The organism is Colwellia sp. MB02u-6 (genome assembly GCF_014077095.1).
Classification (GTDB): Bacteria; Pseudomonadota; Gammaproteobacteria; order Enterobacterales; family Alteromonadaceae; genus Cognaticolwellia.
The window spans coordinates 1-57,671 of the sequence record NZ_JACGVG010000033.1 but is presented as its reverse complement, the minus strand read 5'-3'; the positions used below and the strand labels follow the sequence as shown (position 1 = coordinate 57,671).

The 57,671-nt window shown below is 38.8% G+C and carries 52 protein-coding genes (1 of these 52 running past the window's edge); 36 read left to right on the top strand and 16 right to left on the bottom strand.

The window, feature by feature from the left end:
- Positions 1 to 82 carry the start of a DUF2062 domain-containing protein gene (locus tag H4J46_RS08660; protein ID WP_182233118.1) on the bottom strand. The gene continues 434 nt to the left of window position 1, outside the view, so only the first 82 of its 516 coding nucleotides appear in the window; its start codon is at positions 80 to 82; the stop codon falls past the left edge of the window.
- 46 nt (positions 83 to 128) lie between these two features.
- Here H4J46_RS08660 and H4J46_RS08655 point away from each other — a divergent pair, with 46 nt between their 5' ends.
- The 8 genes from H4J46_RS08655 to H4J46_RS08620 all read left to right on the top strand — a co-directional run bounded on the left by H4J46_RS08655 (position 129) and on the right by H4J46_RS08620 (position 9,642).
- Complete coding sequence (locus tag H4J46_RS08655; protein ID WP_182233117.1) at positions 129 to 2,612, top strand: DNA internalization-related competence protein ComEC/Rec2; 2,484 nt, start codon at positions 129 to 131, stop codon at positions 2,610 to 2,612.
- A gap of 166 nt (positions 2,613 to 2,778) precedes the next feature.
- Positions 2,779 to 4,542, top strand: coding sequence for a lipid A export permease/ATP-binding protein MsbA (msbA, locus tag H4J46_RS08650; protein WP_182233116.1), 1,764 nt, complete (start codon positions 2,779 to 2,781; stop codon positions 4,540 to 4,542).
- 38 nt (positions 4,543 to 4,580) lie between these two features.
- Complete coding sequence (gene lpxK / locus H4J46_RS08645) at positions 4,581 to 5,639, top strand: tetraacyldisaccharide 4'-kinase (protein WP_220462984.1); 1,059 nt, start codon at positions 4,581 to 4,583, stop codon at positions 5,637 to 5,639.
- A gap of 108 nt (positions 5,640 to 5,747) precedes the next feature.
- The gene (locus H4J46_RS08640) at positions 5,748 to 5,930 is read left to right on the top strand and encodes a Trm112 family protein (protein WP_182233115.1); all 183 of its coding nucleotides are present in this window, start codon (positions 5,748 to 5,750) and stop codon (positions 5,928 to 5,930) included.
- A gap of 63 nt (positions 5,931 to 5,993) precedes the next feature.
- A complete protein-coding gene (gene kdsB / locus H4J46_RS08635) occupies positions 5,994 to 6,758 on the top strand; it encodes a 3-deoxy-manno-octulosonate cytidylyltransferase (protein ID WP_182233114.1) in 765 nt (254 codons plus the stop codon).
- A gap of 190 nt (positions 6,759 to 6,948) precedes the next feature.
- Complete coding sequence (locus H4J46_RS08630; protein ID WP_182233131.1) at positions 6,949 to 7,713, top strand: AzlC family ABC transporter permease; 765 nt, start codon at positions 6,949 to 6,951, stop codon at positions 7,711 to 7,713.
- Positions 7,710 to 8,027 (top strand): AzlD domain-containing protein, encoded by a 318-nt coding sequence (locus H4J46_RS08625; protein ID WP_182233113.1) that lies wholly within the window; start codon positions 7,710 to 7,712, stop codon positions 8,025 to 8,027. The genes H4J46_RS08630 and H4J46_RS08625 overlap by 4 nt, the downstream gene beginning before the upstream one ends.
- Before the next feature lie 178 nt (positions 8,028 to 8,205).
- Positions 8,206 to 9,642 carry an aminopeptidase 1 gene (locus H4J46_RS08620; protein ID WP_182233112.1) on the top strand — a complete coding sequence of 479 codons (1,437 nt, stop codon included), beginning with the start codon at positions 8,206 to 8,208 and terminating at the stop codon, positions 9,640 to 9,642.
- 101 nt (positions 9,643 to 9,743) lie between these two features.
- Here the strand turns inward: H4J46_RS08620 and H4J46_RS08615 are convergent, their stop codons facing one another.
- The gene (locus H4J46_RS08615) at positions 9,744 to 10,847 is read right to left on the bottom strand and encodes a 1-acyl-sn-glycerol-3-phosphate acyltransferase (protein WP_182233111.1); all 1,104 of its coding nucleotides are present in this window, start codon (positions 10,845 to 10,847) and stop codon (positions 9,744 to 9,746) included.
- A 733-nt stretch (positions 10,848 to 11,580) separates the two neighbouring features.
- On the opposite strand from H4J46_RS08615, the gene hpf reads away from it, so the two are divergent.
- Positions 11,581 to 11,937 carry a ribosome hibernation-promoting factor, HPF/YfiA family gene (hpf, locus tag H4J46_RS08610; protein ID WP_182190593.1) on the top strand — a complete coding sequence of 119 codons (357 nt, stop codon included), beginning with the start codon at positions 11,581 to 11,583 and terminating at the stop codon, positions 11,935 to 11,937.
- Positions 11,938 to 12,215: 278 nt separating this feature from the next.
- Positions 12,216 to 12,629 carry an alternative ribosome rescue aminoacyl-tRNA hydrolase ArfB gene (gene arfB / locus H4J46_RS08605; RefSeq protein ID WP_182233110.1) on the top strand — a complete coding sequence of 138 codons (414 nt, stop codon included), beginning with the start codon at positions 12,216 to 12,218 and terminating at the stop codon, positions 12,627 to 12,629.
- Positions 12,630 to 12,798: 169 nt separating this feature from the next.
- Here the strand turns inward: arfB and H4J46_RS08600 are convergent, their stop codons facing one another.
- The 3 genes from H4J46_RS08600 to H4J46_RS08590 form a co-directional block, all read right to left on the bottom strand.
- Positions 12,799 to 13,575: a peptidylprolyl isomerase gene (locus tag H4J46_RS08600; RefSeq protein WP_182233109.1), complete on the bottom strand. Its 777-nt coding sequence runs from the start codon at positions 13,573 to 13,575 to the stop codon at positions 12,799 to 12,801.
- Positions 13,576 to 13,835: 260 nt separating this feature from the next.
- Complete coding sequence (lepB, locus tag H4J46_RS08595) at positions 13,836 to 14,501, bottom strand: signal peptidase I (RefSeq protein ID WP_182233108.1); 666 nt, start codon at positions 14,499 to 14,501, stop codon at positions 13,836 to 13,838.
- 198 nt (positions 14,502 to 14,699) lie between these two features.
- A complete protein-coding gene (locus H4J46_RS08590; RefSeq protein WP_182233130.1) occupies positions 14,700 to 15,302 on the bottom strand; it encodes a hypothetical protein in 603 nt (200 codons plus the stop codon).
- Between the two features lie 215 nt (positions 15,303 to 15,517).
- On the opposite strand from H4J46_RS08590, the gene H4J46_RS08585 reads away from it, so the two are divergent.
- The 6 genes from H4J46_RS08585 (at position 15,518) to H4J46_RS08560 (ending at position 20,232) form a co-directional block, all read left to right on the top strand.
- The gene (locus tag H4J46_RS08585; RefSeq protein ID WP_182233107.1) at positions 15,518 to 16,036 is read left to right on the top strand and encodes an RNA methyltransferase; all 519 of its coding nucleotides are present in this window, start codon (positions 15,518 to 15,520) and stop codon (positions 16,034 to 16,036) included.
- Positions 16,037 to 16,317: 281 nt separating this feature from the next.
- Entirely contained in the window at positions 16,318 to 16,527 is a 210-nt protein-coding gene (locus H4J46_RS08580) for a cold-shock protein (RefSeq protein ID WP_077287100.1), read from the top strand.
- Positions 16,528 to 16,623: 96 nt separating this feature from the next.
- Positions 16,624 to 17,778 carry a cell division protein ZapE gene (gene zapE / locus H4J46_RS08575; RefSeq protein WP_182233106.1) on the top strand — a complete coding sequence of 385 codons (1,155 nt, stop codon included), beginning with the start codon at positions 16,624 to 16,626 and terminating at the stop codon, positions 17,776 to 17,778.
- A gap of 223 nt (positions 17,779 to 18,001) precedes the next feature.
- Positions 18,002 to 18,814, top strand: coding sequence for a DUF2884 family protein (locus tag H4J46_RS08570; protein WP_182233105.1), 813 nt, complete (start codon positions 18,002 to 18,004; stop codon positions 18,812 to 18,814).
- A 120-nt stretch (positions 18,815 to 18,934) separates the two neighbouring features.
- Complete coding sequence (locus tag H4J46_RS08565; RefSeq protein WP_182233104.1) at positions 18,935 to 19,699, top strand: tRNA-uridine aminocarboxypropyltransferase; 765 nt, start codon at positions 18,935 to 18,937, stop codon at positions 19,697 to 19,699.
- Positions 19,700 to 19,794: 95 nt separating this feature from the next.
- The gene (locus H4J46_RS08560; RefSeq protein ID WP_182190585.1) at positions 19,795 to 20,232 is read left to right on the top strand and encodes a DUF3010 family protein; all 438 of its coding nucleotides are present in this window, start codon (positions 19,795 to 19,797) and stop codon (positions 20,230 to 20,232) included.
- Positions 20,233 to 20,355: 123 nt separating this feature from the next.
- Here the strand turns inward: H4J46_RS08560 and H4J46_RS08555 are convergent, their stop codons facing one another.
- The 4 genes from H4J46_RS08555 to H4J46_RS08545 all read right to left on the bottom strand — a co-directional run bounded on the left by H4J46_RS08555 (position 20,356) and on the right by H4J46_RS08545 (position 25,246).
- Entirely contained in the window at positions 20,356 to 22,551 is a 2,196-nt protein-coding gene (locus tag H4J46_RS08555) for a M3 family metallopeptidase (RefSeq protein ID WP_182233103.1), read from the bottom strand.
- Positions 22,552 to 22,988: 437 nt separating this feature from the next.
- Entirely contained in the window at positions 22,989 to 23,126 is a 138-nt protein-coding gene (locus H4J46_RS17215; RefSeq protein WP_259365746.1) for a hypothetical protein, read from the bottom strand.
- Entirely contained in the window at positions 23,117 to 23,467 is a 351-nt protein-coding gene (locus tag H4J46_RS08550) for a TlpA disulfide reductase family protein (RefSeq protein WP_259365745.1), read from the bottom strand. Before H4J46_RS08550 ends, H4J46_RS17215 begins: the two co-directional genes overlap by 10 nt.
- Positions 23,468 to 23,611: 144 nt before the next feature.
- The gene (locus H4J46_RS08545) at positions 23,612 to 25,246 is read right to left on the bottom strand and encodes a GMC family oxidoreductase (protein WP_182233102.1); all 1,635 of its coding nucleotides are present in this window, start codon (positions 25,244 to 25,246) and stop codon (positions 23,612 to 23,614) included.
- A 440-nt stretch (positions 25,247 to 25,686) separates the two neighbouring features.
- Here H4J46_RS08545 and H4J46_RS08540 point away from each other — a divergent pair, with 440 nt between their 5' ends.
- From H4J46_RS08540 to H4J46_RS08530, 3 genes are read left to right on the top strand one after another with little or no spacing between them, the layout of a single operon-like run.
- Positions 25,687 to 26,430, top strand: a complete 744-nt coding sequence (locus tag H4J46_RS08540; RefSeq protein WP_182233101.1) for an ABC transporter ATP-binding protein — start codon at positions 25,687 to 25,689, stop codon at positions 26,428 to 26,430.
- Positions 26,431 to 26,437: 7 nt separating this feature from the next.
- A complete protein-coding gene (locus H4J46_RS08535; protein ID WP_182233100.1) occupies positions 26,438 to 28,801 on the top strand; it encodes an ABC transporter permease in 2,364 nt (787 codons plus the stop codon).
- A gap of 4 nt (positions 28,802 to 28,805) precedes the next feature.
- Complete coding sequence (locus H4J46_RS08530) at positions 28,806 to 30,014, top strand: efflux RND transporter periplasmic adaptor subunit (RefSeq protein ID WP_182233099.1); 1,209 nt, start codon at positions 28,806 to 28,808, stop codon at positions 30,012 to 30,014.
- 145 nt (positions 30,015 to 30,159) lie between these two features.
- Here H4J46_RS08530 and H4J46_RS08525 read toward each other — a convergent pair whose 3' ends face one another.
- Both H4J46_RS08525 and rpsT read right to left on the bottom strand, forming a co-directional pair.
- A complete protein-coding gene (locus tag H4J46_RS08525) occupies positions 30,160 to 31,815 on the bottom strand; it encodes a dipeptidyl-peptidase 3 family protein (RefSeq protein ID WP_182233098.1) in 1,656 nt (551 codons plus the stop codon).
- Positions 31,816 to 31,960: 145 nt separating this feature from the next.
- The gene (gene rpsT, locus H4J46_RS08520) at positions 31,961 to 32,221 is read right to left on the bottom strand and encodes a 30S ribosomal protein S20 (protein ID WP_182190577.1); all 261 of its coding nucleotides are present in this window, start codon (positions 32,219 to 32,221) and stop codon (positions 31,961 to 31,963) included.
- 486 nt (positions 32,222 to 32,707) lie between these two features.
- Between rpsT and murJ the strand changes: the two genes are divergently transcribed.
- From murJ to H4J46_RS08460, 12 genes are all read left to right on the top strand, one after another.
- Positions 32,708 to 34,288, top strand: coding sequence for a murein biosynthesis integral membrane protein MurJ (gene murJ / locus H4J46_RS08515; protein WP_182233097.1), 1,581 nt, complete (start codon positions 32,708 to 32,710; stop codon positions 34,286 to 34,288).
- Between the two features lie 133 nt (positions 34,289 to 34,421).
- A complete protein-coding gene (gene ribF, locus H4J46_RS08510) occupies positions 34,422 to 35,369 on the top strand; it encodes a bifunctional riboflavin kinase/FAD synthetase (protein WP_182182806.1) in 948 nt (315 codons plus the stop codon).
- Between the two features lie 119 nt (positions 35,370 to 35,488).
- Entirely contained in the window at positions 35,489 to 38,338 is a 2,850-nt protein-coding gene (gene ileS, locus H4J46_RS08505; protein ID WP_182233096.1) for an isoleucine--tRNA ligase, read from the top strand.
- A gap of 130 nt (positions 38,339 to 38,468) precedes the next feature.
- Entirely contained in the window at positions 38,469 to 38,981 is a 513-nt protein-coding gene (lspA, locus tag H4J46_RS08500) for a signal peptidase II (RefSeq protein WP_182233095.1), read from the top strand.
- A 12-nt stretch (positions 38,982 to 38,993) separates the two neighbouring features.
- Positions 38,994 to 39,425 (top strand): FKBP-type peptidyl-prolyl cis-trans isomerase, encoded by a 432-nt coding sequence (gene fkpB / locus H4J46_RS08495; protein ID WP_182233094.1) that lies wholly within the window; start codon positions 38,994 to 38,996, stop codon positions 39,423 to 39,425.
- Between the two features lie 47 nt (positions 39,426 to 39,472).
- Positions 39,473 to 40,402 carry a 4-hydroxy-3-methylbut-2-enyl diphosphate reductase gene (gene ispH / locus H4J46_RS08490; protein ID WP_182233093.1) on the top strand — a complete coding sequence of 310 codons (930 nt, stop codon included), beginning with the start codon at positions 39,473 to 39,475 and terminating at the stop codon, positions 40,400 to 40,402.
- Between the two features lie 368 nt (positions 40,403 to 40,770).
- Entirely contained in the window at positions 40,771 to 41,334 is a 564-nt protein-coding gene (pilV, locus tag H4J46_RS08485) for a type IV pilus modification protein PilV (protein ID WP_182233092.1), read from the top strand.
- A 1-nt stretch (position 41,335) separates the two neighbouring features.
- Complete coding sequence (locus H4J46_RS08480; RefSeq protein ID WP_182233091.1) at positions 41,336 to 42,319, top strand: PilW family protein; 984 nt, start codon at positions 41,336 to 41,338, stop codon at positions 42,317 to 42,319.
- Positions 42,313 to 42,861: a pilus assembly PilX N-terminal domain-containing protein gene (locus H4J46_RS08475; protein WP_182233090.1), complete on the top strand. Its 549-nt coding sequence runs from the start codon at positions 42,313 to 42,315 to the stop codon at positions 42,859 to 42,861. The genes H4J46_RS08480 and H4J46_RS08475 overlap by 7 nt, the downstream gene beginning before the upstream one ends.
- Positions 42,862 to 42,899: 38 nt before the next feature.
- The gene (locus H4J46_RS17515; protein WP_182233089.1) at positions 42,900 to 46,433 is read left to right on the top strand and encodes a pilus assembly protein; all 3,534 of its coding nucleotides are present in this window, start codon (positions 42,900 to 42,902) and stop codon (positions 46,431 to 46,433) included.
- Entirely contained in the window at positions 46,433 to 46,840 is a 408-nt protein-coding gene (locus H4J46_RS08465; protein ID WP_220462983.1) for a type IV pilin protein, read from the top strand. The genes H4J46_RS17515 and H4J46_RS08465 overlap by 1 nt, the downstream gene beginning before the upstream one ends.
- 1 nt (position 46,841) lies before the next feature.
- Complete coding sequence (locus tag H4J46_RS08460; protein WP_259365744.1) at positions 46,842 to 47,165, top strand: TapY2 family type IVa secretion system protein; 324 nt, start codon at positions 46,842 to 46,844, stop codon at positions 47,163 to 47,165.
- A 79-nt stretch (positions 47,166 to 47,244) separates the two neighbouring features.
- On the opposite strand, the gene H4J46_RS08455 is transcribed toward H4J46_RS08460, so the two are convergent.
- From H4J46_RS08455 to nadE, 3 genes are all read right to left on the bottom strand, one after another.
- Entirely contained in the window at positions 47,245 to 47,838 is a 594-nt protein-coding gene (locus H4J46_RS08455; protein ID WP_182233087.1) for a GspH/FimT family protein, read from the bottom strand.
- 324 nt (positions 47,839 to 48,162) lie between these two features.
- Positions 48,163 to 48,726, bottom strand: coding sequence for a GspH/FimT family pseudopilin (locus H4J46_RS08450; protein ID WP_182233086.1), 564 nt, complete (start codon positions 48,724 to 48,726; stop codon positions 48,163 to 48,165).
- A 78-nt stretch (positions 48,727 to 48,804) separates the two neighbouring features.
- A complete protein-coding gene (nadE, locus tag H4J46_RS08445) occupies positions 48,805 to 49,647 on the bottom strand; it encodes an ammonia-dependent NAD(+) synthetase (RefSeq protein ID WP_182233085.1) in 843 nt (280 codons plus the stop codon).
- Positions 49,648 to 49,858: 211 nt separating this feature from the next.
- Between nadE and glnB the strand changes: the two genes are divergently transcribed.
- Positions 49,859 to 50,197 carry a nitrogen regulatory protein P-II gene (gene glnB, locus H4J46_RS08440; protein WP_077287161.1) on the top strand — a complete coding sequence of 113 codons (339 nt, stop codon included), beginning with the start codon at positions 49,859 to 49,861 and terminating at the stop codon, positions 50,195 to 50,197.
- A 129-nt stretch (positions 50,198 to 50,326) separates the two neighbouring features.
- On the opposite strand, the gene H4J46_RS08435 is transcribed toward glnB, so the two are convergent.
- Entirely contained in the window at positions 50,327 to 51,091 is a 765-nt protein-coding gene (locus H4J46_RS08435; RefSeq protein WP_182233084.1) for an outer membrane protein assembly factor BamD, read from the bottom strand.
- A gap of 152 nt (positions 51,092 to 51,243) precedes the next feature.
- On the opposite strand from H4J46_RS08435, the gene rluD reads away from it, so the two are divergent.
- From rluD to clpB, 3 genes are all read left to right on the top strand, one after another.
- Positions 51,244 to 52,221 (top strand): 23S rRNA pseudouridine(1911/1915/1917) synthase RluD, encoded by a 978-nt coding sequence (gene rluD / locus H4J46_RS08430; RefSeq protein ID WP_182233083.1) that lies wholly within the window; start codon positions 51,244 to 51,246, stop codon positions 52,219 to 52,221.
- Between the two features lie 43 nt (positions 52,222 to 52,264).
- Complete coding sequence (gene pgeF, locus H4J46_RS08425; RefSeq protein WP_404851780.1) at positions 52,265 to 53,047, top strand: peptidoglycan editing factor PgeF; 783 nt, start codon at positions 52,265 to 52,267, stop codon at positions 53,045 to 53,047.
- 154 nt (positions 53,048 to 53,201) lie between these two features.
- The gene (gene clpB / locus H4J46_RS08420) at positions 53,202 to 55,781 is read left to right on the top strand and encodes an ATP-dependent chaperone ClpB (RefSeq protein ID WP_182233081.1); all 2,580 of its coding nucleotides are present in this window, start codon (positions 53,202 to 53,204) and stop codon (positions 55,779 to 55,781) included.
- Positions 55,782 to 55,835: 54 nt separating this feature from the next.
- On the opposite strand, the gene H4J46_RS08415 is transcribed toward clpB, so the two are convergent.
- Complete coding sequence (locus H4J46_RS08415; protein ID WP_182233080.1) at positions 55,836 to 56,279, bottom strand: hypothetical protein; 444 nt, start codon at positions 56,277 to 56,279, stop codon at positions 55,836 to 55,838.
- 238 nt (positions 56,280 to 56,517) lie between these two features.
- Here H4J46_RS08415 and pssA point away from each other — a divergent pair, with 238 nt between their 5' ends.
- On the top strand, positions 56,518 to 57,369 hold the full coding sequence (gene pssA, locus H4J46_RS08410) for a CDP-diacylglycerol--serine O-phosphatidyltransferase (protein ID WP_182233079.1): 852 nt from the start codon (positions 56,518 to 56,520) through the stop codon (positions 57,367 to 57,369).
- The last annotated feature ends 302 nt before the right edge of the window (positions 57,370 to 57,671 follow it).

Sequence of the window (57,671 nt, the reverse complement as noted above, 5' to 3'; positions counted from 1 at the left end):
AAGCACCAAACATTTTTAAATGTTTGTTATCTTTTATTTTTTGGTGATCAGGCATAAAGCGTTGAATTATTTTTTTCGGCATAAATTACTTTACTTAACGTTACTTGGCTAAATGGAAATTAATCACTATGGAATGGTGGCTACTCACATTTTTTTTCAGCGCTATTTTGTCATTATTTATACCTATAGTGCCAGAGTTTTCTTTACTGCTCATTATATTGTTGGTTTCATTAATATTTATCTTTATAGGTAAATTTCGCTTTATAGCTATTGCGGTATTCGCCGTTGTTTGGATTTTAATTGCTGGCAGCCAATATCAAGGTACCTTAGAAAAAAATAACATTAAGCTTGAGCAGTTACATAAAAAAGTTCATCTAATTCAAGGTGAAGTGAATAATATTGTTCATACAAAAGCGGGTAGTAGCCGCTTTAACTTTTTAGTTAGCCATTGGCAAGGTCGAAAGATTAATGAAAAATTTAAGGTACGCTTAACTTGGAAGGCGGCAGACAAGCCTCTGCTGCAGGGACAAAAGTGGCAATTAACGGTAAAACTTAAACCTGCGCATGGCTTGGCTAATATCGGTGGCTTTAATTATCAAGTCTGGCTGCGGCAGCAAAAAATAGTCGCCACTGGCTACGTTAAGACTAAAAATAAAATACAGACTAAAAAACAAAATGTTTTATTGCTTCATAAAACTAGCTGGCGTCAATATTTGTATCAAAAATTATCTGTTCTGTTAGCGGATAAACCCCTTAGTGCACTAGTTTTAGCCTTGGGTTTTGGTGAGCGGGGAGAGTTAACGCGTGAGCATTGGCGGGTGCTTTCTGCAACGGCAACTCAGCACCTTATTGCGATTTCTGGCTTGCATATCGGCATAGTAGCTTTTGCAAGTTTGATTTTTATGCGCATTGTTATTCGTTTATTGCCCTTGAGTTCTTTGTTGCCTACGTCTTGGCAACTAAAACTGATGCAAATAAATTTAAACTATGCTCCCATTCTGTGCAGTGGTGTCATGGCATGGTATTACGCCTATCTAGCGGGCTTTTCTATTCCTACCTTGCGTGCTTTGGTGATGTTGTTATTGTTTTGGTCACTTAAAATTATGCACATAAAGGTAACACTGTTACCTTGGTTGTTACTGGCTGTTTTAATTATTTTATTGGTTTGGCCGCTTAGCTTACTCAGTGCGAGTTTTTGGTTGTCAATATCAGCACTAGTCATTATTTTTTCGACATTTTCACGTTTTTCCATGCGCACAATAGTACCAGTCCTAACGAGAGATAAAACATCATTATTAACGCTTGAATCCTCGCCTAAAGCTAGGCTTAAAAAGCAATGGCATGGCGTTAAAACTCCGGTGTTACTTTGGCTTAAAACCTTGTTTGTTATGCAACTAGCACTGACGATAGCGATGTTACCCATAGCCGCATCGCTAAACTATCAACTACCATTAGCCGCTTTTTTTGCCAATATTGTCGCTGTACCTTTGATGAGTGTGACGGTGATTCCTTTAACACTGCTGGCGGTTATTGCTTTACCATTTAGTCTTTGGTTAGCAAATTTTTTCACTGATTTAGCGTTACTCAGTTTGTCATATGTTTGGCAATGGTTGCTTTATTTGGCTAGCGCAGAGTGGGCAGTTTTGGCTATTTCATATCAGCAAATACAAACCATGCTGTTACTCTTTGTCATGATTGCACTGGCGGTGTTTTTTCGACTCGCTAGGGCTAAGTTTATTGCCGCGCTGAGTCTATTTATAATGGCGGTTGTTATCAATTTTTCTAGTGCTGAGCAGCAGCAAGAGTGGCGCTTGTCAGTGCTTGATGTTGGTCATGGTCTTGCCGTTGTTATTGAAAAAAATCATCATGTTTTTCTCTACGATACCGGCGCCAGTTATCCTAGTGGTTTTAATATGGCTGATGCGGCAATACTACCCTATTTAAAGCATCAAGGTTATCAAGCGATTGATGGGGTGATCATTAGCCATAACGATAATGATCATGCCGGAGGCTTACGTCACTTACGTGCTAAAATGGCTATTAAGCGTGTTATTGCTAACGATTTAGTGTTAAAGCCTGACAGTCATTGTATCTCGGGACAGCGCTTTACTTGGCAAGGCTTGGTTTTTGAAGTGCTGTCGCCAATGCAGGTTGATGGTGATAAAAATGATGATTCTTGCGTAGTAACCATTAGCGATGGTTTTCATCGTGTGTTATTACCGGGTGATATTTCGATAAAACAAGAAAAACGGTTATTAAATGTTGCCGGTATGGCAAAGAAACTCAGCAGTGACATTTTGATTGCCCCACATCATGGCTCCAAATCGTCGTCTAGTCGGGGTTTTTTAACGGCGGTCATGCCGCGTTATGTAGTATTTAGTACCGGTTATTTAAACCGTTGGCAGATGCCATCTAATGAAATAATGGGCCGATATAACAGTTTTGATATTATGACTTTTAATACTGTTGATGAAGGGATGGTGACCTTTAAGTTTAGTCAAACCACGGGTGGCAAAAATATTGAGCCTAGTGCTAAAGACAATATTGCAGGTACTGTTATTGAAGTGATCAGTTATCGAGATGATATTCGACCTTATTGGTTTGTAAATTGATCACTTTATTAAGCTAATGAATGGATTTATATTGCCGATAAAAGTTTATCAGTTGGTTGATGGGCAAAATAACGCTAAAATACCGAAGATTTACTAATAAGACAAAATAAAACAGAATAAAATAATCCCCAGGGATAAGATTTTTTGATTACGCATGAGAGCATGAATGTCGACAAAACTATCAGAACCAACTACAGAAAATACCACAAAACAAAATTTTAAGCGTTTATTGGCTTATGCTAAAGCCTATAAAGCAGCAGCCGTTGTTTCTATTTTAGGCATGTTAGGTTATGCCGCCATTGACAGCTTTGTATTTTCTCAACTGCAACCACTAATCGACAAAGGTCTTGATGGTCAAGATCCCGCATTTATGGAATGGGCGCCATTTGTTATCGTGCTGATGTTTATACTGCGCGGAATTTGCCACTTTGCGGGTAACTATACCTTAGCTTGGTTAGGTAATAATGTGGTGGCTAATATTCGTCAGGAGTTGTTTGAACATGTGATGTCTATGCCCGTGGCTTATCACGATAAAGAATCTACCGGCAGTTTGATCTCAAAATTAACGTTTGATACCGAGCAAGTGCTAAGTGCTGTTTCGAAAGCGTTATTGACTTTAGTGCAGCAAGGCGCATTTGTGCTGGGCTTACTGATTGTTATGTTTTATAACAGTTGGCAGTTAGCGTCAATATTTTTACTGATCACCCCAGTTATTGCGGGCATAGTTACCGTAGTTTCAGGTCGTTTTCGTCAAATAAGTAAAGGTATTCAAAATGCTATGGGCGAGGTGACAACGGCGGCAGAGCAAACCTTTAACGGTCACAAAGTGGTATTAACCTTTGATGGTCAACAACGAGAGTTTGACCGTTTTGCCAAAATTAATAAACATAATCGTCAACAACGGATGAAAATGGTGGCGACACAAGCGGCCAGTGTCCCTATTATTCAAATTATTGCTTCGTTTGCCTTAGCGTTTGTTTTATATGTTGCCAACCTTGATTCGATGCGAGCCAATATTTCTGCTGGGGTTTTTATGACAGTATTAATGTGTATGGTAACCCTGCTTAGACCTTTAAAACTGCTGACAACGGTCAATAGTGAATTTCAAAAAGGCATGGCGGCCTGTGTCAGTATTTTCGCGGTACTTGATCAAGAAAAAGAACACGACACTGGTACTATCGCGATAGCACGTGCAAAAGGCACTTTAGCGTTTGAACACGTTAATTTTCTTTATAATAAAGACAAAGAAAAACAGGCACTAACTGATTTAAGTTTCACCGCTAATGTTGGTGAAACAGTGGCTTTAGTGGGTCGCTCTGGTAGCGGTAAATCAACCGCGAGCGCTTTATTATTAAGATTTTACACGGCGACAACCGGCAAGGTGTTAATCGATGGTAAAGACATTAAAGATTACAAACTGAAAGATTTACGCAAGCAATTTGCCTACGTTTCTCAACAAGTGGTGCTGTTTAACGATTCAATTGCTAATAATATTGCTTATGGCAAACCCCATGCGACACGCGAAGAAATTGAAGACGCGGCACGTAAAGCCCATGTCATGGAGTTTGTCGAAGACTTACCTGAAGGACTAGATACTAATATTGGCGACAATGGTGCGATGTTATCGGGTGGTCAACGCCAACGTGTAGCTATTGCGCGAGCATTATTATGTGATGCCCCTTTCTTAATTTTAGATGAAGCCACCAGTGCTTTAGACACTGAATCTGAACGTCATATTCAAGACGCTTTAAGCGCATTACAAAAAAACCGCACTTGTATTGTTATTGCTCATCGTTTATCAACCATAGAAAATGCTGATAAAATCATTGTTATGGAACAAGGGCAAATAAAAGAGCAAGGCGATCATCAAGCTTTATTAGCGAAAGACGGCGCTTATGCCCAGTTACATAAATTTCAATTCGGTGCCTAATTCACTATGTATTTAATCCATTGTTTTGGCTATAGATTATGCGCCTGATTGAAAAAGTTTGGTTTCAGGGGCATCCAGCAAAATGGCTAATGGTGCCACTTTTTTTGCCATTGAGCTTTATTTTCGCAGTACTGAGTTTTTTTCGCCGTTTAGCTTATCAGGTAGGGCTATTTAAACAGGTTAAAATTTCAGTGCCGGTGGTTGTTGTGGGTAATATCGGTATTGGTGGTAATGGTAAAACACCGGTCAGCTTATATTTAGTTGAAAAACTTACCGATCGGGGTATAAAAGTGGGTGTGGTCAGTCGTGGCTATGGCTCAAAAGCGCCTTATTATCCTTATCAAGTTAGTGATGTAAGCAGCGCTGAGCAAGCAGGAGATGAACCGTTATTAATCTTTCAACGCAGCGGCGTTCCTGTGGTTATTGGCGCCAATAGAATTCAAGCTTGCCTGTGCTTAATTGAGCAAGGCTGTGAATTGATTATTGCCGATGACGGACTACAACATTATCGTTTGGCGCGAGATTACGAGTTTGTTGTAGTTGATGGTAAACGTTTATTCGGTAACGGTTTACTATTACCAGCGGGGCCGTTGCGTGAGACAAAACGCAGAATAAAAGGTGCTAATTGTGTTATTATTAATGGTATAAGTTCATGGCAAAAACAAGCGGGTAATCTAGCGTTACCGGTATTAACGATGCAATTACAGGCAAGGTATGTCATCAATATTAAAACTGGTAAGAGTGTTGAACTCGATACTTTTTTAGCGCAAAACCTTGCTAGCGATAAATCTATTAATGCTCTAGCAGGTATTGGCGACCCTAAACGCTTTTTCAACACCCTTGAGCAAGTGGGCTTTACTTTAGCCATGACTAAAGGCTTTATTGATCATCAAGCCTTTTCAGCACATGATTTACAGCAGTTCTCTGGTGATATGCCGTTATTAATGACCGAAAAAGATGCCGTTAAATGTGCTGACTTTGCCCAAGACCATTACTGGTATTTACCGGTTGATGCCGTATTTGCAGCCAAGAATGATAGTGCCGCTATGGCGACTGAAATCGCTAACATTGCTGCACTTGCTCGCAAGCCGCATTAGTTAATAACTAAAGCTGCCAGAGCTAATAGAACTGACAGAGTTAACAGAACTGACAGGATTTTAATGCTTGATGCACATTGATCAAGTTTACATTTAAGAGAGAAAATAATGGCGTTTGATATTACATTAATGGAAATCCTTGCATGCCCAGTATGCAAAGGAAAATTAGACTACAACAAAGAGCAGCAAGAGTTGATTTGTAAATTTGACCGTTTGGCTTATGCGATAGAAAAAGACATTCCAGTGTTACTTGAAAGTGAAGCGCGTCGTATTACTGAAGATAATACATAAGGTTAGCGCCGAGATGAGTATGAGTTATAGCATGATTGGAATAAGTAGATTAATGAGGTTTTTATGTCGTTTGTGGTAGTGATCCCTGCACGGTTTGAGTCATCACGTTTACCCGGCAAAGTTCTCGCTGATATTGCTGGTAAACCTATGGTCCAATGGGTTGTTGAAAGAGCCTTAGCTAGTGGCGCTGAGCAAGTTATTGTGGCGACCGACAGTGACGAAGTTGCTCGCGTGGTAAAAAGTTTTGGTGGTGAAGTATGTAAAACTCGTACTGATCATCAATCAGGTACTGAACGTCTTGCTGAAGTAATGCAAAGGTATCAGTTTTCTGACGAGCAGGTTATTGTGAATGTTCAAGGGGATGAACCTTTTATTCCGGTTGAAAACATTGCGCAAGTTGCAGATAACTTATCTAGCCAGAGCCAAGCGCGCATGGCGACATTAGCGATGAAAATTGACGATGTTGCTGAAGCATTAAACCCTAATGCGGTCAAAGTGTTATGTGATAAAAATGGCTATGCGCTATATTTTAGTCGTGCGACTATCCCTTACGATCGAGAGCGTTTTCTTAACAATGACAACATTGATGCCATTGGCGACTTTTATCTGCGCCATATTGGTATTTACGCTTACCGAGCCGGTTTTATTAAAGACTACGTGCAGTGGCCTACCAGCCAGCTAGAGCAAGTTGAGTCATTAGAGCAACTGCGAGTACTTTGGCAAGGTGAGAAAATTCATGTCGCTGTTGCGAAAGTACGCTTAGCGGTTGAAGGGGTTGATACGCCTGAAGATCTAGAAAAAGCCCGAGTTTACGCAAAGTCTTTATAAAATAACTTGAGCCAACAACCTGTTTTATTTAACAAAAAAGAGGCTTAACCGCCTCTTTTTTGTTACTTTTATTTTTTTTACTTTGCTGAGTTATGTTAATTGAAAGTTGAGCCGATTTAACCACTCAAACCTTTGAACGTAATTATGGCTTAGGTATAACATAACTCTAGTTTATTTAGGTAAATATTTGATGGCACTCACCAAGAAAAAAGCTCGCTGGTTAATGGCAAGAAAAGGCTTTTTAGACATGTTACCGCTTAATTTAGCTGTTTTACCGTGGGGTATACTTTGTGGTTCTTTGGCTGTTCAACGTGACTTTTCTGCGCTTGAAGCTATTTTAATGCCACTTATCGTATTTGCTGGCTCTGCTCAGCTTGTTGCGATTGAATTAATTGCCAACAATGCATCACTGGCGACGATCTTATTTACCACCTTTATTATTAGCTCACGGCATTTTCTATATGGCTTAGCATTACGAGATAAGTTAAAAGTTTTACCAACAAAGTGGCGTTATTCCTTAGGTTTTTTGTTAACCGATGAGCTATTTGCTTTATCGAGTAATAATAAGTCCTTTGTTGGGCAGTTAAGATTAGTTTATGCGGTTGTCGCTGGCGGTAGTTTTTATGTTTTTTGGTTGTTATGGAATGTAGCAGGCGTTATCGCCGGCAGTTATTTACCCGACTTAACTCATTTAGGCTTAGATTTTGCAATTGCCGTAACCTTTATTGCCTTAGTTATTCCCACCATTATTAACTTACCTATTTTAGTGACTGTGATTGTTGCTGCGCTATTATCGGTAGTGTTTAAGTTAATGCAGTTCGAATTAGATTTGGTCGCAGCCGCTTTGATTGCCATGTACTCTGGTTATTTGACTGACCGTTTTTTGCATAAAAAAAATGATGTTAATAATACAGATAATCATAAAATATCCCCATCAGTTAAGGACAGCACATGACATTACTTACCATTCTACTGATGGCGGTCATTACCTTTACCACGCGCTACTTATTTATCCACCCCCGCTTGCCTGTGCGCTTAGGGGCAAAAATGGCTAAGCTATTAAGTTTTAGCGCACCAGCAGTGTTAACAGCTATTTGGGTACCTATTATTTTTATTCAACAAGGCCAGTTGAGTATTTCGCTGCATAACCCCTATTTAATTGCCGCGACGTTGGCGATAGTTGCGGCAGCAAAAGGTAAAAGTATTTATTTGACAATGTTTGTTGGGCTTATTACTTTTGTTTTGAGTCAGTATATTTTATCTCTGTAATAGCTTAACCTTTTAATTTATTGAGTGTCTTGAACCTAGTTATATTTTACAGGTAAGTTTTTTTTAGGCTGTTTATAGCTGAAAAAGTGCTGTTTATCGAATAAAGCTTGTCAGCTGATATTGGTAGCTTTTATGATGGGGTATGCCTTTTATCTGAGATTAAATTATAAATATTGCTATGAATTTAACAAAATCAATAACCACCCTCGCTTTTGTCAGTGCGCTGACGTTTTCACAAAGCACTTTTGTCCAAGCGGCAAACGCCAAAGCTAAGCCAGAATCACCGTCTAGCTGGTTAAACTTAACAGCGAAAGAACTAAAAGCAGTAGAGCGCTATGCCACGGAATATAAAGATTATATTTATAAAGTACCCACGGAATTAACCTTTGTTACTGAAACGATTAAACGCGTTGAAAAACAAGGTTTTACAAAACTAACCGAGCAAAGTCAATTAAAGCCAGGCGCGCGCTTTTATGATGTCAATCGTGACCGTACTATTGTGTTGATGGTTATTGGGAAAAAACCGTTAGAGCAAGGTACGCGTATTGTTGGTGCGCATATTGACTCTCCGCGACTTGAGCTTAAAGGACGGCCATTATTTGAAAAAGAAAATTTTGCCATGTTTCAAACTTACATTCACGGCGGTATTAAAACCTATCAATGGGTAAATATTCCGCTGGCTTTAGTCGGCAGAGTTGATAAAAAAGATGGTACTAAGGTTAATATTTCAGTTGGCTTTGATGACAATGATCCTATTTTTTTGGTGACAGATCTTGCTCCTCATGTTGACTCACCCAACCGTAAGCGCACCAGTCGAGATGTTATCGGTAAAGAAGAACTCGATATTATTATTGCGGCTAAGCCTGAATTAGATAAAAAAATTAAAGATCAGGTCAGCAGTTATTTAAAGTCAACTTATGATATTTCAGTTGAAGACTTAGTTTCTGCTGAACTTGCTTTAGTGCCAGCCACTAAACCACGCGATGTGGGTTTTGACCGTAGTATGATCGCCGCGTATGGCCAAGATGATAAAGCTTCATCAATAGCGGCTGTTAAAGCATTAACCGAGCAGAAAACACCTGAATATACCGCTATCGCTTATCTAGTGGATAACGAAGAAGTGGGTAACATCAATAACACTGGAGCGAGTTCTACCTACTTAGTCGACTTAATCAGTAGCTTACTCTACAACCAAAAGGGTGATAGCTATAATGACTATCAATTGCGTCAAGTGTTACGTAATACCAAAGTTATTTCTGCGGACGTAAACCCAGGAGTGAACCCAACATGGTCAAATGTCTGGGAACTAGGTAATGCACCTCGCTTGGGTAACGGCGTTAATTTAAAGCTCTATGGTGGTGGTTTTAATGCTAATTCTGAATACATGGCGTGGACGCGAAACTATTTAGACAATGCAGATATTAAATGGCAAACTTCGACTTATAAAGGTAAGGCGTCAGGTGGCACTATTGGTAGTGACTTATCTAAAGATAATATGGAAGTGATTGATTTTGGTATTCCAATCTTATCAATACATTCACCTTATGCGGTTGGCTCAAAAGTTGATTTGTATTCATTGTACAAAGCAATGTCAGCGTTTTACCAAGAAAAATAGCCTCGAGTTAGTACTTATTTTAAAAAATTAAAGCTTATTTCTATAACCTGAGCTAAAAAGAGCAAGCCGTATTGAATAGATACGGCTTTTTATAACTATAACTATAACGGTAACTGTTGCTTTGCACAGACAGGATTAGCATACATAGTTAATAACCAGTGTTGTTGTTCTGCGGTGAGGTTTTCCATGCGCTTATTCAGTTTTTCAAGCACTGTGCTGTCAGTCTCTTGTTGATTAAGTTTTGCGTATGCCACTAAGTTACTGTCGTATAACTTATAGTTACTGATGATTTCTTTATCAATGGCTGCTGCGATTGCTTTGCTATTGGCAAAGTCTCCCTGTATTGGCTGACAAAACTGGAGATGTACTTGACCTTTTTGCCCGACTAATCCTTGTGTGATACTTTTTAAGTCTTCATCTTCGTGTTTTTGATAGCTACCGGTCGCTGCTTTTTCAGCAAGCTCTATTGCCTTGTCGATATCACAAGGGTCAAACTCATAGGAAATTGATACCGGTACTATGTTAAGTTCTGCTAAGTAATCAGCCATAGGCAGTTGCTTATCTTTATTGAGTAATAGCATGGATATTAAGGCTGAATTGGTTTTGTCTACACCATCTTTGGCACGACCTTCACGTTGTGCGATCCAAATGTTCTGCTTTCGGTTCGCTACCGTATCGTGAATATAGGCAGACAATTGCTTTGACGCATTGAGCATAGCGCGTTTGTTTTCTTCGTTCCGTTTAACAATAAAGCTCTTGTTAATACGCATTAAATCAGCGACCCAAGGCTGATGTAGTAAATTATCACCCACCGCGGCTTCCACGGTATTGATACCGCTTTTATATAGCGCTAAGTTCACTAAGGCAACGTCTAAAACAATATCACGATGATTACTGATAAATAGGGCTGGCTTGGTGGTATCAAAGTTTTCTATGCCGCTATAGTTAAAGCCGGCAGTACTGTTTTTGATCAAATGATGTAAATATTTAGCCACTTCAATTTGGATTTGCTCGATGTTATGAAATTTTTTCGCCCGGAATTTCAATGACCATTTTACAACTTTGCAGGCAAGTTGCGGCAGGGCTTGATATAAGCGTGGCATTTTTAAACTAGCAATTGAAGCTTGTAAGCCTTGTTGGTTAATTAATTTTTTGATTACTGCAACTACCTCATCATCACGATAAGGACGTATATCATCAAACATTCAAAAATCTCTTATATGGTCAAAAATAAATAATAAATGAGTAGGGATTATAACCGAATCGTCTTAAAAAATGTGTTTTTTGTTTCATAGTTTAATCGTTTAGTTGATGAGTTTTGTTGATTTAATGTCGGTAAATTATATTAAATTGTATGATGGACAAAGCAACCATTATTTAAACAACATTATGCACTCGCATCCTTAAAGTATAGTGAACTTAAACTCGGCTTTAGTATAGCTAGCCTAATTTCTTAGATTAGATAAAACAGTAATAAAACTCAGGCTATATATGGTGTTAAAAGCCGCTAGATTAAATTAGGGCTCATTCGTGATAGTGAGAGTAATGCAGAGATTTTTTGTGTTATTTAATTAAGAGTCATTTATTAAAAACACAGTTGCCAAGATTATAGTGTTGAATCAACACAGACAGTAATTAGCCATGCTAATAACCCATTTACACTTAAATACCGATACGTCATCGCTAATACATAAAATAAATCCGCTATCATTTTTTATTTTTTATCAAATAAAAACAAGGGGTTATATTTTATTTTAGCAAAGATTATGTTGTTTTATTTTAACGCGCTATAAGGATTATAAAACGTTATAGCAACCTATCTTTAACTCAAAAAATTATCTTTAGTAAAAATAATTGTAAAATTTACAACAATTGACTTGCGTTTTTAACTTTTAGGCCCAAGTATTATTAATGAGTAGATAATAAAAAGGAACAACTATGAAAATAAATCTTTCAGGTCATCATGTTGACGTTTCAGATTCAATCAAAGAACATATTAATGAAAAGTTTTCAAAAATATCGACACACTTCCCAACCTTAATTTCACTCGATGTTATTTTATCGCACGAACATAACAAACATAATGTAGAACTTCGCACAACCTATGAAGGAGGTCGTATTTCGGCATCAGCAAATGACGGTGTTATGTATCCAGCTATTGCGACAGCCGCTAAAAAGTTGGACGCAGCTTTAAAACACCGAAAAGGTTTATTAAAAGCTAATTTGCATAGTAAACCCGAAGCAACAGCACCTGAAATTGCCCATGAAAAAGTTCAAGAAATGAACCTCAGTTAATAAGCTGTGAACTTAATCATCTTATCGTTAAGGAGGCTGTAGCCTCCTTTTTAATGCTTGCGCTAGCTGGTTCAACGCGAATAAGCAGACATTTAATTTGGCATCCTACAAAAATACACTTAAAATAGCTTATTTATAATAGGCTATAGACTAGAAATTTTTAACAATGTTGTTGCTGCAAACTGAGATGTTAAGGGTAATGTTACTCGCTCTCAAGACAGCGATAGCGAAAGGGTTAATAAACAAGGCACCTCATAACTAATTTTCCAAGGTAAATCATGCTAGAAATATCAAGTGCAGTAATCATTGCCGACTGGCAGATTGAACTTACCGGCATAAGGGCGACTGGCAATGGAGGCCAAAGAGTCAATAAGGTTGAAACAGCGATACACCTGCGTTTCGATATTAAACGTTCAACATTACCTGCTATATACAAAGCCAGACTGCTGAAACTATCAGATAGTCGTATATCAAGTGATGGCATTATCATTATTAAAGCGCAATCATTTAGAACACAACCAATGAATAAAGACGATGCGTTAAAACGTCTGAAAGAACTAATTTTATCTGCCATGGTGGTGAAAAAAACTAGACGGCCCACTAAACCGACAAAAGGCTCAAAGCTCAGACGCTTAGATGCAAAGAAAAAAATGGGTTCTAATAAAGTGTTGCGTGGAAAAGTAGACCATTAGTAACCTCCTGATTTCCCCCCTGTGAATTATTTTTTTTACAGGGGGAAAATAATGAGAAAGATAACTAGTAGGGTTTTGCCATCCTAAAGATATTGAGAATTAAAGGATTAACCATGTATGTAGTATGTACCCGTTAATTTTTAATACCATTGCTCTATTACTGCTGCGATTATTTAAAGCGTCTTCTTAAGGCGACTAAACCGGTAAAGAGTAAGCTAAACCACGCAGTAGATCCTCCGCCGCTACTTGAATTTGTCGGTGCAGGCGCTGTAACAGTTAATGAGGTGTTTTTAACTGCGGCTAAGCTATCAGCGCTACTAACGCTTGCATCAAATATGATCACGCTTTCGATGGTAACGAAATTTTCGACACCTGGAACAAAGTTATTTGCGCAGTTATCTGCACTATAGTCTGGCATTGGGGTTGAGTTACATCTAGGTATACCAGCAATAATATCAATATTCTCCATACCTGCAATGACTTCACCAAAAACAGTAAAACCACCATTTTGCGTATCTAATGCTGCAGACCCAGCACTATTATTAGATAAATTTACAAACCATTGACTAGTCGCGCTATTTTCGTCACCTGATACTTTGGCCATGGCAATAGTGCCACGAACATTTGAATAAACGGGCTCGTTCTTAATAGTATTATCTGTAGCAATTGGACTCAATGGCAGGGTGCCAGTAAACTCAAAACCGCCAGCTTGCATAACAAATCCAGGCTCAACACGATGCACAACCGTGTTGTTGTAGTCACCATCATTGACATACTTTAGGAAGTTAGCCACTGTTTCTGGGGTTGTTTCATCGTGCAGGTTAACTTTAAAACTACTTTTAGAGCTACCTTGTGAAGTGGTAAATTCCACTATGGTTGCAGAGGTTGAAGCACTAGCAATGATCAGCGATGCGATTGCTATTTTTGATAGGTTTGAAAAAGACATATATTAACTACTTACTGCTTAACATGTTACAAAGTGTAGCGATAATAATAGGCTTTAAAGAAAACAACAAGATAAAGCAGCGTTTCGCTTATGGTGACAGACACTGCTTAGTGAATTTAAGCTGTTATGTAGTCAGGGTGAAAATAGGTTGAGTAGTGTTTTATTATTTCTCAGCATTCATAATGAGTATCGTCATTGCCGGTATTAAACTAGCGGTACTAAGCTAACAGAATTAAGCTAACAGAATTAAGCTGATGGTACTAAATGACCTTAAAAAAGCGTTCATTGCGTGGCATTAAATAATTTTTGTAATTTAATGAAAAAACCACCATAGTTGAACGGCCAATAATTTCATTACGTGGCACTAAACCTATCACACGAGAGTCTGCGCTGTTATCACGATTGTCGCCCATAACAAGGTAATAGTTTTTAGGGATAGTGATCGCTTGAAAACTTTCTAACTGATGATTTTTAGAATGCCCAGGCTTAAGCCGAGTGCGTATTAGATGACTACTACCCGCAATATATTCTTCACTTAAGGTAAAATCACGATTTTTGGCTATCAGTGTGTATTGAGCTGGTTTTTGATTGATGAGCAATTGATTGTTATGCAGCGCTACCGTGTCGCCTGGAATGCCTATAATACGTTTTACAAGACGTTTATCAGCGACATCGGACTCAAAAATGACAATATCATTACGTAATGGCTCGGCTAACGTTATTAACGAATATTGGCTAAAGGGTAGTCTTAAGTCATAGGCCATTTTGTTAATTAAAATGCGATCACCTTCGACAATGGTCGGTTTCATTGACCCTGTTGGCACGTCATTCCAGTCAGCAACCGCACTGCGAAAAATTAGCATTAAACTGACAAACAATAATAAAGATTTATTTTCTTTCCATAGGTGAGAAATACTTTTTTTCATGATCTTTCCTTAGAATTAATAACTGGTTAGTAGGTGTCTAATATATGGCTATTTAGCTGATTCTTAGGTCTAAGAATCAGGCATAAAAATAACGATTTATCTTTCGACTAAATCGTTATTTTAAAGTTCCTGAGTAAAGCTAGGTGTTAGCTCTATAAAATGTAATTTTTTATGTCTATTTACTTTGGGTTTTATCAGCTAATCGTCACGATAACCCCAAGGTGCATTAGGTGGGGTTATCGGTGCACTTAGGTCAAAATCAACACGAAACTCACGACCCTGACGAATTAACCTGTAGCTGAATTTTTTAGGGTAGATAAACATTTGCCAAGTATTGCCGACTGACTGTGGGATACCTGTTTTAACAAATAACTGCTTTGAATATTCATCAGCGGGGAACGACTGCACTTGTGCCCAGCCAGCGTCTATTGTTTGGCCACCATACATAGTGCTTTCGTCATAACTACCATCTTGGTGACGGTGATCATGTTTTAATGATAAACCCGAACCTGTTTTAGTGATAATCCAAGTACGTGAGGCATCTTCACCCACGTGGAAAGGAATTTCTAACTTTTCGTCTGAGCAACTTCTGACATGCATAATAAGATCTTTGTTGGCAAAGCCATCACCGCTAGCATTATCTATTGTTACCTGACCTTGAAAAGCTTTGCCACAATGAGCTTTAATACTGTTAAAAAAGTTATCATGTGTTTCGATAGAAACCAAGGGGGCTTCAAGCGCTGCGGCTGAATGGGCAAAGTAAAAAAAACTGCTAGAAAGTATTAGCTTTACAATATTCATTTTTGCTTTCATTAAATACACCTACATTGACTGAGTTTTAAATATTAACATGTGATGCTATCAGATAAATGGCTAATAGGTCGCTGTAAAAGTGCTGTAATACAAAAACTAAGGCACTAATATGATAAAGAAATGGTAAAAAATTTGCTTGTAGTATTATCGCTTGCAGCGCAAAATTGTCTTAATAAGCGTGTGAAATGTTGAGTGCTGTATAAATGAAGTTAAAAACTGAAAATGTTGTTATTGGGCTAACAGACCCTAAAAGTCCGTCAAATGTTGGTGCTGTGATGCGTGCCGCAGGTTGTTATCAAGCTAATGAAGTGCGTTACACCGGTGTACGATATGCAAAGGCTGCAAAGTTTCATACAGATACAAAAGATGCATCACGCAAAATCCCTTTGAATTCGGTTGAATCTCTAATTGATAATTTAACGCCAGGACAACGTATTGTTTGTGTTGATTTAGTTGAAGGCGCGATAGCATTACCTGAATTTGAGCATCCAGAAAAAGCGATTTATATTTTTGGCCCAGAAGATGGCACGATAGCGCAAGAGGTTATTAATAGCGCCTATGCAGTAGTATATGTACCAACAATCGGGTGCATGAACTTAGCCGCCAGTGTTAATGTTTTGCTTTACGACCGATTAGCAAAATCAAAACATATGGTTGCGGGTGATGAGTTAATTAAAAGTAGCCGAGACACCAATAACACAGTAAAAGTGCAAGCTAACTGATGCTGCAGACAGAAATAAGTTTAGTTTCTATATCGCCAACTATTGTTTAATCATCGAATAAGAGTGTTTTTTATGAATTAAATGATTTTTTATCTAAAACAAGTTGACTCTTGTCAGGAAACAGTTAGAATACGTCCAGCTAGAAAGTAAGACCTATATTTATGTACAAAGTTTCGAAGTTATATTAGTAAGTAGCTCGTCCTGTTTAATAATTAATAGCAACACTTCCTGCAACACCGCCTTATTTTAAGGCATCAATTACGAATAAATAGGATAATACAATGTCTAATACAACTACTGGTACAGTAAAATGGTTTAACGAGTCTAAAGGCTTTGGTTTCATCGAGCAAGAGTCTGGTCCAGACGTTTTCGCACATTTTTCTGCAATCTCTGGCGACGGTTTTAAAACTCTTGCTGAAGGCCAAAAAGTACAGTTTACTGTTACTCAAGGTCAGAAAGGTCCTCAAGCTGAGAACATCGTAGCACTTTAATTAATACTTTTTAGCTGGCTACGCTAGCTAAAATATTAAAAGTGTTGAAAAAGGGGAGACATATGTCTGCCCTTTTTTGTGCCTGTAAGTAAATTTATGTCAGTAATAAAGCAATATAAACAACTTGTTGAGCATGAAAAACTTAACCTCGATGTTGAACAACACAAAGCCGCCCTTGCTTTGGATAAACTTTCGCAAAAATTAATATCTGCCCAAGCTCAAACACCATTATTTGCCGTCATAAAAAACTTATTTATAAAAAATGAACCCATTCAGGGGATCTATTTTCATGGCCGAGTTGGTCGTGGAAAAACTATGTTGATGGACTTATTTTATCAACAACTTAATTTAACACGCAAAAGACGTATTCACTTTCATCATTTTATGGAAAGTGTACATCAGCTGTTGAATGATTTTAGTGGTAAAGACAATCCGCTGGCATTGATTGCAAAAACTTGGTCTGAAGAAGTTGATGTGCTTTGTTTTGATGAGTTCTTTGTTAATGATATTGCAGATGCCATGCTATTGGCTGGCTTACTAGAAGCTATGCTATCGCAGGGTATTACCCTAATTGCAACATCAAATTGCCCACCTGATCAGTTATACCAAAATGGGCTACAACGGGTTAGATTTCTACCGACTATTGATATTATTCACCAGTATTGCCAAGTTATCTCTATTAATGGACCAAAAGATCATCGAATGTTAGACACTAATATAGCCACACTTAACTATCGAGACTTTTATATTGGCACTGAAACTGAGAGTAACTTTTTAACTCACCACTTTGCAGCACTCGCTAAAAGCAATATTCGCTATAATGACAGTATTATTATTCATAGCAGGGCCATTAATTTTTTAGCTTGTACTGAAGATATCATTTGGTTTGATTTTATGGCACTTTGCTCAAGCCCAAGAAGTCAAAGAGATTATATTAAGTTAGCAGATAACTATGACACCGTACTAATCAGTAATGTGCCACAATTTAATGGAGCATTAATTCCTGCTGTTTTCTCCGGTGTTGAAGACGGTTACCAACGAAGTGGTGTGTTGATGGGACAACTCAGAGGTCTCGATGACGAAGCGCGGCGTTTTATCGCACTAGTCGATGAATTCTACGACAGAGGTGTGCGCTTAATTATTGCTGCTGAGGTCGATATTGCTGAGCTTTACCAGGGTACTCAACTTAGCTTTGAATTTGCCCGCTGTAGATCAAGACTGTTTGAAATGCAGCGTTTAAGTTACGCCTGACTGACTTTTTTGGTGAGTTTAAAGCTTGTTAAATTAACCAAAAATTTATTTTCTTCACTAAATTATAGTTCATTAACTCTTTATAAAGATAAATATTTTATTCTTATTGCTTGATATTAAACAAGTTTTAATGTTGGCATTAGTCTTGTAAACAATAGCGTTAACAGGTGGTTTTCTCACACGATTACCGCTCTAGAAACTTAATTTGTAAAGGAAGATTAATATGAAAACATTGATTGCTACCGCTCTCATTATGGCAAGCTCAGCAAGTTATGGACACGATAATTCTTTTTCTAGTGAATCATGTAATCTTGATTTAAATGGCGGCATTAATATCAATGCTCAAGAAATTACTTTTTATAAAGATAAATCGCCACTGTATAGCATCACTGAAAATAATACTTTACTGATAAACGGCGAAAAAATTGCTTTAACAGCTGACCAAGAGTCTTTATTACGCGATTATTCAACTCATATACGCAATGTTGTACCAGAAGTGAGAAGTATCGCCTTAGATGCTATTGATTTAGCCATTGATGGCGTTAATCTAGCCTTTAACGAATTGTTAGGTGAAGGAAACAAGGCTAGCGCTGAGTTAACTAGCCAATTAACCATCATTCGTGGTGAAGTTGATGCTGAATTTACTCAACATGGAAATTTCTATATTGACGAAGAGGGCTTCTCTGGAAAAGATTTTTTTGATGAAAATTTTGAGCAACGAATTGAATCAGCCGTAGAAAGTACGGTTAAAAACGCTTTAGGTAGTCTAATGATTGCGGTTGGCCAAGAAATACTGTTTTCAGATGGCGATATGAACGCTTTTGAAAGCAAAATGGAGGATTTTGGCGAGCTAATAGAGCATGAAATGAAAACGCGTAGTGCAGGTCTAGAAAAACGTGGTGAAGCTTTATGTCGATCCATTATAGTGATAGATAAAATGGAAGAGCAATTGAAAGAAAGGATCGATGAAATTGCCGATTATGATTTGATTAACGCTAGCGCAAAACACAGCATAGCGAATTCTAAGCTCATGTAGCCTATAGAATTACTCAACTTGTTGATATTAAGCGCTGTTCAATTTGAGCAGCGCTTTTTTATTGCCAATATCCTACATGCACGTTAAAGTAGCGGCCTCAATAGTCCTGATATATCCTTTATGCACGCTGTACAGCAACTTCATCAATATCGTAAAAGCCTAAGTACCACCACCTATAAATCACGAGGCCAGCGAGTTATTCGTTGTGACTTATGTCGATTAGCAAAACCATTTTGTATTTGTGACTTGTCGCCTAAGGTAAGTTCTCAGGCTGGATTTTTGTTGTTGATGTATGACACTGAGGTTTTAAAACCGAGTAATACCGGTAAGTTAATTGCTGATTTGATCCCCGACTGCTTTGCATTTCTTTGGTCTAGAACACAAGTAAACCCAGATATTATTACCTTGTTAAACGATCCCATGTGGCAACCCATGATCGTTTTCCCTAAAGCATATGTTGGCGATGAACGTGAAATTTTTGATAATAAAATCACGGTTACATCTGGTAAAAGGCCCTTATTTATTATGCTAGATGGCTGTTGGCGAGAAGCTAAAAAAATGTTTCGCCGCAGTCCTTATTTGCAACATCTACCGGTAGTGTCATTTACACCAAAAACACCTGAAAACTCAACAGAGTTAAGTTCTCGTTATCAAATTCGCTTGGCAGCCAATAATACTGAATTAGCGACCGCTGAAGTTGCTGCCCAGGTTTTGTCTTTAGTCGGGGAGCAAACCAATGCGGATTTACTTGATCTCTGGTTTGATGTTTTTAGTTATCAATATCAGCGCGGTGTTTGCCAAGTCAATAAAGCGAATCCCAATGCGGTCTCAGATTACACCGAATTTGCTCAGCTTAATGGCATCACTTTGGCAAAAGATGTATAACTACTTTTAAAAGCTTAACTTTAAATGCATGAAAACACTGCAGCTAAAGCAAAACTATTTTATAATAATGCACATTATAGTAACGAGGTTAATTTATGAAGATATGTGGTGTTGAGTTAAAAGGTAACGATGCAATTATTTGTATCATGTCGCGGGAAAATGGGTTGTACGACATACCAAATACGCGCGTACAAAAAATTAGTCTTGTTGACGCAGGCGATGCTGAGCAAGTACAAGAGTTTCAGTTTGCTTTTGCCAAACTGATGGAAGACTACAAAGTTGAAAAAGTGGTGATTAAAGGCCGTGGTTTAAAAGGCAAATTTGCTGGCGGACCGGTTGGTTTTAAATTAGAAGCAGCGATTCAACTTATTAAAGATTTACCGGTTGAAATACTGCCAAGTAGTTTTATCAAAAAGGCACTAACTCGTAGCCAAGTGGATATTGATTTTCGTGATACGGGTTTAAAACAGTATCAAGAAGGTGCTTTTGAAACTGTTTTTGGCTTTTTTGAAGGCAGCTTGTATTTGCAATAATACCAAGTGCAATCATACTTAGTTAGTTAGTTAGTTAGTTAGTTGATAAGTTAAGTAAATAAAAAGGGTCGCTAACTAGCGACCCTTTTTTGTTTACTCAGTAAAATGCTTTACTCAGTTAAGTTACTTACTGATTAAACCACTATGTTCATGTAAAAGCTCTACGGCTGGTTCTTTACTGGTTAAACCACGACGTTCAAGTAAAGGTTCTACTGTTGGGTCTTTACCTCTGAAACGACGGTACATAATAGTTGGATCGTCTGTTCCACCACTTTCTAGTACGTGCTTGCGATATAATTTAGCCGTTTCTTGATCGAATATGCCATTTTCTTTAAAGGCTAACCAAGTGTCAGCGTCATAGATATTTGACCAGATATAACCGTAATAACCTGCAGAGTAACCACCGGCGAAGATATGTGAATAATAACCTGTTTTATATCTTGGTGCGATTTGTTCAATTAAACCCATCTCTTTTAAAACATTTTTTTCAAAACTATTAGCATCTTGTATCTCAGCTGTTTCTAATGAATGCCAGCTCATATCAAGTAATGCGGCGGCTAAATATTCAGTGGTACCAAAACCCTGATTAAACTTGCCTGAAGCTTGAATTTTTTCAACAAGGGCTCGAGGGATCACTTCACCTGATTGGTAGTGTTTAGCAAAATTTGCTAATACTTCTGGCTCTGTCATCCAGTTTTCCATCACCTGTGAAGGGTATTCAACATAATCTCTTGGTAGAGCAGTACCGGTTTGAGAGCGGTAATAACCATCAGATAATAAACCTTGAATCGCATGACCAAATTCATGGAATAAAGTTGATGCTTGATCAAAAGTTAATAGCGTTGGCTTATCACCAATGGGGCGAGGGTAATTTAATACATTATAAATAATGGGTGTGACTTCTTCGCCATTCATACGATATTGCTTACGGAAACTGCTCATCCAAGCACCGCCACGTTTGCTTTCTCGTACGTAGTGATCTGTCATGTAGACGCCAACATAGCTACCGTCACGATCATGCACCTCAAAGGTACGCACTTCTGGGTGGTATTTAGGTAAATCATCCCGCTCTTTAAAGGTAACACCCCAAAGTTTTTCTGCCGTAAAGAAAATCCCTTGTAGTGTTGCTTCTAATGAGAAGTAAGGTTTGGTTTCTGCGGCGTCAATGTCAAAGCGTTGTTTACGGATTTTTTCAGCGTAGTACCACCAATCCCATGCCGCCACTGTAAAGTTATCACCTTGTGCATCAATCATTTTTTGGATATCAGCAGTTTCTTCTTTTGCACGTTCTAATGCGGCAGGCCAAACTTTATTTAATAATTCAAAAACATTTTCAGGAGTTTTTGCAGTGGCATTTTCAAGGACAAAATGGGCATGAGTTTTATAACCTAATAACTGCGCCTTTTGATAACGCAAGCTAGCAATTTCACTAGCAATGGCTTGGTTGTTATTGGCGTTGTCGTTATTACCACGCAGAGTATATCCTTTATAGATGGTTTCACGGAGTTCACGGTTGTTTGAATAGGTTAGAAATGGATTTTTACTTGGGCGATGGGTGGTAAATACCCACTTGCCTTCGTGGCCACGCGCTGTAGCGGTTTCGCTAGCGGCAGCAATAATATCAGCAGGTAAACCATCAAGATCGGCTTTATTATCGATGACCATTTCAAAGTTGTTAGTTTCTGCTAGTAGATTTTCACCAAAATTTAAACTTAAACCACTTAACTTTTCATTTAAGTCACGTAAGGTTAACTTGTCAACATCGTTAAGGTTTGCACCACCTCGAACAAAGCTCTTATAAGTTGTTTCTAGTAGACGCTTTTGATCTGTACGTAAATCAAATACCATTTGATTATCATAAACTTCTTTTACCCGTACAAATAAAACATGGTTCAGCGCTATGTCGTCAGCTAAGGCTGATAGTTTAGGTGACATTTCTTTGGCAATGGCGCGCATTTCTTCATCTGACATTGAGCCAATTAAACCGTAGAAGGTATTACTTACTTTAGTTAAAAAATTGCCTGATTTTTCCATCGCAACAATGGTATTTTCAAATGTTGGCAGCGATTTAACTTTTGTAATAGCCTCTATTTCAAGCTTTTTCTGTGCAATACCATGATTAAATGCCGGTAAATAATCACTCTTTTTAATTTTATCAAAGGGTGGAATACCATGCGGTGTGGTGTATTCAGAAAAAAATGGATTGTTTGCCGTATTTTCTGCTTGCTCAATTTTCACAACTTCAGGGGGCGTTGTGTTTGGCTGACAACCGGCTAATGCGATTGCAATGGCCAATGGTACGAGATAACGAGTTTTCATTAAATGACCTTTTAAGTTTATACCCAGAGGGCTGATAAGGTTTATTCAGAGCGATAACATGGTATGAGTCATTTTATATCACAATGAAGCTAGTATCGATTCTATGTTGCACTCGCTATAGGTACAAGGCCATGATAGAAAAATTCGATGAGTGGTGGGTTATTGGCGGTCAAATATACTTTTAGGGCTTAATTTAAAAAGTCTAAATGCTCTACTAAATAATTAAGCAGTAGATAAAGTGATTTCGAAGCGTTTTCATTGTGAAGTCATCAAGCTTGTCCGATATAAATAAAGCTGATTTGGCGTTAGCTAAAGGTAGATGCTATAAGATAAAAATAGTAAATTATTTCTAGTGTTAACGATTTTTACTTTGACTAATAAGCCAAAGTAAAAACAAAAGTGTCAAAGAAAGTGTATGATTAAGTTGATTTAATGGCTCATTTAACTATTTCTTGAACCGCAAGTTCAAGCCGTGGGTCTGAGGTGTCAGAGCTGGTATATTTAAATATCACTTGCTTGTGCTTGTTAATGAAAAAAGTTGTTGGTGTGCCGTTTACGCCATAAATTATCGCCACTTCATCGCCACTTCATCGCCATTAACGGCAGTAGGAAAGCTATAGCCTCGAGCAGCTAACTCATCTTGTGGTAGTGCGCCATCCTCTTCATTAAGGCTAATAGCAACAAGCTTAACACCTTGCTGTTGATATTTTTTTGCAAGCTCAACTAGTTTTGGCTGTAGTACTTTGCAATAGGGACACCAAGTAGCCCAAAAATGTAAAATAGTCGCTTGTCCGTCAAATTGCGCGGAAGAAATAGTGTCACCAGATTGTGTTTTAAGTTGCCAAAACGGTGCTTGTGGCGCAACAGTAGTTTCTTCTGCATTAGCATTTAGGGTAAAAAGTAGCAAAGCTAGCAAAGTGCTCGTGAGTCGTTTTTTGCTTAAAGTTAGTAAATAAATCAAAACAGATACTCATTAAGTGATTAGTTATTTAGATTGACCACACAAACCAGCATCCCGTTTCAAAAACTTTATATATTTTTCTTATTGAGGTTAATCAGGCTAGTGAACCTTAACCTTAACTTTATCTTGGGCTAATGCATGTTCAGCTAAAATCATATCTGCTGCTTTTGCCGCAATCATCATGGTTGGCGCGTTGGTGTTGCCACTAATTAGCGTTGGCATAATTGACGCGTCAACGACTCGCAGTTGCTTAATGCCTCTGACCTTTAACTGTTCGTCAACTACCGACAACTCATCTTGGCCCATTTTACAGGTACCGACAGGGTGGTAAATAGTATTACACTTCTCTTTTAGAAACTGGTGAATGTCTTCATCGGTAGTGCAATCTTCACCTGGGAATATATGTTTAATATGTGTGAGAGATAATGGCGATGTTGATAATATTTTTCTAGCAATTTTTACGCCTTTTACCATGGTATCAATATCATCTTGATGATCTAACATATTCATGTGAATACGTGGATGCTGAGCAATTTTATTGCTGTTAAGTGTCACTGTACCTCGGCTTTTTGGCCTAAGCAGGCATACATGCAAGGATATGCCGTAGGTAAATAGCAGTTTAAGATTTCTGCCGTGATCGTCCATGGTGGCGGGCACAAAGTGCAGTTGTAAATCGGGTTCATCCAAGGTTGGATCTGACTTGATAAAACCACCGGCTTCGGCAATAACCGTGGTCAACAGGCCGGTACGTTTAGTGATGAATTTTAATGTTTCTTTTACGCCCCACCAAATTGACTTAGGACGAAGCGCCATTACTTGGTTTACATTATGTTGAGCGACGTTGAGAACATCGACATGATCCTGTAAATTTTTACCTACACCTTCGAGTGCTTGTACAAGCTCAATATTATGCTTTGCTAATTCTGCCTTAGGTCCGACACCAGAAAGCATTAAAATTTGTGGTGAGTTGATCGCACCAGCACTGAGGATAACTTCGTGGTTAGCAATGATCTGCTGAACTTTACCGCGATGTTTATACCTAACACCTGTAGCAATACCATCATTAATGACTACTTTTTCGACTTGTGTTTGGGTAATAACAGTTAAATTTTTACGGTGCAAATTAGGCGTTAAAAAGGCTTTTGCGGCACTGTGTCTTAAGCCATTTTTTTGGGTGACTTGATAGTAGCCAATGCCTTCTTGTGACGCGCCATTAAAATCATGATTTTCAGGATAACCTGCCGCTATGGCTGATTGTATGAAGTTTTCATTAATGGCGGGTTTAGAGACTGAGTCTGCAACATTAAGTGCACCGTTAATACCATGAAAATCATCCAGCCCACGTTCTTGATGTTCAAGGGCTTTAAAGTAGGGAAGAACGTCATTAAAACTCCAACCTGTGTTACCTAAACTGTGCCAATGGTCATAATCATTTTGTTGCCCTCTAACATAGAGCATGGCGTTAATTGAGCTACTGCCACCTAGGGTTTTACCTCGTGGTGTAAAAATTTCTCGATTATTCAGGGTTTTTTCTTGATGAGAGTTAAATTGCCAATTTAAGCTGCGATTTTGTAACAGGGCAATAATACCAATGGGCAGATGGATCAACCAGTTCTTATCGGCTTTACCTGCCTCTAATAGGCAAACATTATGTTCGCCACTGGCTGATAATTTATCAGCTAATACGCAGCCAGCTGAGCCAGCCCCAATTATTACAAAATCAAATGTCTTCACACGGCTACCTTAAAAGTTGCTTTTATTATTATTTTTAACACATCGGACCACTATGATATAAAATAATTATTTATTCAACTGTTTCGCTTAAGCGCTATTGTTGTCTCTCATCATTAATCTAGATTTTTATGACATTGCCATAACCCAGCAATGGGCTTAAATTTATAATATGAGCACTCGCACATTACTTGTCGTTTAACTGAGTTAAGTCAGTCGAAATAGAAAAATATAGCTTTGCAATCAGTGAACAAAAATACTGTCATTTGGTGAGCTATCATTATGGATGAGCATATATGGGCCGTTAGTCGCTATCACCATAATATCAATCGCTATTATGGTGATAATGTCATGAATAAAGTCACTTTTAGCGCTTTTCAAGCCGGTACTATCTGATCCCGTTTCATGTTGTTACGCTATCGTTTACCTAATGGAGAAGCTGTATGTCATCTGACTCACAATCTCGACATCAAATACTGGAAGAAAATGTGGTATTTCATGTGCACGAAGTGACCAAAGTGTATCAGATGGGAGAAGTGCAGGTGCGAGCTTTACGGGGTGTTGATATCGATCTGCATCGAGGAGAATTTACTGTATTGTTGGGGGCCTCAGGCAGTGGCAAATCAACCTTACTTAATATTCTTGGCGGTCTAGATATTCCAACAGAAGGCCATGTGTTTTACGGTGAGCGTGATCTTACACGAGCCACTGAAAGAGAGTTAACAGAGTATCGACGTTTTCATGTCGGTTTTGTTTTTCAGTTTTACAATTTAATCCCCAGCCTGACGGCACGTGAAAATGTTGCCGTAGTCACAGAAATTGCCAAGTCGCCAATGAAGCCAGAAGACGCATTAAAATTGGTTGGTCTAGAGAGTCGGCTTGATCATTTTCCTGCTCAGCTTTCCGGCGGTGAGCAGCAGCGGGTTGCCATTGCACGTGCTATTGCCAAAAACCCTGATGTGTTGTTATGTGATGAACCTACCGGCGCGTTAGATTCTAAAACCGGTATTGTGGTGTTGCAGGCTTTGCAACGAGTTAATCAGGCGTTAGGGACAACCACGGTAGTCATTACCCACAATGCCGGTATTGCTCAAATGGCTGATCGTGTGATTCATTTAACTGACGGCTTAATCAGTAAGGTCTATAAAAATGAAACCCGATTAAGACCTGATGAGTTGAACTGGTGATCTCGATATGAAAGCTATCGATATAAAATTATGGCGCGAACTTTGGGCGATGCGTATGCAAGCCCTAGCAATTGCTATGGTGATAGTCGGTGGAGTGAGCATTTTTATTATGTCATTAAGCACACTCGACTCCTTGTTTGAAACCCGTGAAAATTATTACCGCAATCACCATTTTGCCGATGTGTTTGCTTCGCTAAAGCGTGCGCCTTTATCACTGGTAAAACGTATTCAGGAAATACCCGGTGTTGATAAGGTTGAAACCCGAGTGCTGGCTTATGTGAATCTTGATGTAGAAGATTTTAAGGATCCGGTCAGTGGTCATTTACTGTCATTAAATGCTAATAGTGCGGGTCTTTTAAATCAGATTTACTTACGTAAAGGGCGTTTACTTGAGGCCGGTCGTGATAATGAAGTGCTACTCAGTGAAGAGTTTGCCCGTGCCCATGATTTACAACCCGGTGATAAACTCGCGGCAACAATAAATGGTCGGCGAAAAGTGCTGAATGTAGTAGGGCATGTGCTATCACCTGAATATATTTATCAGATTGCGCCCGGCGCAATGTTTCCAGATTATTACCGATATGGTGTTTTATGGATGGCACGTAAGCCGCTGGCAAGTGCATATGATATGGACGGGGCATTTAACAATGTCACGCTTACCCTGAGTAAAGAGGGTAATGAACAAGATGTAATAGACCGGCTTGATGAATTGTTAAAACCTTATGGCGGCATAGGCGCATATGCGCGCAAAGACCAGTTGTCTAATCGTTTTTTGACTGAGGAACTTAAACAACAAAAAACCATAGCCACCATCTTTCCGATGATCTTTTTAGGCGTAGCAGCATTTCTTCTAAATGTCGTTGCGAGTCGACTGATCAGTTTACAGCGTGAACAGATTGCTGGACTTAAGGCTTTCGGTTATAGCAACTTTGCTGTTGGCTTGCATTACACAAAATTGATATTAATGATCACCGCCATTGGTGTTATTGCAGGAATAGGTTTTGGTATCTGGATGGGCAAGGGCATGAGTAATATTTACATGACCTTCTATAGCCTACCATTTATGATTTATGTACTAAAAGCCGAGGTTATTATTGCTGCAGTTTTAATTAGTATGGGCGTTGCTATGGTCGGCACTCTGTATGCGGTATCTAGTGCAGCCCGTTTACCACCGGCACAGGCAATGCGTCCCGAGCCCCCGGCAATGTATCATACAACCCTGATTGAAAAACTGGGGTTACAGCGTTTTTTTTCGCAACCGACGCGAATGATTTTTCGTCACATCGAGCGCCGCCCCTTAAAATCATTAATGACTATATTGGGTATTAGCATGGCCTGCGGCACTATGATGGTTGGTGGTTTTCAAGAGGGGGCTATTAAGCACATGGTCGAGGTGCAGTTTGGTATGAGTCAGCGCAGCGACCTAACGGCAATATTTACTGAGCCAACATCTCAGCGTTCACTTTATTCACTACAGAGTTTACGGGGTGTAGAGCATGTTGAAGGTTTTCGAGTAGTTACGGCAAAATTGCAATTTGAACATCGTTCGTATAGAACTTCTGTGCAGGGAATAGCGCCTAATGGCAGACTGATGCGCCTGCTTGATACGCGCCTGCAAGTGATTGATTTACCGCCAAATGGCATCATACTCACCGATTACTTGGCAGAGATATTACATATTAAGGTCGGCGATATGCTGACCATAGAAGTGCTGGAAGGTAATCGTCCTGTGGTGCAAGTACCCGTGGTTGGTTTGGCTAAAGAGTATCTGGGTTTAAATGGTTATATGCAGTTAAACTCATTAAATCGCCTATTAAATGAAGGCCATGTTATTTCTGCTGCTTGGTTAAAAGTTGATAGGTTACATCAGGTTAATATCTACGCAGAGCTGAAAGGTGCGCCACGCATAGCTGGCGTAGTTGAGCAAGAGTCGGCGATTAAATCTTTTTACGAAACGATGGATGAAACGATTTTATTTTTTACTTATATCACCACTTTGCTAGGTGGAAGCATAGCATTTGGCGTGATTTACAACAGTATGCGTATTGCGCTATCTGAACGAAACCGAGAACTGGCCAGTTTGCGCGTGTTGGGATTTCATCGCTCAGAGGTTGCTTATATTCTTCTGGGTGAAATGGCCGTGTTAACACTCATCGCTATTCCGCTGGGAATAATGATTGGTTATGGTTTGTGTGCATACCTTGCGTTTCAGTTTGATTCTGATTTATATCGTATTCCGCTGGTGCTTGGTTTGAAAGTTTATGCTTTTGCTGCACTGGTGGTCATTAGCTCCTCTGTCATTTCTGTATTGATGATTTGGCGTAATCTGGCACACCTAGATATGGTGGCTGTACTTAAAACTAAGGAGTAAACAGATGCTTGCTCTGTTAAAAAAACATCCATTGATATTCTTTATTGTTGGCTTAATCACGGGATTATTGATCTGGGGTTTCTGGCCACAGCCAATTATGGTTGAAGGCATAGCCGCAAAATATGCACCTATGACCGTAAGCATTGAAGAGGAGGGTCGTACCCGGTTGATTGATCGTTACGTGATATCAGCATCTGTTGATGGCGTAACCTGTCGTCAACAATTAAAGGTCGGTGATACGGTTAAGCAAGGACAGGTATTGTTAGGGATTACGCCATTACAATCACAGGTACTAGATTCGCGCAGCCGTAACCAGGCTCAGGCCCAGGTAGCAGCTGCAAAATCGGCTTTACATGCCGCGCAAGAACAGGCAAATGCAGCATCTGCATCGGCACAATTAGCCAGTAATGAATTAACACGGCTGCAACCATTAATGGCACAGGCTTTGATTTCACGTGAAGCCTTTGATAAGGCCCAAACCCAGGTGCAAACAACGGCAGCGTCTAAACGTTCAGCCAATTTTAGTGTCGAAGTGGCTAAATATGAACTGGAAGCTGCGGGCACTGCTCTACAATATTCAGCTGCCGTTGACAGTAAAGAGCCGACAGAGCGAGTACAAGTGCGATCGCCGATAAATGGAAAAATTCTTAAAGTTGTTAGTGCATGTGAAGGTCCTGTGCGTACTGGTGATCCCTTGTTAGAAGTGGGCGACCCATCTGCTCTAGAAATAGAGGTGGATGTACTTTCCGCTGATGCGGTGAAAATAAAATCCGGTATGAAGGTTTTGTTTGATCGCTGGGGCGGTGACAAACCTTTAGAGGGACGGGTTCGAATAGTTGAACCGGTTGGCTTTACCAAAGTGTCAGCACTTGGGGTTGAAGAACAACGTGTGCTCATTATTTCTGATTTTGTTTCTCGGGCTGAACTTTGGAATCTACTTGGAGATGGATATCGAGTAGAGGCAAATTTTATTTTATGGCAGCAGGAAAATGTACTGCAAATACCGGCGAGCAGCTTATTTAGATATAAGGGGGGCTGGGCAGTGTTTATTATTGAAAGTGATTTGGCGGTAAGACGGGAAGTTAAAATCGGTCAGCGTAACGGTTTGATTGCCCAGATTCTTGAGGGGATAAATAAGGGTGAACTGGTTATCAATCATCCGAGTGATGAAGTGGACGACGGTAAGCGTGTAGAAGTACGCTTATTTGAATAATACAATACCTATGTTTCCAGCGACAGTTTCAAGACAGGGTAACAATACTAAATAACGGCCAAAAAAAAGCTAAACCAATGTTTAGCCTTATCGAGTGATACTAAATCAAGTTAACTTAACTTAATTTGATTTAATTTAACTTGATTTAATTTAGCCCAAGCACTTTTTTACCTTGTTTAAAGGTAATATCCACTGGGATTTTTGCGCTTTCTAAACTGGCTAAGTCTTCTGCCAAATGGCTGTTAATCACACCACTTTCTGCTACTAGTTTATCAACACCATCGTAATCACCGTTGCCTTGTAAGGTTAAAATTAACTCTGACAAAGAATTAATAGCGGCGGTCATCTCTGCAACATTAACCTTGTATAACCCTTGCTCATTGCGAGTGAATGCACCTTGCTCAGCAAAATAGTTAAAGCGCACCATGTTGGCTTTACCGTGCGCTGAGCTTGCTCCAAAACGCACAGAACGGAATATACCGGTTAAGAACGTGGTGTAGTAGTCTTCTAGCGTACCCTCACTAATAACATTTCTCGCCAGTAGTTGACGTATCATATAAAGGCCTAGTACATCGGCTTTGCCTTCTTCCAAAGCTGAGGCATGTTCTTTTAATGATTGACGAACTGTACCTTTGTCATTAATGGTGTTTTTAATGCCTAAGCCGTGCGCCACTTCATGAAACATAGTGTTGGCAAAAAAGGCGGTAAAGGTGACATTTTTTCGCTGCTCTGGCACAATTAATGTCTCGGCAATGGGGGTCATGATGGCGTCAAACTTTGCCCGCATGGCATTTTTTAACTGCAAACGACGTGTACCTTTTTCCAATTGTACTTGTTCGTCATTGGGTAAGTTAATCGCTATCGTTTTACCGCCAGCATTTGAATGGCCGGCATAATAAATAACATCATAGGCATTTAAGTCGGCATCAGAGCCAGGAATTTCGGCTTTATACTCTTTGCTAACTGGTAGACCTCGTTGTAATTCAGGTAAAAAATCAGCGTATTTTGAAAGCTTTTCACTCCACGACATATCTTTGATCAGTACGTAAGATTCAAAAGCGGCACGATAACCAAAAAGTTGATCTTCATAGGTTTCAATTGGACCTATAACAATATCAATGGGATTGTTTTTCATGTCCATCCAAGCAAGGTCAGATGCCTGGAAATCATCATTACGTAATGCTGTGGCGCGTATATTAAGGTAATTAGCGAATTCTTTATTATCGGCAAAGGTCGCAGCTTTTTCTAAAATAACCGCAATACGATTAATTTCGTCACTGTAGGCTTCTGAAAAGGCAATAGTGTTTAATTCACCATTTTCGTTCCTTATTACCATCGAGTACAAACCATTTTTGTCATCAAAGGTGGCCTTTTCAAATTCGGCTTTGCTCATGTCGGCGGGATAGAACTGAGCGCCGGGGCTCTTTTCTGTGCTATCAGTTAAAAAAGCTTTGTCACCATTTAATCGATCCCAAGGACCATAATTAATACGGGCAAACTCTCTGACTTTATCGTCATTTATTGACGCTAAAAAGCTAGTTTTATCTTGGCCAAAAGCCTGTTGCCAAAATAGATCATCGATAATGTCTGAGGCTTCGATAAGTAAGGACAACATTTTTTTCTGGTTCGTGGATAGGTGTGATAAGTCAGCACTTAAGGTCACTGTTTTATAAATATCTAAACGGTCTTGATATGCAGGTAACAAGCTAACACTTGCAAGCGGTGTTACTGTTTTGTTGTCACCACAAGCGGTTAATGTGCCAGCAATGATCAGCATAGAAGCGAGTTTTGAAAGTTTCATGTAAGGTTTCTCTTGGTAAATACCGTCTAGAGACTACCAAAATAGATGATAAGCGCAAGCGCAAACCACAACAAACTCTTGCTTTAGTGGAATTACAGGCATAAAAAAACCGGCCAAAGCCGGTTTTTTAATTCTTTACAAAAAATTAAAGCGCTTTAATAGAAGCGTTTAAACGGCTCTTACTACGAGCGGCTTTATTTTTATGAATAAGACCTTTGCTTGCATAACGATCTAAAATCGGTGCAGCAGCAGCAAATTCTGTAGATGCTTTTTCTTTGTCACCGGCTGCGATAGCAGACATTACTTTCTTAAGTAAAGTACGCATCATCGAGCGACGGCTTGCATTGTGTTGGCGGCGCGTTTCAGATTGTAATGCGCGCTTCTTAGCAGACTTTGAGTTAGCCAAGGTGAACTCCTAAAATTGAATAAATATTGCCTAAATTTAAGGCGACGAAATATGCCTGTTTTTAACTGGTTTGTCAAATGATTTACTGTTTTAATTTGACCGTTCGGATAATTACCCGTTTGTATAAATAAAACCAATGGCACATTCTAAAGTTTTTAGTTAAAAGTTGGAAGTGTTGTTCTCCTCTGATTTAACTAATTTTCGATATATTTGCTATTTAGACACTTTTTTGACAAAAAAAGCACACTTTTAGCCTTGAATAAGTAGGTTACCCGATTATTAATAAAACATCGGCTTTAGGATATTAAAGTCTTGTCTATCAATTTATAAAAGCCGCATAATAGAGAGATATTATCTGTTATGCGAAATTTGGCTTGTTTTAATGATGAATCAATACTTATATTTGCTTATAATATCAGCGAATTAAATTAGTGTGAATATGTTGAAAAATATTTTAAAAATAAGCATAAGATTGGAGCTAGTTGTTTGAGTAAAAAACTAATTAAGTCAGGACTTATTGTCAGCGCTATGACATTAATTTCACGTGTGCTTGGCTTAGTGCGAGACATTGTTATTGCCAATATTATGGGCGCGGGGGCCTCAGCAGACGTATTCTTCTTTGCCAATAAAATCCCTAATTTTTTGCGACGTCTGTTTGCAGAAGGTGCTTTTGCACAAGCCTTTGTGCCGGTGTTAAGTGAATATCACACCCTTGATGAGGAGCACAGCACTAACGAAACACGCAAGTTAATTGGCCAAGTTTCAGGCACCCTGGGTGTTATTATTACCTTAGTCACCTTATTTGGTATGATAGCGTCGCCATTAATCGTAGCATTGTTTGGCTTCGGTTGGTTTTTAGATTGGTTAAATGATGGTCCTGCGAGTGAAAAATTTGATCTGGCGAGTACACTATTAAAAATTACCTTTCCTTATTTGTGGTTTGTTAGTTTTACAGCACTATCAGGCGCAATATTAAATACTTATGGTCGCTTTGCTGTTTCAGCTTTTACGCCGGTGTTATTAAATGTGGGTATCATAGCTTGTGCTATTTACTTAGCACCTGTGATGGATAATCCTGCATTTGCGCTTGCTTGGGGCGTGTTTTTAGGTGGTTTTATTCAATTCGCTTTTCAGTTGCCCTTTTTATATCGTGCAGGTGCTCTGGTTAAACCGACATGGTCATGGCATTCGCCTGGCGTCACTAAAATACGAAAGTTGATTATTCCTGCTCTTTTTGGCGTGTCAGTAACGCAAATAAATTTACTGCTTGATACCATTATCGCCAGTATGTTGATCACGGGTTCTATTAGCTGGTTATATTACGCTGACCGACTACTAGAATTTCCACTGGGCTTATTTGGTATAGGTATTGCGACAGTAATATTACCTAGCTTGGCTAAATTACATACTAAGAAAGATACTCAAGAATTTAGTGATACCTTAGATTGGGGCATCAGAGTTGTTTCGCTATTTGGTTGGCCAGCTTTAGCTGGGCTAATGGTGCTAGCACAGCCGATTATTATGGTGTTATTTATGCGAGGTGAATTTACCCAATATGAAGTTTTACAAGTGTCTTATGCTTTATTTGCTTACCTCTCGGGCTTACTCAGCTTCATGTTCATTAAAGTCCTAGCGCCGGGTTTTTATGCTCGCCAAGACACTAAAACACCAGTGAAAATTGCGATTAAAGCTATGGTGGCCAATATGGTATTTAATATGATGCTAGCACCATATTTTGGTTATGTTGGTTTAGCCATAGCAACGACTTTATCTGCGACGTTAAATGCACTGATGCTTTATCAGGGGTTAAAAGCGGCTAATGTTTTTCAGTTAACGGGCAAAACATGGTGGTTTATCAGCCGTCTTGTAAGCTCTGCAGGGATAATGGCTTTAGTTGTTTATCAAGTATCACCTGAGTTTAATGTCTGGCTTACCTACAGTTTTACCATGCAAGTGACGCAACTTTTGATCTGTATTACCAGTGGCATAGTAAGTTATTTAATTTGTCTTCTTTTATTAGGTATTCGACTTTCAGATATCAAAATTAGACAAAAAACGCTTAATTAACACGATATTTCCGCTAAAATAACTCTTCATAAGGGCTGATTCTTATTGCTGACTCATATATAATTCATCGGCTTTTATTCTTTAATGATTTAGCTAGTAGTAAAGCACTATTGGCAGTAAGGTTTTTAATTAGATGCAATTAACACGTGGCATTCATAACATGCACATTAACGTTGATAACAATCGTCAAGGTTGCGTGTTAACTATTGGCAATTTTGACGGCGTTCACTTAGGGCATAAGCAAGTAATCCTAGCTTTGGTTGAAAAAGCCAGAAAGCTAAACTGCGAAGCTGCCGTATTGGTCTTTGAACCCCAGCCACAAGAGTTATTTTCACCTGAAACCGCCCCCGCACGATTGTGTCGATTACGTGACAAATATGTCCTATTAAAAAACTTAGGTATAGATAGATTAATTTGTATCAATTTTAATAGAAAATTTGCTAGTCTAACCGCCGAGACCTTTATCAAAGAGTTATTAGTAAAACGCTTAGCGATAAAGCACTTGATTGTTGGTGACGACTTTCATTTTGGTAAAAATCGCCAAGGTAATTTCTCTATGCTCAAGGCCGCTGGCAAGCAGTTTGACTTCTCAGTAACTGATACCGCAAGCCATAAACTAGCAGGTTGTCGTGTAAGCAGCACAGCAATCAGGCAGTTATTAGAGAGAGATGATTTAGACGGCGCGAAAACCATGTTAGGACGGCCCTATTCAATTATTGGCAAAGTTTTTCATGGTGATAAACGCGGCCGTGAAATAGGTTTTCCTACTGCCAATATAAGATTAAAACGTCGGGTTTCGCCTGTTTCAGGGGTTTACGCGGTGCAGGTTAAAAGCCCATTTGGTCACCATTACGGTGTCGCAAACATAGGTTCAAGACCGACAGTTGCTGGTATTAGGCAACAATTAGAAGTACATATATTTGATTTTGATAACAATTTATACGGTGCAATCATTGAAGTAGTTATGTTGAAAAAACTACGAAGTGAACATAAGTTTAACTCGCTAGTTGAGCTTACCGAACAAATTGCCACCGATACTGAACAGGCCCGCACTTTTGTGCAACATTTAGCTATTACTTAACGACATCGTAACGATAACTTATTGGTAAATGACTAATAAATTAGCGATAAATTAAGAAAATAAAATATAACATCATACTAAGCAAAGCCTAGTGACTACGACAACGGATATTTATTTTAATGAGTGATTATAAGCAAACCCTAAATTTGCCCGCAACTTCTTTTGCTATGAAAGGCAATATGGCAAATCGTGAACCGAATATGCTAAAAGAATGGGCAGAGAAAGATTTATACGGTCAAATTCGTGCCGCTAAAAAAGGCAAAAAATCATTTGTTTTGCATGACGGCCCTCCGTATGCCAATGGTGATATTCATCTAGGTCACTCTGTTAATAAAATTTTGAAAGACATTATTGTTAAATCAAAAACCTTATCAGACTTCAATGCGCCATATGTGCCGGGTTGGGATTGTCATGGTTTACCGATTGAACTAATGGTAGAGAAAAAAATTGGCAAACCAGGCCATAAAGTTTCTGCTAGTGTTTTTCGTGAAAAGTGTCGTGAATATGCCGGCAAGCAAATTAATGCCCAACGAGAAGACTTCAAACGTTTAGGCGTCTTTGCTGATTGGGATAAGCCTTATCGTACGATGGATTTTGATACGGAAGCTAATATTATTCGATCTTTGGGTAAAATTGCTGAAAATGGTCATTTACACCAAGGCTTTAAACCTGTGCATTGGTGCACAGATTGTGGCTCATCTTTAGCGGAAGCTGAAGTGGAATATCAAGATAAGCAATCACCCGCTATTGATGTGAAATTTACTCTTGTTGATCAAAGCATTGCTGATAAATTTATTCATCCAGACGAGCATCCCAAAGAGCATGTAAGTGAAGGTTCAGTTTCAGTGGTGATCTGGACGACCACACCTTGGACATTACCAGCTAACCGTGCGGTTGCTGTGAATGCTGAGGTAGAATATAGCTTAGTACAGTGTGCAACAGCGCAAGGAAAAGAACGCTTCATCTTAGCCTCTGATTTAGTGACTTCGTGTATGGAGCGATTTGGTATTGATAAATACCAGGTATTAGGTTTTTGTCAGGGCAGCGATTTAGACCTTGTTGAACTTAAACACCCATTTTATGATTTTACCGTGCCATTAATTTTAGGTGAACACGTGACGACCGATTCAGGTACGGGTTGTGTACATACAGCGCCAGGTCATGGTGTAGAAGATTTTGTTGTTGGTAAGGTATATGATTTAGAAGTGGCAAATCCTGTTGGCGCCAACGGTGTTTATTTAGAAGACACACCACTGTTTGCAGGTCAGCATGTTTTTAAAGCCAATGCTAATGTTGTTGAAACCCTAAGAGAGCATGGCACATTAGTGCATTATCATGCGATAGATCATTCTTACCCGCATTGTTGGCGTCATAAAACGCCATTGATTTTCCGTGCTACACCGCAGTGGTTTATTAGCATGGACAAGAAAGGTTTACGTCAAGACTCATTAAAAGAAATTGAAAAAACACGGTGGATTCCTGATTGGGGCCAACGTCGTATTGAATCTATGGTTGAAGGTCGTCCTGATTGGTGTATATCACGTCAACGCACGTGGGGCGTGCCAATGGCATTATTTATTCATCAAGATACGGGTGCTTTGCATCCGCGCACGATTGAATTAATTGAAAGTGTAGCAAAACTTGTTGAAGAGAAAGGCATTCAAGCGTGGTTTGATTTAGAGCCATCAGCGCTTATTGGTGATGATGCTCAAGTATACGTTAAAGTACCTGACACTCTAGATGTTTGGTTTGACTCCGGTACAACCCACTACTCTGTTATTAATGCCCGTGAGGAATTTGATGGAATTGCTGACTTGTACTTAGAAGGTTCGGATCAACATCGTGGTTGGTTTATGTCTTCAATGATTTCTTCAGTCGCTATGAACGGTAAAGCACCTTATAAGCAAGTACTGACTCATGGCTTCGTCGTTGATGCTAAAGGTCATAAAATGTCTAAATCTTTAGGTAATGTTATCACGCCAAAAGAAATCACCAATACACTAGGTGCAGACATTTTACGCTTATGGACAGCATCGGTAAATTACACTCAAGAGATCACCGCAGGCGATGAAATATTTAAACGCCAAGCTGATGCTTATCGCCGTATTCGAAATACCTCGCGCTTTTTATTGTCAAACTTAAATGGCTTTGACCCCAAAACAGATTTAATTGCTTTTGATGATATGGTGGCACTTGATCGTTGGGCGGTAGATAAAGCTGCGCAGTTACAAGCAGATATTATTGCTGCTTATGACGAATATGAATTTCATTTGGTCGTGCACAAGCTAATGAACTTCTGCACAACAGAACTGGGTGGCTTTTACTTAGATATTATTAAAGACCGTCAATACACTGCCAAAGAAGACAGTGTAGCTCGTCGTTCATGTCAAACAGCGATGTATTTAATCGCTGAAGCGATGACACGTTGGATGGCACCCATTTTATCTTTTACGGCACAAGAAATCTGGCAAGCACTACCAACACCATCAGGTGAGACTCGTGAAGAGTTCGTCTTTACTGGTGTTTGGTTTGATGGCTTACCAAAAGCTTCAACGGCCAGTGTGTTAAATAATGATTACTGGAACGAGCTTTTATTAGTGCGCGCAGAAGTCAATAAAGCGCTAGAAAATGCCCGTAAAGAAAAGCAAGTGGGTAAAGCCCTTGAAGCCGCGGTTACATTATACGCCACCAGTGAGCTGGCAGAAAAATTACAGCAATTAGGGGAAGAACTGCGTTTTGTACTAATTACCTCTAAAGCCGTGGTTGAAATTGTTGAAAGTGCACCAGCAAACACTTTAGCCACTGAAGTCGAGGGTTTATGGTTAACCGTTGCTCCAGCACAAGGTGTTAAGTGTGATCGCTGTTGGCATGTCACAGAAGATATTGGTCAAGATGAAAAGCACCCAGAGCTTTGTGGACGTTGTATTACTAACGTAGAAGGTGACGGTGAAGTTCGTCAATTCGCTTAAGGAAAAAATAGGCGAATGATATTGAAACTAAAACGTGTAGCACTTAAGTAAAGTCTGCACGTTTTCTCGTTATTAATATAGTGAAGTATCGCGCTTTAAACGCGAGCAATATAAGAGAGTTTATTGTGCTATGAAAAAGTTATTTACCGAAACAGGCTTACGTTGGTTATGGCTAACCTTGGTTTTTTTAATTGCCGATCAAGTGACAAAACAATTAATTGTCAGCAATATGGACTTGTATCAATCAATTGATATTTTACCTTTTTTCAACTTAACTTATGTCCATAACCTTGGTGCGGCATTTAGCTTCCTTGCTGATCAAGGTGGCTGGCAACGTTGGTTTTTTACTGCGATTGCTGCCATTGCCAGTATTGTTTTTATTGTTTGGTTAGCAAAAACACCTAGGCAACAAGCACTATTATCAGTGGCATTTGCGTTAATGTTAAGTGGTGCAGTGGGTAATCTTATTGATCGCGTGCTATTTGGTTATGTTATCGACTTTCTCGACTTTTATGGCTTTGGCTACCATTTCCCTGCTTTTAATATTGCCGATTCAATGATCTTTATTGGTGCTGCACTGATGATTTTCGATTCATTTAAAAATGGTGAACCGAGTAAAAAAACACAAAAAATTAAGACTTAAAGAGATATTTATATGAAAAATTTAGTAACAGCTTCTTCACAAATTATCGCTCACATCACTATGAAGCTATCTGACGGCTCTGCAGCAGATAGTACTAAGGTTAATAAAAAGCCAGCAAAAATTATTATGGGTGATACCAGTATTTCACCGGCGTTTGAGACGCAACTTATTGGCATGTCAGCTGGTGAGAGTAAAGAGTTTACTTTAGCTGCTATTGACGCATTTGGTGAGCCTTTACCTGAGAATATTCATTATATGGATATTTGTAGGTTCAATGAAGACGCACCAGCAAAAGTAGGCAATATTATTACTTTTAGTCAACCAGGCGGCGAGTTACCTGGCATGATAAAAGATGTCTCAGGCAGCTCAGTGACTATAGATTTCAATCATCCGTTAGCTGGACAAGACGTTACTTTTGTTATCGACGTTGTTGAAGTTACCTAAGTTACCTAAGTTAATCAGTTAATCAGTTCAGCAATAATGAGAATGTTATGGAAATTATTTTAGCTAACCCCCGAGGTTTTTGTGCCGGTGTTGACCGGGCCATCAGTATCGTTGATAGAGCGCTTGATTTATTTGAAGCGCCTATTTATGTGCGTCATGAAGTGGTGCATAACAAGTTTGTGGTTAATGGTTTAAAAGAACGTGGTGCGGTATTTGTTGATGAGCTAAACGAAGTGCCTGACGACAGTACGGTAATATTTAGCGCTCATGGTGTGTCAAAAGCTGTGCGCAACGAAGCCAAAAGTCGTGGGTTAACAGTCTTTGATGCAACCTGTCCTTTGGTCACTAAAGTTCACATGGAAGTATCACGCACGAGTCGAAAAAATATTGAATGTATTCTTATCGGACATGCGGGACACCCAGAAGTTGAAGGCACTATGGGGCAATATGAAAGCACTCAAGGGGGGATTTACTTAGTTGAATCTACTGAAGATGTGGTAACACTTGAAATAAAAAACCCAGAAAAACTCTATTATTGCAGCCAAACAACATTATCAGTTGATGATACCAGTGATGTCATCGATGCCCTAAGACATAAGTTCCCTTTGATTCAAGGGCCGCGTAAAGATGATATTTGTTATGCGACACAAAATCGTCAAGACGCGGTGCGATCTATTGCAGAACACGTGCAACTAATGTTGGTGGTGGGTGCTAACAATAGCTCTAACTCTAATCGTCTGCGGGAGTTAGCAGAGAAAATAGGCACCACATCCTATTTGATTGATACAGCAGATGACATTGATGTTTCATGGTTAGACGGTATTGAAAAAGTGGGGGTTACAGCAGGAGCTTCAGCACCTGCAATTTTGGTTAAGCAAGTTATAGAGGCGCTTAAATCTCTGGGTGGTAAAGAGGTTATTGAATACCCAGGCAGAGCGGAGAATACCGTGTTTGCGGTACCGATAGAATTACGCTAGTCTTAGAATATGTTTTATAGTGGTAATGTGTAGCTAGTTTTTAAATTGATTTTTGACTTATTTTATCGGCTGGTTTTTTAGTTTTTTTAGTTAATTTCAATGATTTTTTATGATGCTAAATTTGAATTTACGAGTAGTGTAGTGCTTAAAAACAAGGAAAAATACTCGTAATAATAATTTAAGGTATGGGTTCATGCAGTTCACCAATGTGATTTTTAACACATATGGTGGTCTAATTAGTAGTAACTTCCTAGATCTATACCTGCGTATTTCTTCGTATAAAATTATCTATTTCAATCAGTTAAATTTTTCAGCTATAGTAACAACATCCGTTGTTTGCTTATTCTTATTTAAAGGGAGATTAAATATTGAGTAACTCATTTTCCTATTCCTTACATCAAAAGCCCTCTTTAAATAAAGGCCTGACATTTATTGAAGTGTTAGTCGCCGTTTTTATTTTAGTGACAGGTATTTTAGGTGCGGTAGCCATGCAAGCTTCGGCTAAAAAAGCTAGCTTCGATGCGATGCAACGCTCTGTTGCATCTGCGTTAGCGCAAGACATAGTCGAGCGCATGCGCAGTAATAATGCCACTACATTAGCCGAATATGCTGCTACCGATTACGGCGATACTCTTAATTCATTACCGGCCAATCGTTGTTATAAGCTTGATAACCTCTGTACACCAGCAGAAATGGTTATTAATGATCAATATGAATGGGAAATGTCTCTTATGGGGGCTGATGTTGTTAATGACGGTAATAATCAAGCGGGCTTAACCGGTGTTAGGGGATGTATAAGTCAGGCATTGAATGCAGTAACTGTAGTGGTGAGCTGGGAAGGGCGCACCGAAATAGCTGACGCGGCAAAAGACAATTGTGGTACAGCTAGTGCTAAAAAACGGCAAGTTACTGTTAAGGCCTTTATAAATTAATATGAACAGTCAACGTGGTTATACCTTAATAGAAATATTTATCTCCTTAGCCATCGGTTTAGCACTTTTTGCTGGCATCCTCAGTGTTTTTGTTGGCATGAAAACTACCACACAAGAAACAGCAACTTATGGAGAGTTACAAGAAAATGGCCGTTTTGCTTTAAGTGTTCTTAGTGATGATTTACTCAGACAAAACTTTTGGGGTGATTACAGTGGCACGTTAGACCGATCAATGTTAACTGTATCACCAGATGCCGCCCCAGGTAACGAATGTGTCGGCGAAGGTTTAAATAATGGCACTTTTCCAAATGCTATTGGGCATTTTAGAACGCTTTGGGGTAAAACAGTAACAAATAGCTCCGTAATGGGTTGTATTGATGATGCAAAAATAACGTCTGATATTATTCAAATAAAACGGGCTATTTCTCAACCTCTAACAGCAAGCACTAGCAATAACTATTATATTATTTCAAACGTAAGTGAAGCAGAAATATTTACTGGTACCAATATACCAACAGTCTCTAATAGCCAAGTTTGGGAGTACCAGCATCATATTTATTATATTAGGGAAGAAGCCCAAGGCAATAATACTGTGCCTAGTTTAATGCAAGGGCGCTTAACAACCAAGATGACTTTCGACCCTATCATTGATGGCATTGAAATGATCCGATTTATGTACGGTATTGACACTGACGCTCCAGGTAGCGCCGGATATGGTATTGTTGATGCCTTTCTATCGGCAGATGAACGTATCGCTCATCCGGCAGATAATATGACCTCAACCCAATGGGATAACGGCAATAATAATAGAATTTTAGCCGTACGTATTTATGTACTAGCGCGTAGCATTCTTCCTGATAACAAATATACTAATACTAATACTTATAATTTAGGTGATTTTCCTGTTACGTTTAATGACAATTATCGTCGATTATTATTTAACGCTACGGTAACTTTATACAATGCCGGAGTCGACTCATGGTAAAAAAAAAAGTAAAGCAAAAAAATTATGCTTGTAATTTGATAGCCAATAGACAGTTATTTAATCGCCAAAAAGGTGTGGTATTGATTGTGGCTTTGGTATTTCTTGTTGCCTTAACCGCTGTTGCTGGTGCCTTGATGCAAAATTCCACGTCAGATATGAAAATGTCAGGTGCTAGTGAAGAAAAAGTGGTTGCTACACAAGAAGCGATAAGTGCTAGCGATGAGGTGATGTTTCGGCAAATTAATGCTGACTCAGGAAATAATAAATTTGCTTCTGCTATCGTACGATTTCAAGATGAGAGCTTTGGCAATGTTACAGGTAGTTTAAATATTACCAATACTGATAGTGATACCACGGCAAGTCTTAATCTTGCCAACAATGATCTTGAGCTAGAAGCTGATTGTCCCCACTCCAAATCAGGTTCTTCAGTGCAAATATTTACTTGCAATGTTTTACGGCTGCAAGTGGTGCGAAAATATGGACGAAAAAACACTAATGAAGTTGAAGTAAATACCGGAGTTGTTCAGCAACTTTTACGATGAATTTATCGGTGTTTAAGCTAAATATAGGAATTAATAACGTGAAAAGATTTTTTGCCATAAGCCTATTAGTATTAATATCAACTCTATCATATAGTGAAGATATTGAGTTGTACGTTAACGAAACGGTCAAAGTCGCTGCTTCAAAAACACAAGTGCTTATTATTCTTGATGATTCTGGTAGTATGAATACAGAAGAAACCGTTAAAATTAGATATAATTCAGCCGAGAACTACCCTGCAATCCCTAATACAACAAAATTTTCAGGCGAACATTTATATTATAACAAAGGTGATGAGATCCCTAAGCCAGATACTTCCTCAGAAGATCGACATTTTATAGCATCTTTAAATGGTTGTAGCAGTGCTAAATCATCATTAGCGAATAAAGGTTTTTATACCGCCCATATTCGACAATATCAATTTACAAATAATACGGGACAATGGGAAGAACTTTCAGATAATAATGGTTCTAATATAAATGTAGTAGATTGTGAAGATGATGTCTTAAATAGTAATACCAATAATGCCGATGGTTTTGATCCCGGTTTTCCCGCCGACTATCTAGGTGATAAAAATAACCCTGAGTACTTTACCGATGACATAGACAGCTCAGGTGTGGTTTGGAGCGGTAAATTAGTTACGCTGTATACTGAAAATTACTTACGCTGGTATTACGGCGATAATACTCAAGAAGAACAGCGAAGCCGGATGGAAATGGCTAAAGAAAGTATTAATGATGTCATTACTTCTGCACCGTCGATCGATTTTGGTCTGCAAGTTTTTAACTTTAACTTTAATGATAACTCAAATGGTGGTAACGGCGGTCGTATCGTAGCAGGCATTAAAGAAATGACTGATGAAAATGAAAATAGGCTGCTAAATCTGGTCAATAACGAAGTATTCGCGCGTGGAAACACCCCTTTGTGCGAAACACTGTATGAAGCATCTCGGTATTTTTCAGGTGAGAATGTTGAATATGGTGACGATGACATTAATGTTTATTACTGGTCTGGTGAAATTTATTACACAAAAAATAAACCTCCTAGAGATCTTTCAATTGAATCATCAGGCAAATATATCAGTCCTTTTTCAAGTTGCAGCAGTAAAGCCTATGTTATTTTAATTACCGACGGCGCACCAACTCAAGATCAATACGCTAATGCTAAGGTTGAAGCTTTGTCTGCGTTTGAGGATGGCACAACGTTTAATTTTACCGGTAGTAAATTTGAGGGCAATTACCTTGCTGGTTTAGCTGAATGGATGAGTAATAGAGATCTTAATAGTGAGTTAACCGGTAAGCAAACAGCCGATATTTACACTATTGGTTTTAGTGCGGGTGCCGATGATGCTGCACCATTATTAAAGCAAACCGCAGATCTTGGTGGTGGAAAATATTTTCGTGCAACAGATAGTGCTCAGTTAACTGCTGCTTTGGTTGGTGCCTTGGAAGATTTAGAACCTAGTAATGACAGCTTAACGTCAGCATCTGTTGCTGCCAACAACTTCGACCGTACAGAGACCTTAAACTCTGTTTATTATGCGATGTTTCAACCAGATAATGGTCCACGTTGGCAAGGTAACCTTAAAAAATATAAAGTAGTTAGTAGCAATCAAGTAGGTAAACATGGTAATCCAGCACTGGATCTTAATAGTGGTCAATTTTCTAAGGACGTTACAAGCTTTTGGTCAGCAGATAACACAAAAGATGGTGCTGCTGTAACAAAAGGTGGCGTAGCTGAAATGTTACGTAATAAAACAAACCGGATAATTTATAGTGATATTGGCAGCGGTGACGCTATAGCTTTGTTAACACAGACTTTAGCTGAAACATCATTTGGTGGGAGCGCTGAATTGGCAACGGCACTAGATGTTAATGAGAATGAGGTTGGCACTTATTTACGTTGGGCAAAGGGAGAGAATGTCGATAATACTAAATTAGCTGATGAATCTATACCCATCATGCGGTCAGATGTTTTTGGTGATCCATTACACTCTAAGCCGTTAGTGGTTAATTACGGCGATAGCATTCGAATTCTTATCGGCACTAATGCAGGTGCACTTCATATGTTTGAGGATAAAGGTGATAGCGTAGATGAAAGCTGGGCCTTTATGCCAAAAGAGTTTTTTAAAAATATTAAGCCATTAAGAGAAAACTATTCAACAGCAGAGAAAGTTTATGGTGTCGATGGCAACATAACGCCATACGTAGAGGATAATAATGGTGACGGTGTCATAAATGGTACCGATAAAGTGTGGATATTTTTTGGCTTACGACGTGGAGGAAGCTCATATTACGCACTAGATATTAGTACCCCAAATTCACCCAGTAAGCTGTGGCATATTGATGCCTCGACCACAGGATTTGGCCGGCTAGGGCAATCATGGTCTCAACCCAAACTGGGTTATTCTAAGTTAAATGTTTCAGGATCTGGTAATAGTGCGGTTGCGGCACCAGTATTGTTTTTCGGTGGTGGTTATGATGTGGTAAACGATTCAAATACGGCAACAATTACTTATCCTAAGGGCAATGCTGTTTATATGATCGATGCTAAAACCGGCGTATTAAAATGGAGTATGGCTCCTGCTAGTGGTGATACGGTATTCCCTGGAATAGACAGTATTCCATCAAGTATTGCCATATTAGACAGTGATGGCGATGGTTTAATTGATCGATTATATACGGGTGACACGGGAGGCAATGTTTGGCGTGTTGATATGCCTAGCGCAGATCCCACTAACAGTGAGGACCCATGGTCGGTCTTTAAGTTAGCAGCGCTAGGTGGAGTAACCAACAGCACTGATTTACGCTTTTTTAATGAACCCTCTATCGTTCGTACCTTTATCAGTGAAACAATTGAAACAAAAGTCACCGATCAAGATGGTCAAACAACCGCTATTTTTCATCATCAAGAAAAACCTTATGATGCGGTACTTATTGGTAGTGGTGACAGATCAAACCCATTAGGTACAGATACTGATGACACATTCTTTATGATTAAAGATCAACAGATTAAAACTAAGTCTTTTTATAATATAGTTGAGCCAATAGCCCCTGTGGCACTGTTGAAAAGTGATTTATATAATTATACCGATAATCCTTTTGATCAAACGCTAACACTTGCAAAGCGCAATGAATTAGCAAGAGATGTTAGCAAAAAATCGGGTTGGTTTATAAACCTTGAAGGCTCAGGTGAAAAAAGTACGGCTGAAGCTATTGTTATTAATGGTGTCGTTTTTTTTACGACTTTTATTCCGCCTAATTTAGATCCTAATGTTGTCTACTGTGAACAACCCAATGGTACCGGACTACTATATGCAGTCGACCTGGCATTAGGTACTGCAGTTTATAATTGGAAGATAAATGATGATGTGCCACCTGATGATGGACCACCCGACGACGCTGTCAGAAGTATCAAAATAAGTGAGCAGTTTTTAGGTGCGCCAACGTTAATTGTAGTACCTGACGCTAACGGCGATAAGATTGGTAATATCATTGTTGGCAGAGAGGTAGTCATTACACCTTTTAAACTGCAGACTATGCGAACTTATTTATACATTAAAGAGGGGCCATAATGTCAAAAATTAAAGCAAATAATGGCTTTACATTAATCGAGTTGTTAATCGCGGTTGCTATCGTTTCGATTCTAGCGGCTATAGCGCTTCCGTCATATACTGACTTTGTTGCGCGCTCAAATCGCACAGAAGCTCAGCGAGAACTATTAAGAATAGCAAATATACAAGAGCAGTTTTATGTTGATACAAGAGCGTACACCGCTGATATGACAGCGTTAGGACTCGATAATGACCCCTTTATTACTGAAAACTCTTACTATAGTATTGATGCAACACTTGTAAACGGAGGTTTTTTGTTAACGGCAAAAGCACTTGAACCACAAAAATCAAATGACAGCAACTGTCAGGTGTTATCTGTTAGTAACACTGGAAAAAAATTACCAGCCAATGTCTGTTGGGAGCAATAAAATGAAAAATATAATATTTGTGGCTACTTTATTACTATTGACTCATGTAAGTTTCAATGTGGCTGCAGCTAATATAGTGGTAAAAAAGTACAAAGTTGACGTTAAATGCCACATCGAATTGCTTGGAGGTAAGCAGTTGATTTACTTTGCTAGCGTGAAAGAAAGTCAAGTCAATAAACTTGTTGATACCCTAGCTAACCGCAAAGTCCCAACACCTTTTTCTAGAGAGAGGCAGCAAGTGTATCAAGCATTTGAGTGTGTACTGTTAAAGGCTAAGTTTAACTCTGTCAAAGCGAATCAGCTATTTGACGCACAACCTCGTTAATAACCTGTTCGCCTAAATAATTTTGTTTAGTGAAAGTGATTTTATTTTATAACTGTGCCCAGTAGTTGTTGGGCATATATTAACTACAAGAAACTTTAGTACCATTTCTATTTTCATCTTTAGTGTCATTATCTGTATCAGCAGTCGCGTATACCCTACCTGACAGAGATATTTCAACACCACGCGATAAATTGCTATTACCCTTAGGGCAATAACTAAAATTGCTATTACCCCCAGAGATTAACCGGCCTGTTGGCGCAAAAATAATAAGACCTTGGCTGAATGTTAAAGTGTCACCGCTAGCAATTTTTCCTTTAACTTTAACCAACTCTTCGTTTACGCTGTCATAAGTATTATTGTTGACTAAGGTACTTTCACTATTGAGAAAGACACTTAACTCATTTTGCCAGTTGTCGCTGCAAGTTGTACCGTTTAACGGGCAAAGGGTGACATTTTTACCACTATTGATAGCACTGTTTCTTGCTGTTAATACCAAGCGATGAATTTCACTTATCTCATTGTCAACTCTTAATTTCACTATAAACTGACCTAAACTGGGGCCAGCAATGGTTGTTAATATTCCAATAATAGCAATGCCAATAAGTAACTCAACAATAGTAAAGCCTTTGTTTAATTTTTTATTTTGAGATTTTTTAATAAATAACTTAGACACAAAAACAGCTTTAGTGAAGATTAATGTTTTACTTATAACATTGTTGCTTAAGCTCAGCTAGGAAAGTTTGTTTAAATCATCGGCGCTAATGATAGCCTAATATCAGGGATATTGACTTTTATTACCTACTTGTTAAAGCGAGTGCTTTACTGTTATTTTAGCTTAGCTTAAGAGCAGCTAATCGCTATGTCGTAAATTCCCTCTGTTGTTAACTTGACTAGGTATATACAAGGATTAAATACCACTGAGCGGGTATTAAGATAATGCATATTAAACCTTCCATAATATAAGATGAACATTAAAAAAATAATAAAAAACAGTAAATTAAAAACATTTTATTTTAACTCCTGTGCGCCTGACATTCTTGCCGCTAGCTTTATTGGCTGCGCTAACATAGGCTCTACCTGAATTTCTTACGACAATACCTCGGTTTTTATCATTATGGTATTTAGGGCAGTAACTAAATGTAGCGTTTTGTCCCCAGCCTAATAAATGCCCTGTTGGAGCATAGGTTAAGCCGACACGAGTTTTGCCATATTGTAGTTTATCTCCAGCTTTTATCGCGCCTTTTTGAGCGAGCAGTTGTTCATCCAGTGCCGGTTCATATACTTTATTATTGTTAATGTCAGTAAATACACTCAGCTCTTGGTGCCATAAGTTTTTACATTTTCCTTGGCTATTTAACGGGCACAAAGTTACACCAGTATTATTGCTTAAGGCGCTATTTCGAGTAATTAAAATGAGACGATGCAGGGTAGATATTTCATTGTCTACGCGGGTGTAGACAATGAAGTTATTTAGACTAGGAACACCAATGGAAAGTAAACTGAGCATTATAGCTAGCCCAACCATAGTTTCGATAATCGTAAATCCATTATATTTTGACATTACAACCATTCCTTAGTTGAATAACTTTTTCAGTGCTAGGTATAGTCAAAAATATTGTAATTTACCAAACTAAATTAATTAATCTTCATATATTGTTGGAATTTCTGAGCGCTTATGCTGCGTTTTCATATAGATAGCAATTATTTTTTCTTCGATTAATTTATCTGTGTTTTTACCTTCTAAAAAGTCATCTAATTGGTCGTAACTCATGCCTAATGCATCTTCATCTTTTTTACTGGGTGTTAATTCTTCTAAATCAGCGGTCGGCGCTTTATTAATTAACTGAGCAGGAGCACCTAAACTGCTGGCAAGTTGCTTAACTTGACGTTTAGATAAGCCAAATAAAGGTGCTAAATCACAAGCGCCGTCACCCCATTTTGTAAAAAAACCTGTAATGTTTTCTGCTGAATGATCAGTGCCTAGTACCAAAGCGCTTAATATGCCAGCAATATGATATTGCATTACCATGCGAGTACGGGCTTTGACATTGCCTTTGGAAAAATCTACTTGTGCAGCATTGGCGGTTAAAAGATCAGCCGCTTGTAATGCACGGATGGTTTCAGTATGTATACCCTCTGTGCCTGCAAAGATATTAGTGGTTAGACTATGACTCGGTTTTATAAACTCAAGTGCAAGTTGAGCGTCATCTTCATCTGCTTGTATATCAAAGGGAAGTCTTATAGCAATAAACTTATATGCTGGTTTATTTTCAGTGTTTTCGTTATTCAAAGCGTCAATAGCGAGTTGAGCTAAACGCCCGCAAGTAGAGGAATCAACGCCACCACTTATACCTAAAACAAGAGATTTAAGCCCCGATTGTATTAATTTTTTCTTGATAAAATTAACTCGACGTTCAATTTCAAACGCAGCATCAATTTCAGGTAATACTTTCATTTCATTGATTATTGCCTGGGCGCTCATGATATTTCCTTCTGAAGTATGTGGCATGTTACTTTTAAGCTGACTTATGCCAGCAGGTACGTCTAGTGTAGCAAAGTCTATCTTTAATTAGAATTTTTGCACTATAGGTATAAGTTAATTCTGTGTACAATTACTTGATATTCAGTTGTGATGTAGATAATAATAATTATCAGTAAAATACTAACGCGCAAATCAACCTATAGGCTGTAAAATGAAAAAGATAGAAGCGATAATTAAACCATTTAAAATGGATGATGTACGTGAAGCGCTAGGCGAAATTGGTGTGACGGGAATGACCGTATCAGAAGTTAAAGGCTTTGGACGTCAAAAAGGGCATACAGAGCTTTATCGTGGCGCAGAATATATGGTGGATTTTTTGCCAAAAGTAAAACTGGAAATAGTCGTGAAGAAAGAAAATGTTGAACGCTGTGTAAACACCATTTTAGAAACAGCACAAACAGGAAAAATTGGTGACGGTAAAATTTTTATAACGGATGTTGAAAGGGTAATACGAATTCGTACGGGAGAAGAAGACGAAGAAGCTATTTAGCGTTAACCCGTTAAAAAAATACCAGCACTAAGCTGGTATTTTATGTTCAGGATTTTCTCTCAGACATCTTGTCTTTCGAGGCATTTACATGGATGTAAAAAAACGACAATGTTCATAAAAACTAAAGCGTTACTTAGCAACTCCTGGGTTGTTAGGATAATTCGCTGCTAAAACTTGTTTTGCATTAATCTGTAGATCATTCAAACCTAACTTCCCATAACAGAAAATCATAATTTCTAATGCTTCTTCCGTTTCTGGGCTAGGAGAAAAATATTCAACAATGTATTTTCCTCGGTTAGCAGAAGAAACATAGGCCTCACGCTTTAAGTAATAGCGCGCAACCGATAATTCATATTTTGCTAGGCGTGATTTAATAGCAATCATACGTTGGCGAGAGTCGGCAGCATATTTACTATTAGGATACTTCTCCAATACTATTTTTAAGTCATTAAATGCAGCGTGCGCCGCCGTAGGATCACGGTCTGAACGGTCTATTCCTGCTAAATTTTGGAATAAATTTTCTTGGGTAGCAACATTGATTAATGCACGCATATAATAGACATAGTCTAAGTTTGAATGCGCTGGGTTTAATCGTAAAAATCTATCGGTAAGTGCTAATCCTTGTGCGGCATCACCACTTTTGTAATAAGCATAAATTAAATCTAATTGTACTTGATGAGAGATTGGCCCATAAGGAAATCGAGAATCTATCGCAGATAAAATTTGGATCGCCTTTTGGTATAAGCCATTATCAAGCGATGCTCTAGCATCAGAGAATAATGCTTGAGCTGACTTATCTGGCACCTTTTTAATATCTTTTTCACTTGTTCCTGAACAGCCTGTTAATGCTAACACTAGCGCAAGGCACATTATTTTTATTGTCACTTTTTCCATAGACTTCAATATCACTACTTTGTTTTAGTTAAAATAAATATCCTCCTCACTATAATTACTTAATGTAATTGCTTTAGCAAAGAGGTAAAATAAGCTATAGCATTCTAACCTAGCAATCCTGCCTTGCACAGTGCTAATTAATAGAGAGTTTGATGGCTGAGATAATTCAACACCGGGATACGGTTCCCGAATCATGCTTAGGTAAACGTTTCGACCAGACTTTGGCTGAAATGTTCCCTGATTATTCACGTTCACGGTTAAAAGAATGGATTTTAGCCGGTCATATTACAGTTGACGGCCTAGTTGTCGATAGACCACGAGAAAAAATGTTTGGTGGTGAAGAAGTAGCCATTGATACACAAGTTGAGAGCGAAGTACGCTTTCAAGCACAAGATCTACCTTTAAATATAGTGTACGAAGATGATGATATTTTAGTCATCAACAAACCTGCGGGTTTTGTGGTACATCCCGGCGCAGGCAACCCTGATGGCACTGTTTTAAATGCCTTACTACATCACTGCCCGCAGTTAGATGTTGTGCCTCGCGCTGGTATTGTTCATCGTTTAGATAAAGATACTACGGGATTAATGGTGGTGGCAAAAACGATTGCTGCGCAAACTAACCTGGTTGAATCACTACAAGCGCGCGAAATTACCCGTGAATACGAGGCTATCGCTAGTGGTATTATGACCGCAGGCGGTTTGGTTGATCAACCTATTGGTCGTCACGCTACAAAACGTACTCATATGGCGGTTACTTTTTCAGGTCGCCCTTCGGTAACGCATTATCGTGTGATGGAAAAATTCAGATTACATACCCGTTTACGTTTACGTTTAGAAACGGGTCGAACCCATCAAATTCGTGTTCATATGGCTCATATTACTCATGCACTAGCGGGTGATCCCGTTTATGGCGGCCGTCCGCGTCCTCCAAAAAATGCCTCTGAAGAGTTACGAGAAATGTTACGCCAATTTAAGCGTCAAGCCTTACACGCGGCAATGTTATCTTTATATCATCCGATAACAGGTGTACAAATGACTTGGCATGCCGATGTACCTGAAGACATGGTAGCGTTAGCTGATCTGTTGCGCAAAGATACCAAAATTCATCTTATCGATAGTGATTACTAACTCATCTAGTAACTTACAATGTATTAAATGGCCAACAGAACGTGTGTTGGCCTTTGTTACTACTCGCTTAATTCCTAGCAAAGATCAATTATCTAAACATTCTGCCCATTTATTATCAAATATTACTAATACGGAAAAATTTCAAGCAGAGTTTGATGCCTTTAATCTAGGCGAGCATCTGGGTGATTGCCCCAATACTGTTGCTCGTAATAGAAGCTTGTTACTTGATTACCTGCCAGCCATGACAAAAATTCAATGGTTGGAGCAGGTTCACGGTAATAATGTCGTTGTTGTTGAAAAACATCAAAATACGCCTATTGTCGCTGATGCTGCAATAACACATGGCCAGCACATCGCTTTAGCCATAATGACCGCCGACTGTTTACCTATTTTGTTATCAAACAAAGATGGTAGCGAAATTGCTGCCATTCATGCAGGTTGGCGACCACTAGCAGCAAATATAATAGAACGAACCATTAGAAAAATGCATAGTGCTGCCGATGAGATTTTTGTATGGATGGGGCCTTGTATTGGACCTCAAGCTTTTGAAATTGGTCAAGAGGTAAAGCAGGCGTTCTGTCAAATGTCAGTAAAATTCGAAGCTGCTTTTGAACCTGTGGTATTTTTAAATGATGGCAAAACAGAGGTAAAGTTTTTGGCCAATTTGCAGTTAATCGCCGAGTTAAAACTCTCAGCGTTAGGGGTTACCAATATCACTAAAATTGCAGACTGTACTTATAAGCATAGTGATAAGTACTATTCTTATCGCAGAGATGGAAAAACTGGGCGTATGGCTAGCGTAATATGCATACATTCACCCGAGTAAAAATTATCCCTTATAAGTAAGGTGATTATTTAAAAGTGTTCCTTTGATTTAGGTCAAAGTTTTAGTGACTCTTTTCTTGAAAACCCTCCTTGGTGTCCTTATAACATAGGTAACTAAACTCTAAGCCCAGTAATATGGCACTAGGAGAAGATTAATGCGTTTAGAAAAATTTACCCAGACTTTTCAAGTAGCAATATCTGATGCACAATCCATCGCATTAGGTAAAGATCATCAATTTATCGAGCCAATACATTTAATGTTTGCGTTATTAAATCAAAACGCCAGCAGTATTATCCCCTTATTAAAAAGTGCCGGTATCAATGTGCGAACGTTAAGATCGCAAGTTGAAGTGGCTCTTGAAGAATTAGCACATGTGTCGGGCACAGGCGGTGAAGTGCAGCTATCGTCTGCCATGGGTAATATTTTAAACCTTTGTGATAAATTTGCACAAAAGCACGGCGACAAATTTATCTCCTCAGAAATATTTATGCTAGCTGCGTTACAAGATAAAGGTAAGTTAGGTCAAATTCTTAAAGGCTTAGGGGCCAGTGAACAACGTATACAAGACGCTATAGTTCATATTCGTGGCGGTAAAAATGTTGATGATGCTAACGCCGAAGAAGTGCGTCAAGCATTGGATAAATACACCATTGATCTAACCGAACTAGCAGAACAAGGAAAGTTAGATCCAGTTATTGGTCGCGATGATGAAATCAGGCGTACCATTCAGGTATTACAGCGCCGCACTAAAAATAATCCGGTATTAATTGGACAGCCAGGCGTTGGTAAAACTGCGATTGTTGAAGGCCTAGCTCAACGCATTGTCGATCATGAAGTACCAGAAGGTATCCGAAATAAACGCGTATTGTCACTTGATATGGGCGCACTCGTTGCCGGCGCTAAATATCGTGGAGAATTTGAAGAACGTCTTAAAGCAGTGCTCAGTGAATTAAGCCAGCTAGAAGGGCAAGTCATCTTATTTATTGATGAATTACATACTATGGTTGGCGCAGGTAAAAGTGACGGTGCTATGGACGCTGGTAATATGTTAAAGCCAGCGTTAGCTCGCGGTGATCTGCATTGTGTTGGCGCTACAACATTAGATGAATATCGCCAATATATTGAAAAAGATGCCGCATTGGAACGACGTTTTCAGAAAATTATAGTAGATGAACCCAGTGTTGAAGATACCATTGCTATATTACGTGGTCTTAAAGAACGCTACGAACTCCATCATAATGTTGAAATAACCGATCCCGCCATTGTTGCCGCGGCAACCTTATCTCATCGCTATGTTAGCGACCGTCAATTACCCGACAAAGCTATCGATCTTATTGATGAAGCGGCTTCTAGTATTCGTATGCAAATGGATTCTAAGCCAGAGAACTTAGACCGATTAGAAAGGCGTTTAATCCAACTGAAATTAGAACAACGGGCTTTATCAAAAGACTCTGATCCGGCCTCTAAAAAACGTTTGGACCTAATTTCGGATGAAATCGCGACTTGCCAAGTCAGTTATGATGAGTTGGATGAAGTCTGGAAAACCGAAAAAGCGGCACTACATGGAACACAAGCGATTAAAACTGATTTAGAGCACGCTCGTATTGAACTTGAAGCAGCTCGTCGCGTGGGCGATCTTAATACCATGGCCGAGTTACAATATAGTCGTATCCCTGATCTTGAAAAACAGCTTGATCTTGCAAGCCAAGCAGAAATGCAAGAAATGACCTTGCTACGAAACAAAGTGACTGATGTAGAAATAGCTGACGTGTTAAGCCGAGCTACCGGAATTCCGGTAGCAAAAATGCTCGAAGGCGAATGTGATAAATTATTGCAAATGGAAGATAACCTGCACAAACGCGTTATTGGGCAATCAGAAGCGGTAGTTTCAGTATCAAATGCTATTCGTCGCTCAAGGGCAGGTTTAGCAGACCCAGATCAACCCATAGGATCATTTCTATTTCTTGGGCCTACCGGTGTAGGTAAAACAGAATTAACTAAAGCTTTAGCCCACTTTCTTTTTGATAGTGAAGATTCATTGGTGCGAGTTGATATGTCAGAGTTTATGGAGAAGCACTCTGTCGCACGTTTAGTAGGAGCGCCTCCAGGTTATGTCGGTTATGAGGAAGGTGGCTATTTAACTGAAGCGGTGAGACGTAAACCATATTCTGTTATTTTACTTGATGAAATTGAAAAAGCGCATCCTGACGTTTTTAATATTTTACTACAAGTATTAGATGACGGACGCTTAACTGACGGGCAAGGGCGTACGGTCGACTTTAAAAATACTGTTATTATTATGACCTCAAACATCGGCTCAGATATTATTCAGGAATATGTTGATGACAGCCAATATCCGCAAATGAAAGCTCGGGTAATAGCAGAACTCGGTAATCACTTCAAGCCAGAGTTTATTAACCGGGTCGATGAAACCGTAGTGTTTCATCCTTTACTTGCTGAGCAAATTAAAAGTATCGCGAGTATTCAAATATCGGCTTTAACTAAGCGATTAGAGGAACGCGATATAACTATGACCTTATCGGAAGCAGCATTATCTTTTGTTGCGGCGGCAGGCTTTGATCCAATTTTTGGTGCTAGACCTTTAAAACGCTCTATCCAGCAAGAAATTGAAAACCCTTTAGCACATAAATTATTGGCTAACGAGTTTTCCGCTGGTGATCATATATTTGTTGAGCTGGTTGATAATAACTTGAATTTCATCGTCAAAGCTTAATTGCGTTATCGTAAGCTAATATACCCTAGATGCAGGCTGATAATGTTTACTGACTTAATGGGTACAGTAAACTTCAGCCTGTTTTCTATTCATCGTTAACTGTTGCTGTTTTCCTAATGCCGTTAATATTTCTACACTACCTTGCCCATTTTTATATTGAATTGTATCAAAATTGGCTAATGTTGTTATATTTTCGCGAGCCGTTAAACACTTTTCATCATTAAACTCATGGTTAAAATTACTTTTCTCATTACTATCACCCAAAGTATTATTTTTTAATTCTGAAGATTCATCACTACTCGCTTCAGCAATAATGACTGAAGATTTTTTATTATTTGACATACTAATTTCGATATAGTCATCACGGTCTGGTTGATGTTGGCTAAAATGCACAACATTGTGTTCGTCGAACCAACGATAAACTGTCATTTTCTCAGCTGCAAAGACATCAAAATACACTAATGTGACTAAACAGAATGACAAGGTTTTAATGTGCATAATGATACCTATCCATAAGTTAATACTTAATTACCCTATTATTAGCATAATGAGCTAAAAACAATAGTCACTGGCAACTATTCTGTAATCACTATAATGTTTTATAACAACACCAAGACCAGTTTACAAATATTTGCTAGTTTTATTAATCATTCATTGGTACTACAGCTACCGTTAATAATTAAACTTATGCTAAATTAGAGCTCTCTATTCATATTAATCTATTTTGGTTTCACTTATGCCAGACAAACATAATAACGATTCGCTACAAACTCGTGGCATTTATCTTTTACCCAACTTATTAACCACTGCAGGATTGTTTTCTGGCTTTTATGCCGTTATATCATCAATGAATGGGCATTTTATTAGTGCTGCGGTTGCTATCTTTATTGCGATGATATTCGATGGTTTAGATGGTCGAGTTGCACGAATGACTAATACTCAAAGTGAGTTTGGCGCAGAATATGACAGTATGGCTGATATGTTGTCATTTGGCATAGCACCAGGAATAGTGGCATATAATTGGGCGCTTTCAAGTTTTGGCAAGTTTGGCTGGTTAGCGGCATTTGTTTATGTTGCTTGTGCAGCATTGCGTCTTTCACGCTTTAATACCCAAGTTGGCATTGCTGACAAACGTTATTTTCAAGGCTTAGCTAGCCCAGCCGCCGCAGGCGTTGTCGCTAGCCTTATTTGGGTTGGTAGCGAATATAAAATTAATGGTCAAGACTATGGTTATTTTGTTGGAATTATTACCATCATACTTGGCCTGTTAATGGTGAGTAACTTTAGATACAACAGTTTTAAAGAAGTTGACTGGAAAGGTAAGGTAAATTTTGTTGTTGTATTATTAATAGTGCTCGCCTTTGTGGTTATTGCATCAAGTCCTGAAAATATCCTGCTTATTATATTTGCTTTATATGCTTGTTCAGGACCAGTTACCACTATCCGCTCAGTAAAAAAATTGAAATTAGAGCATGTAGTAGGTGACGATCAAGATGCAGACTTTCACTGTTATAGTGAAAATAAAGCGACGGGTTCAGAAAAAGTAGCAGAAGAAGAGACTAAATCAAAAAAAGAGCTGGAAAAATAAAGCTAATAACCTTATAAAAACCATGCTTACAAACTTATTACTTAGCCACTTTATTATTTCCAAGTATAAATAGCGTAATATATAAGTTAAAGCAGTATTATTTAGCGCTTATTTTATCTTGTTAGAACGAAAAAACAACGTCTTGCTTAATTAAAAAGCAAACAGTCATTTAATCGTAATTTAATTGATATTAAGTGTTGACGTGAAGCGAGAAATCTCTAGAATGCGCTCCAGTTCCAAGGGGTAACCCAAACGAACGGTTATAATGAGTTATCTAATCTAGTCTAGGCTGATTAAGTTAA

Coding starts and splice junctions, on each gene's coding strand:
- H4J46_RS08655 (WP_182233117.1), top strand. CDS start 129: ATGGAATGGTGGCTACTCACATTTTTTTTCAGCGCTATTTTGTCATTA.
- msbA (WP_182233116.1), top strand. CDS start 2,779: ATGTCGACAAAACTATCAGAACCAACTACAGAAAATACCACAAAACAA.
- lpxK (WP_220462984.1), top strand. CDS start 4,581: ATGCGCCTGATTGAAAAAGTTTGGTTTCAGGGGCATCCAGCAAAATGG.
- H4J46_RS08640 (WP_182233115.1), top strand. CDS start 5,748: ATGGCGTTTGATATTACATTAATGGAAATCCTTGCATGCCCAGTATGC.
- kdsB (WP_182233114.1), top strand. CDS start 5,994: ATGTCGTTTGTGGTAGTGATCCCTGCACGGTTTGAGTCATCACGTTTA.
- H4J46_RS08630 (WP_182233131.1), top strand. CDS start 6,949: ATGGCACTCACCAAGAAAAAAGCTCGCTGGTTAATGGCAAGAAAAGGC.
- H4J46_RS08625 (WP_182233113.1), top strand. CDS start 7,710: ATGACATTACTTACCATTCTACTGATGGCGGTCATTACCTTTACCACG.
- H4J46_RS08620 (WP_182233112.1), top strand. CDS start 8,206: ATGAATTTAACAAAATCAATAACCACCCTCGCTTTTGTCAGTGCGCTG.
- H4J46_RS08615 (WP_182233111.1), bottom strand. CDS start 10,847: ATGTTTGATGATATACGTCCTTATCGTGATGATGAGGTAGTTGCAGTA.
- hpf (WP_182190593.1), top strand. CDS start 11,581: ATGAAAATAAATCTTTCAGGTCATCATGTTGACGTTTCAGATTCAATC.
- arfB (WP_182233110.1), top strand. CDS start 12,216: ATGCTAGAAATATCAAGTGCAGTAATCATTGCCGACTGGCAGATTGAA.
- H4J46_RS08600 (WP_182233109.1), bottom strand. CDS start 13,575: ATGTCTTTTTCAAACCTATCAAAAATAGCAATCGCATCGCTGATCATT.
- lepB (WP_182233108.1), bottom strand. CDS start 14,501: ATGAAAAAAAGTATTTCTCACCTATGGAAAGAAAATAAATCTTTATTA.
- H4J46_RS08590 (WP_182233130.1), bottom strand. CDS start 15,302: ATGAATATTGTAAAGCTAATACTTTCTAGCAGTTTTTTTTACTTTGCC.
- H4J46_RS08585 (WP_182233107.1), top strand. CDS start 15,518: ATGAAGTTAAAAACTGAAAATGTTGTTATTGGGCTAACAGACCCTAAA.
- H4J46_RS08580 (WP_077287100.1), top strand. CDS start 16,318: ATGTCTAATACAACTACTGGTACAGTAAAATGGTTTAACGAGTCTAAA.
- zapE (WP_182233106.1), top strand. CDS start 16,624: ATGTCAGTAATAAAGCAATATAAACAACTTGTTGAGCATGAAAAACTT.
- H4J46_RS08570 (WP_182233105.1), top strand. CDS start 18,002: ATGAAAACATTGATTGCTACCGCTCTCATTATGGCAAGCTCAGCAAGT.
- H4J46_RS08565 (WP_182233104.1), top strand. CDS start 18,935: ATGCACGCTGTACAGCAACTTCATCAATATCGTAAAAGCCTAAGTACC.
- H4J46_RS08560 (WP_182190585.1), top strand. CDS start 19,795: ATGAAGATATGTGGTGTTGAGTTAAAAGGTAACGATGCAATTATTTGT.
- H4J46_RS08555 (WP_182233103.1), bottom strand. CDS start 22,551: ATGAAAACTCGTTATCTCGTACCATTGGCCATTGCAATCGCATTAGCC.
- H4J46_RS08540 (WP_182233101.1), top strand. CDS start 25,687: ATGTCATCTGACTCACAATCTCGACATCAAATACTGGAAGAAAATGTG.
- H4J46_RS08535 (WP_182233100.1), top strand. CDS start 26,438: ATGAAAGCTATCGATATAAAATTATGGCGCGAACTTTGGGCGATGCGT.
- H4J46_RS08530 (WP_182233099.1), top strand. CDS start 28,806: ATGCTTGCTCTGTTAAAAAAACATCCATTGATATTCTTTATTGTTGGC.
- H4J46_RS08525 (WP_182233098.1), bottom strand. CDS start 31,815: ATGAAACTTTCAAAACTCGCTTCTATGCTGATCATTGCTGGCACATTA.
- ribF (WP_182182806.1), top strand. CDS start 34,422: ATGCAATTAACACGTGGCATTCATAACATGCACATTAACGTTGATAAC.
- ileS (WP_182233096.1), top strand. CDS start 35,489: ATGAGTGATTATAAGCAAACCCTAAATTTGCCCGCAACTTCTTTTGCT.
- lspA (WP_182233095.1), top strand. CDS start 38,469: ATGAAAAAGTTATTTACCGAAACAGGCTTACGTTGGTTATGGCTAACC.
- fkpB (WP_182233094.1), top strand. CDS start 38,994: ATGAAAAATTTAGTAACAGCTTCTTCACAAATTATCGCTCACATCACT.
- ispH (WP_182233093.1), top strand. CDS start 39,473: ATGGAAATTATTTTAGCTAACCCCCGAGGTTTTTGTGCCGGTGTTGAC.
- H4J46_RS08480 (WP_182233091.1), top strand. CDS start 41,336: ATGAACAGTCAACGTGGTTATACCTTAATAGAAATATTTATCTCCTTA.
- H4J46_RS08475 (WP_182233090.1), top strand. CDS start 42,313: ATGGTAAAAAAAAAAGTAAAGCAAAAAAATTATGCTTGTAATTTGATA.
- H4J46_RS08465 (WP_220462983.1), top strand. CDS start 46,433: ATGTCAAAAATTAAAGCAAATAATGGCTTTACATTAATCGAGTTGTTA.
- H4J46_RS08460 (WP_259365744.1), top strand. CDS start 46,842: ATGAAAAATATAATATTTGTGGCTACTTTATTACTATTGACTCATGTA.
- H4J46_RS08450 (WP_182233086.1), bottom strand. CDS start 48,726: ATGTCAAAATATAATGGATTTACGATTATCGAAACTATGGTTGGGCTA.
- nadE (WP_182233085.1), bottom strand. CDS start 49,647: ATGAGCGCCCAGGCAATAATCAATGAAATGAAAGTATTACCTGAAATT.
- glnB (WP_077287161.1), top strand. CDS start 49,859: ATGAAAAAGATAGAAGCGATAATTAAACCATTTAAAATGGATGATGTA.
- H4J46_RS08435 (WP_182233084.1), bottom strand. CDS start 51,091: ATGGAAAAAGTGACAATAAAAATAATGTGCCTTGCGCTAGTGTTAGCA.
- rluD (WP_182233083.1), top strand. CDS start 51,244: ATGGCTGAGATAATTCAACACCGGGATACGGTTCCCGAATCATGCTTA.
- clpB (WP_182233081.1), top strand. CDS start 53,202: ATGCGTTTAGAAAAATTTACCCAGACTTTTCAAGTAGCAATATCTGAT.
- H4J46_RS08415 (WP_182233080.1), bottom strand. CDS start 56,279: ATGCACATTAAAACCTTGTCATTCTGTTTAGTCACATTAGTGTATTTT.
- pssA (WP_182233079.1), top strand. CDS start 56,518: ATGCCAGACAAACATAATAACGATTCGCTACAAACTCGTGGCATTTAT.